The organism is Pseudomonas sp. KK4 (assembly GCF_001984065.1).
Taxonomy (GTDB): Bacteria; Pseudomonadota; Gammaproteobacteria; order Pseudomonadales; family Pseudomonadaceae; genus Aquipseudomonas.
Genome location: NZ_LYVP01000007.1, coordinates 1 through 56,575 on the forward strand (window position 1 = coordinate 1; position 56,575 = coordinate 56,575).

57 protein-coding genes and 1 pseudogene (1 of these 58 cut by a window edge) are annotated in these 56,575 nt (G+C 55.2%); 41 read left to right on the top strand and 17 right to left on the bottom strand.

The genetic code is table 11. From position 1 onward, the window contains the following. Positions 1-66: 66 nt before the first annotated feature. From B0W55_RS04380 to B0W55_RS04390, 3 genes are all read right to left on the bottom strand, one after another. Entirely contained in the window at positions 67-1,104 is a 1,038-nt protein-coding gene (locus B0W55_RS04380) for a dienelactone hydrolase (RefSeq protein WP_077044797.1), read from the bottom strand. A 178-nt stretch (positions 1,105-1,282) separates the two neighbouring features. Beyond that, a complete protein-coding gene (locus B0W55_RS04385; protein WP_077044798.1) occupies positions 1,283-1,894 on the bottom strand; it encodes an FMN-dependent NADH-azoreductase in 612 nt (203 codons plus the stop codon). A gap of 263 nt (positions 1,895-2,157) precedes the next feature. Beyond that, complete coding sequence (locus tag B0W55_RS04390) at positions 2,158-3,393, bottom strand: ammonium transporter (RefSeq protein ID WP_077044799.1); 1,236 nt, start codon at positions 3,391-3,393, stop codon at positions 2,158-2,160. Positions 3,394-4,075: 682 nt separating this feature from the next. On the opposite strand from B0W55_RS04390, the gene B0W55_RS04395 reads away from it, so the two are divergent. From B0W55_RS04395 to B0W55_RS04405, 3 genes are all read left to right on the top strand, one after another. Then, complete coding sequence (locus tag B0W55_RS04395) at positions 4,076-4,594, top strand: carboxymuconolactone decarboxylase family protein (protein WP_077044800.1); 519 nt, start codon at positions 4,076-4,078, stop codon at positions 4,592-4,594. Between the two features lie 27 nt (positions 4,595-4,621). Beyond that, on the top strand, positions 4,622-4,873 hold the full coding sequence (gene grxC / locus B0W55_RS04400; protein ID WP_077044801.1) for a glutaredoxin 3: 252 nt from the start codon (positions 4,622-4,624) through the stop codon (positions 4,871-4,873). A 248-nt stretch (positions 4,874-5,121) separates the two neighbouring features. Beyond that, complete coding sequence (locus B0W55_RS04405; protein WP_077044802.1) at positions 5,122-5,928, top strand: lytic transglycosylase domain-containing protein; 807 nt, start codon at positions 5,122-5,124, stop codon at positions 5,926-5,928. A gap of 150 nt (positions 5,929-6,078) precedes the next feature. Here B0W55_RS04405 and B0W55_RS04410 read toward each other — a convergent pair whose 3' ends face one another. After that, complete coding sequence (locus tag B0W55_RS04410) at positions 6,079-6,528, bottom strand: MarR family winged helix-turn-helix transcriptional regulator (RefSeq protein ID WP_256576188.1); 450 nt, start codon at positions 6,526-6,528, stop codon at positions 6,079-6,081. A 159-nt stretch (positions 6,529-6,687) separates the two neighbouring features. Between B0W55_RS04410 and B0W55_RS04415 the strand changes: the two genes are divergently transcribed. The 20 genes and pseudogenes from B0W55_RS04415 (at position 6,688) to cynR (ending at position 24,608) form a co-directional block, all read left to right on the top strand. Next, a complete protein-coding gene (locus B0W55_RS04415) occupies positions 6,688-7,458 on the top strand; it encodes an alpha/beta fold hydrolase (protein ID WP_077044804.1) in 771 nt (256 codons plus the stop codon). A gap of 507 nt (positions 7,459-7,965) precedes the next feature. After that, the gene (cynS, locus tag B0W55_RS04420) at positions 7,966-8,433 is read left to right on the top strand and encodes a cyanase (protein ID WP_077044805.1); all 468 of its coding nucleotides are present in this window, start codon (positions 7,966-7,968) and stop codon (positions 8,431-8,433) included. Positions 8,434-8,530: 97 nt separating this feature from the next. Next, positions 8,531-8,779, top strand: a complete 249-nt coding sequence (locus B0W55_RS04425) for a DUF2790 domain-containing protein (RefSeq protein WP_077044806.1) — start codon at positions 8,531-8,533, stop codon at positions 8,777-8,779. A 39-nt stretch (positions 8,780-8,818) separates the two neighbouring features. Then, the gene (locus B0W55_RS04430; RefSeq protein ID WP_077044807.1) at positions 8,819-9,478 is read left to right on the top strand and encodes a carbonic anhydrase; all 660 of its coding nucleotides are present in this window, start codon (positions 8,819-8,821) and stop codon (positions 9,476-9,478) included. A 242-nt stretch (positions 9,479-9,720) separates the two neighbouring features. Beyond that, a complete protein-coding gene (locus B0W55_RS04435; protein ID WP_218189755.1) occupies positions 9,721-10,758 on the top strand; it encodes an SLAC1 anion channel family protein in 1,038 nt (345 codons plus the stop codon). Positions 10,759-11,222: 464 nt separating this feature from the next. Then, positions 11,223-11,855, top strand: coding sequence for a carbonic anhydrase (locus B0W55_RS04440; protein WP_077044808.1), 633 nt, complete (start codon positions 11,223-11,225; stop codon positions 11,853-11,855). Between the two features lie 208 nt (positions 11,856-12,063). Then, positions 12,064-12,531, top strand: a complete 468-nt coding sequence (gene cynS / locus B0W55_RS04445) for a cyanase (RefSeq protein ID WP_077044809.1) — start codon at positions 12,064-12,066, stop codon at positions 12,529-12,531. A gap of 205 nt (positions 12,532-12,736) precedes the next feature. After that, entirely contained in the window at positions 12,737-14,128 is a 1,392-nt protein-coding gene (locus tag B0W55_RS04450; RefSeq protein ID WP_077044810.1) for an MFS transporter, read from the top strand. A 110-nt stretch (positions 14,129-14,238) separates the two neighbouring features. Next, entirely contained in the window at positions 14,239-15,288 is a 1,050-nt protein-coding gene (locus tag B0W55_RS04455) for an acyl-CoA dehydrogenase family protein (protein ID WP_077044811.1), read from the top strand. Between the two features lie 289 nt (positions 15,289-15,577). Continuing rightward, positions 15,578-17,419 carry an ATP-binding protein gene (locus tag B0W55_RS04460; protein ID WP_256576189.1) on the top strand — a complete coding sequence of 614 codons (1,842 nt, stop codon included), beginning with the start codon at positions 15,578-15,580 and terminating at the stop codon, positions 17,417-17,419. Between the two features lie 20 nt (positions 17,420-17,439). Continuing rightward, entirely contained in the window at positions 17,440-18,066 is a 627-nt protein-coding gene (locus tag B0W55_RS04465) for a response regulator transcription factor (protein ID WP_077044898.1), read from the top strand. A 117-nt stretch (positions 18,067-18,183) separates the two neighbouring features. Then, positions 18,184-18,555 carry a response regulator transcription factor gene (locus tag B0W55_RS04470; RefSeq protein ID WP_083743157.1) on the top strand — a complete coding sequence of 124 codons (372 nt, stop codon included), beginning with the start codon at positions 18,184-18,186 and terminating at the stop codon, positions 18,553-18,555. A gap of 341 nt (positions 18,556-18,896) precedes the next feature. Next, positions 18,897-19,844, top strand: coding sequence for a LysR family transcriptional regulator (locus B0W55_RS04475; RefSeq protein WP_077044899.1), 948 nt, complete (start codon positions 18,897-18,899; stop codon positions 19,842-19,844). Between the two features lie 210 nt (positions 19,845-20,054). Beyond that, positions 20,055-20,393 (top strand): annotated as a pseudogene (locus B0W55_RS04480) (cyanate hydratase); the annotation flags it as partial. A gap of 112 nt (positions 20,394-20,505) precedes the next feature. Then, the gene (locus B0W55_RS04485) at positions 20,506-20,754 is read left to right on the top strand and encodes a DUF2790 domain-containing protein (RefSeq protein WP_077044900.1); all 249 of its coding nucleotides are present in this window, start codon (positions 20,506-20,508) and stop codon (positions 20,752-20,754) included. A gap of 90 nt (positions 20,755-20,844) precedes the next feature. Next, positions 20,845-21,108: a glutaredoxin 3 gene (gene grxC / locus B0W55_RS04490; RefSeq protein ID WP_077044814.1), complete on the top strand. Its 264-nt coding sequence runs from the start codon at positions 20,845-20,847 to the stop codon at positions 21,106-21,108. 62 nt (positions 21,109-21,170) lie between these two features. Continuing rightward, on the top strand, positions 21,171-21,806 hold the full coding sequence (gene rclC, locus B0W55_RS04495) for a reactive chlorine resistance membrane protein RclC (RefSeq protein ID WP_077044815.1): 636 nt from the start codon (positions 21,171-21,173) through the stop codon (positions 21,804-21,806). A 224-nt stretch (positions 21,807-22,030) separates the two neighbouring features. Further along, complete coding sequence (locus tag B0W55_RS04500; protein WP_077044816.1) at positions 22,031-22,261, top strand: hypothetical protein; 231 nt, start codon at positions 22,031-22,033, stop codon at positions 22,259-22,261. 45 nt (positions 22,262-22,306) lie between these two features. After that, complete coding sequence (gorA, locus tag B0W55_RS04505) at positions 22,307-23,668, top strand: glutathione-disulfide reductase (RefSeq protein WP_077044817.1); 1,362 nt, start codon at positions 22,307-22,309, stop codon at positions 23,666-23,668. Positions 23,669-23,726: 58 nt separating this feature from the next. Next, positions 23,727-24,608 carry a transcriptional regulator CynR gene (gene cynR / locus B0W55_RS04510; RefSeq protein WP_077044818.1) on the top strand — a complete coding sequence of 294 codons (882 nt, stop codon included), beginning with the start codon at positions 23,727-23,729 and terminating at the stop codon, positions 24,606-24,608. A gap of 107 nt (positions 24,609-24,715) precedes the next feature. On the opposite strand, the gene B0W55_RS04515 is transcribed toward cynR, so the two are convergent. The 5 genes from B0W55_RS04515 to B0W55_RS04535 form a co-directional block, all read right to left on the bottom strand. After that, positions 24,716-25,258 (bottom strand): cytochrome P460 family protein, encoded by a 543-nt coding sequence (locus B0W55_RS04515; RefSeq protein ID WP_077044819.1) that lies wholly within the window; start codon positions 25,256-25,258, stop codon positions 24,716-24,718. A gap of 95 nt (positions 25,259-25,353) precedes the next feature. Further along, complete coding sequence (locus B0W55_RS04520) at positions 25,354-26,040, bottom strand: glutathione S-transferase family protein (protein WP_077044820.1); 687 nt, start codon at positions 26,038-26,040, stop codon at positions 25,354-25,356. 369 nt (positions 26,041-26,409) lie between these two features. Continuing rightward, positions 26,410-27,321, bottom strand: a complete 912-nt coding sequence (locus B0W55_RS04525) for a LysR family transcriptional regulator (RefSeq protein ID WP_077044821.1) — start codon at positions 27,319-27,321, stop codon at positions 26,410-26,412. Further along, positions 27,321-28,241 (bottom strand): LysR family transcriptional regulator, encoded by a 921-nt coding sequence (locus B0W55_RS04530; protein WP_077044822.1) that lies wholly within the window; start codon positions 28,239-28,241, stop codon positions 27,321-27,323. The genes B0W55_RS04525 and B0W55_RS04530 overlap by 1 nt, the downstream gene beginning before the upstream one ends. A 624-nt stretch (positions 28,242-28,865) precedes the next feature. After that, entirely contained in the window at positions 28,866-29,162 is a 297-nt protein-coding gene (locus B0W55_RS04535) for a putative quinol monooxygenase (protein WP_077044823.1), read from the bottom strand. A gap of 96 nt (positions 29,163-29,258) precedes the next feature. Here B0W55_RS04535 and B0W55_RS04540 point away from each other — a divergent pair, with 96 nt between their 5' ends. The 3 genes from B0W55_RS04540 to B0W55_RS04550 all read left to right on the top strand — a co-directional run bounded on the left by B0W55_RS04540 (position 29,259) and on the right by B0W55_RS04550 (position 32,438). Continuing rightward, positions 29,259-30,236, top strand: coding sequence for a GlxA family transcriptional regulator (locus B0W55_RS04540; protein WP_077044824.1), 978 nt, complete (start codon positions 29,259-29,261; stop codon positions 30,234-30,236). 420 nt (positions 30,237-30,656) lie between these two features. After that, positions 30,657-31,589: an alpha/beta fold hydrolase gene (locus B0W55_RS04545; protein WP_371807251.1), complete on the top strand. Its 933-nt coding sequence runs from the start codon at positions 30,657-30,659 to the stop codon at positions 31,587-31,589. Positions 31,590-31,703: 114 nt separating this feature from the next. Beyond that, the gene (locus B0W55_RS04550) at positions 31,704-32,438 is read left to right on the top strand and encodes a cysteine hydrolase (RefSeq protein WP_083743159.1); all 735 of its coding nucleotides are present in this window, start codon (positions 31,704-31,706) and stop codon (positions 32,436-32,438) included. A gap of 20 nt (positions 32,439-32,458) precedes the next feature. Here B0W55_RS04550 and B0W55_RS04555 read toward each other — a convergent pair whose 3' ends face one another. The 4 genes from B0W55_RS04555 to B0W55_RS04570 form a co-directional block, all read right to left on the bottom strand. After that, the gene (locus tag B0W55_RS04555; protein ID WP_077044827.1) at positions 32,459-35,371 is read right to left on the bottom strand and encodes a winged helix-turn-helix domain-containing protein; all 2,913 of its coding nucleotides are present in this window, start codon (positions 35,369-35,371) and stop codon (positions 32,459-32,461) included. A 221-nt stretch (positions 35,372-35,592) separates the two neighbouring features. Then, the gene (locus B0W55_RS04560; protein ID WP_077044828.1) at positions 35,593-35,826 is read right to left on the bottom strand and encodes a DUF2790 domain-containing protein; all 234 of its coding nucleotides are present in this window, start codon (positions 35,824-35,826) and stop codon (positions 35,593-35,595) included. A 604-nt stretch (positions 35,827-36,430) separates the two neighbouring features. Continuing rightward, a complete protein-coding gene (locus B0W55_RS04565) occupies positions 36,431-36,856 on the bottom strand; it encodes a nuclear transport factor 2 family protein (RefSeq protein ID WP_077044829.1) in 426 nt (141 codons plus the stop codon). Between the two features lie 139 nt (positions 36,857-36,995). Next, positions 36,996-37,751 carry an SDR family oxidoreductase gene (locus B0W55_RS04570; RefSeq protein ID WP_077044830.1) on the bottom strand — a complete coding sequence of 252 codons (756 nt, stop codon included), beginning with the start codon at positions 37,749-37,751 and terminating at the stop codon, positions 36,996-36,998. Positions 37,752-37,858: 107 nt separating this feature from the next. On the opposite strand from B0W55_RS04570, the gene B0W55_RS04575 reads away from it, so the two are divergent. The 3 genes from B0W55_RS04575 to B0W55_RS04585 all read left to right on the top strand — a co-directional run bounded on the left by B0W55_RS04575 (position 37,859) and on the right by B0W55_RS04585 (position 41,732). After that, positions 37,859-38,782 (top strand): LysR family transcriptional regulator, encoded by a 924-nt coding sequence (locus B0W55_RS04575; protein ID WP_077044901.1) that lies wholly within the window; start codon positions 37,859-37,861, stop codon positions 38,780-38,782. Between the two features lie 239 nt (positions 38,783-39,021). After that, positions 39,022-40,365 carry an OprD family outer membrane porin gene (locus B0W55_RS04580; protein ID WP_077044831.1) on the top strand — a complete coding sequence of 448 codons (1,344 nt, stop codon included), beginning with the start codon at positions 39,022-39,024 and terminating at the stop codon, positions 40,363-40,365. A gap of 26 nt (positions 40,366-40,391) precedes the next feature. Then, positions 40,392-41,732 carry an OprD family outer membrane porin gene (locus B0W55_RS04585; protein WP_077044832.1) on the top strand — a complete coding sequence of 447 codons (1,341 nt, stop codon included), beginning with the start codon at positions 40,392-40,394 and terminating at the stop codon, positions 41,730-41,732. Positions 41,733-41,790: 58 nt separating this feature from the next. Here the strand turns inward: B0W55_RS04585 and B0W55_RS04590 are convergent, their stop codons facing one another. Beyond that, a complete protein-coding gene (locus B0W55_RS04590; RefSeq protein ID WP_077044833.1) occupies positions 41,791-42,741 on the bottom strand; it encodes a LysR substrate-binding domain-containing protein in 951 nt (316 codons plus the stop codon). Positions 42,742-42,929: 188 nt separating this feature from the next. On the opposite strand from B0W55_RS04590, the gene B0W55_RS04595 reads away from it, so the two are divergent. Further along, positions 42,930-43,289, top strand: a complete 360-nt coding sequence (locus tag B0W55_RS04595; RefSeq protein ID WP_077044902.1) for an MmcQ/YjbR family DNA-binding protein — start codon at positions 42,930-42,932, stop codon at positions 43,287-43,289. 99 nt (positions 43,290-43,388) lie between these two features. Here B0W55_RS04595 and B0W55_RS04600 read toward each other — a convergent pair whose 3' ends face one another. After that, positions 43,389-43,823: a DUF1294 domain-containing protein gene (locus B0W55_RS04600; RefSeq protein WP_077044834.1), complete on the bottom strand. Its 435-nt coding sequence runs from the start codon at positions 43,821-43,823 to the stop codon at positions 43,389-43,391. After that, the gene (locus tag B0W55_RS04605) at positions 43,820-44,650 is read right to left on the bottom strand and encodes an undecaprenyl-diphosphate phosphatase (RefSeq protein ID WP_077044835.1); all 831 of its coding nucleotides are present in this window, start codon (positions 44,648-44,650) and stop codon (positions 43,820-43,822) included. Before B0W55_RS04605 ends, B0W55_RS04600 begins: the two co-directional genes overlap by 4 nt. Before the next feature lie 269 nt (positions 44,651-44,919). On the opposite strand from B0W55_RS04605, the gene B0W55_RS04610 reads away from it, so the two are divergent. The 9 genes from B0W55_RS04610 to B0W55_RS04650 all read left to right on the top strand — a co-directional run bounded on the left by B0W55_RS04610 (position 44,920) and on the right by B0W55_RS04650 (position 53,228). Beyond that, positions 44,920-46,554: a methyl-accepting chemotaxis protein gene (locus B0W55_RS04610; protein ID WP_077044836.1), complete on the top strand. Its 1,635-nt coding sequence runs from the start codon at positions 44,920-44,922 to the stop codon at positions 46,552-46,554. A gap of 225 nt (positions 46,555-46,779) precedes the next feature. Next, positions 46,780-47,343: a nicotinamide riboside transporter PnuC gene (pnuC, locus tag B0W55_RS04615; protein WP_077044837.1), complete on the top strand. Its 564-nt coding sequence runs from the start codon at positions 46,780-46,782 to the stop codon at positions 47,341-47,343. Then, the gene (locus B0W55_RS04620) at positions 47,340-47,870 is read left to right on the top strand and encodes an AAA family ATPase (RefSeq protein ID WP_077044903.1); all 531 of its coding nucleotides are present in this window, start codon (positions 47,340-47,342) and stop codon (positions 47,868-47,870) included. The genes pnuC and B0W55_RS04620 overlap by 4 nt, the downstream gene beginning before the upstream one ends. Before the next feature lie 350 nt (positions 47,871-48,220). Further along, positions 48,221-48,658, top strand: coding sequence for a hypothetical protein (locus B0W55_RS04625; RefSeq protein WP_077044838.1), 438 nt, complete (start codon positions 48,221-48,223; stop codon positions 48,656-48,658). Position 48,659: 1 nt separating this feature from the next. Further along, complete coding sequence (locus B0W55_RS04630) at positions 48,660-49,238, top strand: adhesin (protein ID WP_077044839.1); 579 nt, start codon at positions 48,660-48,662, stop codon at positions 49,236-49,238. Between the two features lie 63 nt (positions 49,239-49,301). After that, positions 49,302-50,333 carry a heme utilization protein gene (locus B0W55_RS04635; RefSeq protein WP_077044840.1) on the top strand — a complete coding sequence of 344 codons (1,032 nt, stop codon included), beginning with the start codon at positions 49,302-49,304 and terminating at the stop codon, positions 50,331-50,333. A 62-nt stretch (positions 50,334-50,395) separates the two neighbouring features. Continuing rightward, positions 50,396-51,076, top strand: a complete 681-nt coding sequence (locus B0W55_RS04640) for a C39 family peptidase (RefSeq protein WP_077044841.1) — start codon at positions 50,396-50,398, stop codon at positions 51,074-51,076. A gap of 27 nt (positions 51,077-51,103) precedes the next feature. After that, a complete protein-coding gene (locus tag B0W55_RS04645) occupies positions 51,104-51,874 on the top strand; it encodes a hypothetical protein (protein WP_077044842.1) in 771 nt (256 codons plus the stop codon). A gap of 46 nt (positions 51,875-51,920) precedes the next feature. Beyond that, positions 51,921-53,228, top strand: coding sequence for a transporter (locus tag B0W55_RS04650; RefSeq protein ID WP_077044843.1), 1,308 nt, complete (start codon positions 51,921-51,923; stop codon positions 53,226-53,228). A gap of 108 nt (positions 53,229-53,336) precedes the next feature. On the opposite strand, the gene B0W55_RS04655 is transcribed toward B0W55_RS04650, so the two are convergent. After that, positions 53,337-54,662 carry a sigma-54 dependent transcriptional regulator gene (locus B0W55_RS04655; protein ID WP_077044844.1) on the bottom strand — a complete coding sequence of 442 codons (1,326 nt, stop codon included), beginning with the start codon at positions 54,660-54,662 and terminating at the stop codon, positions 53,337-53,339. 343 nt (positions 54,663-55,005) lie between these two features. Between B0W55_RS04655 and B0W55_RS04660 the strand changes: the two genes are divergently transcribed. Together B0W55_RS04660 and B0W55_RS04665 are read left to right on the top strand one after the other, a co-directional pair. Then, complete coding sequence (locus tag B0W55_RS04660) at positions 55,006-55,272, top strand: hypothetical protein (protein ID WP_077044845.1); 267 nt, start codon at positions 55,006-55,008, stop codon at positions 55,270-55,272. 277 nt (positions 55,273-55,549) lie between these two features. Then, positions 55,550-56,575, top strand: partial view of a hypothetical protein gene (locus B0W55_RS04665; protein WP_077044846.1) — the 5' portion only. It continues 264 nt past the right edge of the window; 1,026 of the gene's 1,290 nt are visible here — the first part of the coding sequence; its start codon is at positions 55,550-55,552; its stop codon lies beyond the right edge, outside the window.

Genomic DNA, 56,575 nt, shown 5'->3' on the forward strand with positions numbered 1-56,575 from the left:
TCAGACAGCCATCGTCATCGTTAACGTCCATCGCGAGCAAGCTCGCTCCTGCAGGGGCGTACGCGGTTATTGATCGGCAGTTTGCATGCCCGCCCGGGTCGCTCTGCCCAGGGTACGTGAGAAGAAGCGCCCCGCTTCGGTGATCAGGTTGCGGTGAATGTCTTCACGGTCAACGCCATCGGCATCGGTGCACAGCGCCGGCATGGCGAGAATCTGTTCCTCGTTGCACGGCGCCATGAACACGAAGTGCCCTGCCCCGGCCAGCAGTTTGAAATCCGGCGCGATGGGCAGCTTGCGCGCCAGGGCGGCGGCGTTCTTGTCGAAGGCCACCAGTTTGTCGCCATCACCGCTGTACAGCAGCACCGGCACATGAACGTCGGCCAGGGTATGGCGGCCAAACTTCAGGCTCAGCGGCGCCATCAGCATGAGCGCGTGGACACGCGGGTCAGCCACCGGCTGCAAATCATCACGGTCGACGATCAACTCACCTTGGGTATTGCAGGCGTCGCGATCATCCGGGCGTTCCTGACAGTAACGACGCAAGCGGTCCAGGTCGGGCGTGGCGCCGGACAGAATCAGCGCGGTCTCGCCGCCTGCGGAGTAACCGATGACCCCCACCTGGTCGGCGTTGACGAACGGCGCAAGCATGCGGTCGCCCAGGGTCGCGGTGATGGCTTCGGAAATCTGGATAGGCCGCCCGTAGAGGTTGCTCAAGGTGCCGAGGCGGCTGTGGTCCTTGGAGTTGTCACCAGGATGAATCACCGCCACCACCACAAACCCCTTGCGCGCCAGGGAGGTGGCGAGGTCGTGCAGGGCCAGCGGGGTTCCGGTGTTGCCATGGGACAGCATCAGCATCGGGAAGCGGCCCATGGCCACTTTGGCGTCTTCCCCGGCCTCGATGTTGTAGCCTTCGAGCTTGCTGGTGTGTTCTTTTTCGCTGGAGGGATAGAACGCGATGGCGCGCATCGGCTGCAGATCGAGCGGGTCGAGAAAGCTCATCTCGTGATACCCGACGCTCCAGTGTGGATGAGGCGCAGGGGCGGCGTGCACCGAATTCAGGCTGCCGAACAGGCATATCAGTAAGGTTGCACAAAGACGCATCATCGGATGCCTCACCTGTTACCGGATCGAAGACGTTCACCCTCGACTGCATAACCCGGGCCACTATTACTGCAAAAGTGTAATAGCCAGAAACAAAAAACTCTGTATCTGACACTTGCGTGATCAGAATACAGAGTTTTCGGGAGGTTTGCCTGTGCCGTTTAAAGGCTTTACGCAAGCCTTACGCGGCGGCGAACAATTGCTCACTGATGTGCGTCTGCGCATCGCTCATGGCTTTGGTGCGCACTTCGTCACCGTAGGCCAGACCGTGTGCACGGACGAACTCGATGTCGGTGATCCCGATGAAGCCGAACAGCACCTTCAGGTACTCCTCGTGGGCAACGCCAGTGGCCTGGCCAGCGTGGATACCGCCGGAGGTGGAGACGATTACCAGCTTCTTGCCGCCGCACAGGCCTTCAGGACCGGCTTCGGTGTAGCGGAAAGTCTGGCCGGCGACAGCGATGCGGTCGATCCAGGCTTTGAGCTGAGTCGGGATGGTGAAGTTGTACATCGGCGCTGCAATCACGACCGCGTCAGCGGCCAGGAACTCGGCCAGGGTCGATGCGCTCAGTTCGGCTTCGTGCTGTTGTGCGGCGTTGCGCAGCTCAGCGGTGGTACCTGCGGCAACCAGGGTGTTCGAGGAAAAGTGGCTCATGGCATCGGCGGCCAGGTCGCGGTAAGTCACCACGGCGGTTGGCTCGGCGGCTTGCCAGGCTTTGACGACTTCGCCGCTCAGCAGGCGGGAAGCCGAGTTGTCACCAAGAATACTCGAATCGATATGCAGCAGTTTCATGTGGGATCTCCAGGTGAGGATCGCCGCAGGGCGATCTGATGGAACAATCCTACAGACGAAACCAATGACTGATTAGACAGTACCAATGCGATAGTTTGTCTCACTGATAGGACGATCGAGACGCATCCAGGCAAGACCTGAATATTCTCCTGGAATGACCGATACCCCCCGAACCTCCCTCCTCTCTCTACTACTGCCTACCACCGACCATCTGCTGTGTCGGAAACGGTCGCCATGGTGGGATGGTTGGATTTGCGGGCACGCTATTCATAGGCATTTTCGCCCAGTTGATCGGCATCCAATCCAGATAGCTCAGAAGCCTCTGACACTCGAACAGTGATAAATCGGTTGATGACCCACAGCATCATGTAGGTGAAAACAAACGCCCAAATGCTGGAGCAAACAACCACCACGACTTGTTTGAAGAAGAAGTCCCCCCCTCCATGGATCAAGCCGTCGGCGCCGTGTGGATTCCAGGCCAGCGAGCTGAATATGCCGAGCAAGAGTGAGCCCATCAGCCCCCCCATGCCGTGGACTCCGAACACATCGAGGGCGTCGTCCAGCCCAAGCCTGTGCACCAGCAATACGGTGGCGTAGCAAACCAGGCCCGCGATAATCCCGATAAAGCACGCGGTGGTCAGCGACACGTATCCAGCCGCAGGCGTGATCGTTGCCAGGCCCGCCACGGCCCCCGTCAATAGACCGATGAAGCTCGTGCGATTGGCGTGAATTCGCTCGACGATGAGCCATGTAATAGCGGCGAACGAAGCAGAGAGATCCGTCGCCAGAAAGGAAGATGCAGTAATCGTATCCACCCGCAGCTCTGAACCTGCGTTGAAACCGTACCAACCAAACCAAAGAAGTCCTGTGCCGAGCGCAATCAACGGTACGTTGTGGGGGCGGTCTCCCGTTTTTTTCCTCGCTCCCACAAACAGGACAGACGCTAACGCTGCAAATCCGCAAGTGTTATGCACCACGATTCCCCCGGCGAAATCGAGAACGCCCCATTTGGCAAAGAGCCCGTTTGGACTCCACACCATGTGCACGAACGGAAAATAAACAAAAATCAGCCAGAACGTCAGGAACAGAATGTAGGCTTTAAAAGTCACGCGATTCGCAAATGCACCGGTAATAAGCGCCGGAGTGATGATCGCGAACATCATCTGATACGCGATATGAACGATGAGCGGGATCCCGGCATCATTGTCGGCGAAAATAGTACTTGGAGTTACATTATTAAAAAACGCGTAATACGTCGGGTCGCCGATGATCCCATGCCACGTTGGACCGAAACACATCGAGTAGCCAAACATAAACCAAAGGACCGTCGTCCATCCCATGGAGGCGAAGCTTTGCATCATCATCGTCAACACGTTACGCCTTGAAACCAGCCCCCCATAAAAAAACGCCAGTCCCGGCGTCATAAGCATCACCAGGCTAGTGCAAACCAACATGAAGCCGGTGTTTCCAATATCAATTGCCGGAGAGAGAATGGCCATCGCATGCCCCGCGCATTATCAAAGGTCTGATTAATAATCTCCGGCCCTCAACAACGCTTAGGTCGGATGAAGGCGCATAGTGTGCTCCGTTGGGTTCGCATTCATCCTGTTACCCATATTGATACAGGTTTTTCGGACACTCAATGAGAGATCGGAAATAGACAACTGCTAATTTCCTTCTATGTAAGCAGCAAACAAATCTGCACGACATGAATTGACTATTCAATTACTGAAATAATTAGCTCAACAGTTCCATTAGAGTAAAGTATCGCCATGCCAGAAAACTTAGTTCACTAAATTTCCTGGAGAAGAACTGGCGAAAAATAACGCCCGATGGCGAGGATATAGATACATACACGATTCTCGCTCACCTATAACGCGGGCCATCTTCTATGCCCGTGAAGCATCTGCCTGAACTTTATAAGCCATTGTCACGTTACGGCAGAAGAATGGGGAGAGGTATCGGCCGCTGCCGAACGATCGGCCTCACTCCAGGAACGGGGCCGGCGTTGACACCCGCATGCGTCAACCCTGTCGAACACTGATCCATGGCTAATCTACGCCAACGAGTTTGGACGATCAGTCGCCTATCTTGGATTTTTAGCAGCCAATAAGCCAAAAACCCCTCTAACATCGACTCCGTACCCAGCGCACATCGCGCATCAATCATCGGAGCATCATCATGACTCGCATTGTCCCAATCAACCTTGAACACGCCACCGAAGCTACTCGTCCACTGCTCGATGGCATCCAAAAGAAAATCGGCTTCCTGCCCAACGTTTTCCGCGTACTCGCCCACGCTCCGGCGGTCCTGGCCTCCTACATGCAAGGCTCTGTTGCCCTAGGTAAAACGTCCCTCAGCGCGCTGGAAAAGGAATCGATTTTCCTCGCCACCTCCCAAGCTAACGGTTGCGACTACTGCCTGGCGGCCCACACGCTGTTCGCCAGTAAAGCCGGTTACAACAACCAGGAAATTCTCAGTGCCCGCGAAGGGAAGCTCGACGCCTTTGCACTGCTCGCCAAGCAAATCACTGAAAGTCGCGGTCATCTGACCAACGAGCAAATCGCCCAGGCACGCGCCGCCGGTATTGACGATGCCAAGATCATTGAGGTGATTGCACATGTGGCTTCGCAGACGCTGACCAACTACCTGAACAACGTTGCGTTGACCGACATCGACTTCCCATCGATCAATTCCTGAGTAAGGGCGAAAAACAGAGAACCCACCATGAAAACTGTGACGCTGTACACCACTGAGACCTGCCCGTACTGCCGAAACGCGAAATTCCTGCTGGCCAGTAGAGGGGTCGGGATGAAAGAGATCAACATCCAGACCTACCCTGGCAAGCGTGAAGAGATGGTCAGACGCAGTGGACGCCGCACCGTGCCGCAGATCTTCATTGGTGACACGTATATCGGCGGCTTCGATGAATTGGCCAAGCTGGACCGGCAAGGCGGGTTGATGTCGATGTTAGCTTGAGATCAGCCATGGGCCCTGCGGATCTGGCTTGCGCCCGGCTTTGACCTGCCGGGACGAGGCGTCGAACGAGCATTGAGGCCTGCGTTGCCCGTTTACGCCAGCAGGCCCGTACGTCAACGCGAATTCCAAATTCGGTTACAACGGGTATAACTATCAAAACAAAAATGGGGTCGCACGGAACAGCCCCCCAGATAGCTCAGGGTCAAGTGCCCTGGGCCTGATCAGCACCTGCGGCCCGGAGCGATATGATGAGTCCCAAAGCGTGGCGATGGGCGCGTACGAGTCTTTTTGGCTGCCTCGAGCTGGCCTTGCTAGCCGTTCCGCTATGCGCCAGCGCCATGTACAAATGCCAAGCGATGGATGGAGCCATCCGCTATACCAGACAAGCCATCGCGGGCGCCCGCTGCGCTCGCGTGAATGCCGACGCGGGCGACGGTGTCGGTGCCAAGGCATTGACCAGGCCCCGGGTAGCGCGAGACGACGACTCAGGCACGATGCGGATTCGGGTGTACACCTTCATGTACAAGGGTGTTCGTCAATATGTGAGCCGAAGGCCCGTCGGGATCTCCGAGCGGGTCGATGTCCTTGAGGTCAATCACATCAGGGGCTGCTATCTGTGTGCGGCGCCTAAGGATTTCAAGGTCGCTTCGCTGCGCCTGGACACCCAGTCCTATCGACGGGAAATCGAAGCCGCTTCGGGGCGCTTTGGTGTCGACACGGCACTGATTCGCGCCGTGATACACGCCGAGTCGGCGTTTCGCCCCCATGCGATTTCCGAAGCCGGCGCCCAGGGGCTGATGCAATTGATGCCCGACACCGCCGAGCGCTTCGCCGTGGACGACCCGTTCGATGCCCGACAGAACATCCGTGGCGGCGTTCGCTATCTGGCTTGGCTGCTCAAGCGCTTCAACGGCAATCAGATGCTTGCCTTGGCAGGCTACAACGCCGGCGAAGCGTCGGTGGCCGAGTACAACGGGGTGCCGCCATACCCCGAGACACAATCCTACGTCACCCTCGTGCAGTCCTTGACCGAACGCTATCGCAACCGTCGCTGATACCGTAGGGCGCATGATCGGGCATGAGCGCCCTCAACCATCCTTTGAAGCCTGCGAAATGATCTCGCGCGCTCTGTGGTTACGCAGCCTCCAATGGCTCGTTGAACATAGGCAGCGAGAGCGTGCGCGGTGACCAGCAAATGTGAGCCGTCATCTCTTTTCGATCAGACGGTCACGAATACCCGCAACCGCGGCCTGGATCTCCATGATTTTTTCAGCGCTCAGTCCCACAGCATCCTGAATGCAGTTGGGCACCTTCAATGCCTCGGCCTTGAGCGCCCAACCTGCCTTCGTCAGTTTCACGCGCACCTGGCGTTCATCCTGTGGGTCTCTATTGCGAGTCACCAACCCCGCGCTTTCGAGTCGCTTCACCAGGGGAGTGAGTGTGCTCGACTCCAGAAACAACTTGCTACCCAAGTCCTTGATGATCTGATCATCCTCGGACCATAGCGTCACCATCAGCAGATATTGCGGGTACGTCAAACCCAGCGACTCCAGCATCGGGCGATAGAACTGCGTCAGCGCATGGCTGGCCGAGTAAATCGAAAAACATAAAAAATCATTCAGCGGCGCAAAGTCGCTATTGCCGTTTTCTGACACCTGAATCCCTCCTTTAGTCTCGAATGCACATTATTACGTGCACGATTCAATCGCAAGCCATTGACATTGAATTTTACCTGGCTCACGATTACTACCAAGGCGACTATTTAGCGCGCAATATATTTATCGAAGTCCCCCTCCCCGACAGGTAGCATCCGCATGAAAAAGATATTCTCAGGCTTGGCCCTCGCAACCGCACTCCTCACCGGCGCCATTGCCAGCGCTGCCGACGCCAAACCCACAATCGTGCTGGTGCACGGTGCTTTTGCTGATTCAAGCAGCTGGAATGGCGTTATCAGGATTTTGGAAAAGGATGGCTACCCTGTCATCGCAGCCTCCAATCCACTGCGCAGCCTCAAAGGCGACGCACAATCCGTTGCGCAGTTGCTAGCCTCCATCAAATCTCCAGTGGTCCTTGTCGGCCACTCTTATGGCGGCCCCGTCATTTCTGAAGCGGCTTACGGTCAAACCAATGTCAAATCGTTGGTATACGTAGCGGGTGTGGCACCTGAAGCAGGAGAGTCGACGGCAGACCTGGCCGGTAAATTCCCGGGGGCGACCTTGGGCCCGACTCTGGCTCCGCCTGTGGATCTGGCTGATGGCAACAAAGACCTCTATATCCAGCAGGACAAATTCCACGCGCAGTTCGCCGCTGATGTGCCAGCCGCGCAAGCCAGGCTGATGGCCGCCACCCAGCGTCCAGTGACAGCGCAAGCGCTCAATGAGAAGTCGACTGAGCCCGCTTGGAAGACCGTTCCGTCCTATTTCGTTTATGGCGACCAGGACAAGAACATCCCCGCTCAGGCCCAGGTATTCATGGCTGAACGCGCGCACGCAAAGGCAGTCGTCAAGGTCAAAGGTGCTTCTCACGTCGTGATGGTCTCCAATCCGAAAATCGTTGCCGATTTGATTGAAAAAGCAGCGAAATAATATTCAGAGCCGTTATCAAGAGGCTATGTGCATTCATATTATCTGACCTTCATTGACTTAGCTCTTTTCTGATCCTGATGTATTTGGCCCGCGCTCTGACGCGGGCTTTTCTTTGCGCGCTCTAATACTGCGACATGTCAAATCACATACTTCAGTATTAGCTGGCTGTACACCCGCACTAAAAAATTCGGTCTTAGGTAGAAGTGCTTAATGGCGGCCAATACTCCATTCTAGATCCAAGGCAGCAAAACAAGTTACCAAGCAGCACCGAAGTATCGAGCCGCTAACTTTATTACGCTGCCAGCCCCATGCACTGGAAAATGATCGAGCGGTGAAGCGCCGATAACGACCTCACTTAACCTAACTTGAGAAGCTTGGAAATACATTCATAGGAAGGGCTTATACGCAGCATTGTCTATCAGTCTTGGACGCTATCAAGCAAACGGCAGAAGATTGCCACACACAACACGCAACCTTAAACCTCCTAACTTCGACAGGAAAACAACCATGACACAGTCTCACGCCTACAAAGACACCAGCCTCGAATTGACCGCCAGAATCCTCGACGCCAAAGCTCGCAAAAATCTGTCTTTTGAAGACATGGCTGAAGGTACCGGCCTGGGCCTGGCATACGTCACCGCAGCGCTCCTGGGCCAACACCCATTGCCTGAAGCAGCCGCCAAGGTGGTCGGTGAAAAACTGGACCTGGATGCCGACTCGGTCGCCCGCCTGCAAATCATTCCATTGCGCGGCAGTCTGAATGGCGTCCCAACGGATCCTACTGTTTATCGCTTCTACGAAATGATCCAGATCTACGGAACGACCCTCAAAGCCTTGGTTCATGAACAGTTCGGCGACGGCATCATCAGCGCAATCAACTTCAAGCTGAACATGAAAAAAGTTGAAGACCCTGAAGGCGGTCACCGTGCAGTCATTACACTCGACGGCAAGTTCCTGCCACTGCGTCCATTCTAAGAATGTCATTGAAATCGCAAGTTGGCCCGCAGTCTTGCGGGCCTGCTTAAAACGCTTGCCTGGCCACTACTTATTATCAAATATTGGAGCATTCACCATGAAAAATATTCTGTTCCTGGCATTATCGCTGACCGCCTCGTTCTCGGCTTTTGCACAAGAAGTCGGCACCACGACAGACGTCGTGCATTACAAATATGGTATGCACCTGGATGTCGCAAAAGTAATCCATATTACCGAAGCGGCGCCTACATGCGCCCCCACTCCCGTTCAAATGACCTACCAGGACTCCCAAGGGCAAACGCATACGCTGGAATACAGCATCATCGGCGGCGGCTGCAGCAATTAATCAGCACTGGCAGCACACTAACTTTTTGAGGATCAAACCATGAAAGCGCTCATTGACGGTTTTTTGAAATTTCAAAATGAAGTGTTCCCACAGCGCACTGACCTGTTCAAACACCTGGCCACCACCCAGCATCCGGGCACGTTGTTCATCAGTTGTTCTGACAGCCGTGTGGTACCCGAATTGCTGATGCAGCAAGAGCCCGGTGAGCTGTTCGTCATTCGCAATGCAGGGAACATAGTGCCCTCCTACAGCCCGCAATCCGGTGGGGTGTCAGCCACGATCGAATACGCCGTCGCTGTGCTGGGCGTGACCGACATCGTGATCTGCGGGCACTCGGACTGCGGTGCCATGACAGCCGTTGCCAAGTGCAAATGCATGGACCACCTGCCTGCCGTCGCTGGCTGGTTGCAACATGCCGAGTCAGCAAAAGTCATCAACGAATCCCGTCCGCACGCCAGTGAAGCCGCCAAGGTCAGTTCGATGGTCCGTGAAAACGTCATTGCCCAACTTGCCAACATCCAGACCCATCCCAGTGTGCGTCTGGCTCAGGAAAAAGGCCTGGTGAATTTGCATGGCTGGGTATACGACATCGAAACCGGATCGATCGATGCTCTGGATGTCGACAATCGCAGCTTCAAGTCTTTGGCCAAGCATCCTTCTACCTGTGCCGTCAATGCACGTGCTCTGGCAGTGGCATGATCCGGGCGTGTTGAGGTGATCATCACCCGGCAGTTCGCATCTCATCACACCATTTCACAGCTCTTAACTCGTTACGTAGTCGTACGCTGCTCATAATCTCAACGGGCACAAACACCGATGAGATCAGTGCATTTGAAGTGTCCAGGAGCCGCTGCCACCCGACGCCGGCTGACAGGTTGAGTGGCTGGCCGACCGATCAAGGCAATCCGATTCGTTGCAGTCAGAAGAAATGGGGACGAACGTTGAGCAGTGAAATCCGTATCCCAATTGCGCCGGACGAAACGATCCTGGCCTACGGCACACCCACGACAGCGACGCGGGAAGGTACGCTGAGTTACTTGCCCGTGGCGCTCTTTGGCGCGGTCATGGGGCTGACAGGCTTATCGTCAGCTTGGAAGTTCGCAGACGGCCTTTATGGCTTGCCTTCATGGATGGCCAGCTTTTTCGCAAGCCTGTCGATCATGGCTTTCGTTCTTGTCGGGATAGGCTATGCAATCAAGACAGTAACGGGCTTCAAAGCTGTAAAAGCAGAGTTTCAGCACCCTGTTGCCGGTAATTTGTTTGGCACGCTGTTCATCAGCCTCCTGTTGATTCCTATCCCCGTCTGCGCCTACAGCCTGAACGCGGCACGGTGGATTTGGGCAGTCGGCACGCTGGGCATGATCCTTTTTTCCTGGGTGATCATTTCCCGCTGGCTCGGACAGCAGCAACAGCCAGCGCATGCTACGCCCGCATGGATTATTCCGATGGTCGGGCTGATAAACATCCCCATAGCAGTGCCGACCCTGCAGATACATGGGCAGGACGAATTACTGATGTTCTCGCTTGCCATCGGGCTCTTCTTCGCTGTGCCCTTGTTCACGCTGGTCATGTCCAGATTGATCTTCGAAAAGCCGCTCATTGTGTCGCTTCAGCCTTCCTTGATGATTCTTGTCGCGCCTTTCGCTGTCGGGTTTTCGGCCTATGTGAATGTTGTTGGTGAAGTAGACCGGTTTGCAACCGCCCTTTATATGCTGACTATTTTTTTGCTGACGGTGATGATCGGTCGCTTGCGCTATCTGGCGATCACTTGCCCTTTTCGCCTGGCTTGGTGGTCAGTGAGTTTCCCTTTAGCCTCTGCTTCAGTGTGCGCACTTCGCTATGCACAGCACTCACCCAATTTATTTACGCACTCAGTGGCGATCGTGTTGCTGGCAGGCGTGACATTACTGTTGACTGCCATGTCCGTGAAGACTATTGCGAGCCTGCTCCAGGGCCATCTGAAGTTGTTGATTGGCTAATCCAATCAAAAAACATAACACTCCATGTAACGCCCCTCCCTGATGACTTACTCCCACGCACCAGCCACTACAAGATCAGATATCCCACCGCAGCTTCTCCGACACCACATTATCGACAGCAAAAAACATGCGTCGAAAACAATCCGTATTTTGCCAATATTGAATTTTATTGATAATTTCAATAATTCACGATCTGCACCCTCGACTGCGACAGCCCTAAAGAGGAATTAAAACAAATCGCAGTGTGAACACATGAATAATCTGACAAAAATCGTCAAGACCATTCCGCACTTCAACATTATAAACGAGACATTAAACTCAGTAGCACAAAGAGTAAAAGCCAGTATATTCATTTCACATAACAAGCACACCAATGCGCCCTCTTATTATTGGACGCCCTCTCTTGCCCAGATTAGCCTGTAATAAAAATACCGTTCAACACACCACCTGAGGGGTAATTGCACATGAAAGCGCTCATCGAAGGTTTCATCAAATTCCAAAAAGAAGTCTTTCCACAAAGAACGGATCTTTTTAAATACCTTGCTACAACACAAACGCCTGAAACGTTATTCATTACCTGTTCTGACAGCCGAGTCATACCAGAGATGCTGACGCAGCAAGAGCCTGGCGAGTTGTTCGTGATACGCAATGCAGGGAATATCGTCCCTTCCTACGGACCTCAACCAGGCGGCGTAACAGCTACAGTGGAATATGCCGTCGCCGTGCTGGGGGTGTCCGATATAGTCATTTGCGGCCATTCCGATTGCGGTGCGATGACGGCGGTTTCGAGTGGAAAATCCCTCAACCATTTGCCGGCCGTTGCTGCGTGGATGAGCTACGCAGAATCGGCAAAAGTGATCAACTCAACTCGTACCTTTACATCGGACAAGGATCGCATTTGCTCGATGGTACGAGAAAACGTGATTGCTCAACTCTCCAACTTACGAACTCACCCCAGTGTACGGCTTGCCTTTGAGCAGAAAAAACTGAACCTGCATGGCTGGGTTTATGACATCGAAACAGGCTCCATCGAGGCGCTGGACGGAAAAACCAATAAATTTGTCTCTTTGGTTGATTTTCCAGAAACAAAAGCCTGATGAACGCCTGGTTGAAAGTCATTTCATTTCTTTCAAACAGTTACTGGAAAAATGTTCAGTATCTGCCACCAATTATCTATAGGGAGGACTTATCCAATGGATTGTAAATGGGTCTTGGACGCTATCTGCCGTTCAGACGATGATTGCTTCACAGCAAAGCGACACCAACGGTTCAACACCAATCAAACAAATCGAGCGGAGAAATACCATGGTCCAGTCCCACGCTTACAAAGACGCCAGCCTTGCCCTGACCACTGAAATTCTCGATGCCAAGGCCCGGAAAAACCTGTCCTGGCAGGATATGGCCGACGGCACTGGCCTAGGCTTGGCGTATGTTACGGCCGCTCTGCTCGGTCAACATCCGCTGCCAGAAAGCGCTGCTAAAGTTGTTGGTGAAAAGCTGGGCCTGGGTGCAGACGCGGTAGCCGCACTGCAAATCATCCCCCTGCGCGGCAGCTTGAACGGTGTCCCGACGGATCCGACGGTTTATCGCTTCTACGAAATGATCCAGATCTACGGCACCACCCTTAAAGCCCTGGTTCACGAACAATTCGGCGACGGCATCATCAGTGCAATTAACTTCAAGCTGGATATGAAAAAAGTTGAAGACCCGGAAGGCGGTCATCGTGCCGTGATCACGCTGGACGGCAAGTTCCTGCCACTGCGCCCTTTTTAAGAGCGTCATTCTCCCCTGGCACTTGGCCCGCATCCTGTGCGGGCCTGTTTTAAAAATTTCCTGTCAATCCTGGACATCACCATGTGCGATTGGAAGATTGTTCATGAACAACATTCCAGTTCCTGTCTTGGTGTGCGTTTGGCTCAGGAAAAAGGCCTGCTGAATTTGCATGGCTAAGGCACCTAACTCAATTATCGGAGCCAGCATGTCCAGAGAAACAACATTGGGTGCACACAGTGTCCTCCCTGCCGCCGATGGGCTACCTGAAAGCGCCCGCCGACTGGCCATATTTTCCCTCGCCATCGGTGTTGGCATGGCGTCCCTTGATACGGCGATAGCGAACGTAGCGTTGCCGGCGATTGCTGAGCAATTAAACGCCACGCCCGCCTCATCGGTCTGGATCATCAACGTCTACCAACTGGCGATGGTCGCAACCCTTTTACCGTTCGCGGCACTCGGTGAAATTATCTGTTATCGCCGTGTTCTTCTTTTTGGGCTGCTTTTATTCACGATTGCTTCCCTGGGTTGCGCACTTGCCTGGTCGTTACCTTCACTTGTCACCGCTCGGCTGCTGCAAGGGGTGGGCGCGAGCGCTGTCATGGGTGTGAACACCGCCATGCTCAAAGCCATCTATCCCACTAAAATGCTGGGTCGAGGCTATGGGACCAACGCGCTGGTGGTCGCTGTCGCTTTTGCCATAGGGCCGACCATGTCGTCCCTCATTTTGTCAGTCGCCAGTTGGCCGTGGCTCTTCGCAATTAATGTTCCGCTTGGCCTGGTTGCATTTTTCCTCGGTCGCAAAGTACTGCCTGCCACCCACCGTGCAACGCACAAATTCGACGGATTGACTGCCCTGTACAACGTCATGGCATTCAGTTTGTTGATCCTGCTTTTTGGAGATGCGGCTCATCAAGCCAATGTTACAACGCTGCTGCTGGAGTTGATCGGCGCAGTCTTGTTCTTCGCGTTGTTACTGCATCGGCAGGCGGACCACAAAGCGCCAATGCTGCCAATCGACCTGCTCCGCCGCCCCATGTTCGCGCTCTCAGTCGTCACGTCGGTATGTACTTTCGCGGCTCAGGGGCTGGCATTTGTCGCCCTGCCTTTCTACTTCTTTTCCACGCTGGGTCGGTCCCCTGTCGAGACCGGATTTCTAATGACTCCCTGGGCTGTCATGGTGGCAATCATGGCTCCGATTGCTGGTCGCTTGAGCGATCACTACTCCCCCGGCGCATTGGGCGGAATCGGCCTTGCGATATTGGCGGCTGGATTGCTCGCCCTGGTGCTGATGCCCGATGCCCCGTCGACACTCGACATCAGTTGGCGGATGGCAATGTGCGGGGTTGGGTTCGGTTTTTTCCAAGCACCTAACCTCAAAGGGTTCATGGGCAGCGCACCACCTCAACGCGCTGGCAGCGCCAGTGGCATGGTTGCGACCTCTCGACTGATCGGACAATCCACGGGAGCGGCGTTAGTTGCCTACTGTTTCATGTTATCGAGCGAGCAAGGAGCAATATTCGCACTGTGGGCAGCTGCCGCATTCGCGGCAACCGCAAGCGTCGCCAGTTTTGGGCGCGTGGTCGCCGTACGCACTTGAACGGCGATCGCTGTCATGGCACGAGCCGCGCCACAAACAGGCCTGCCATGCGTGCCAGACAGTTCAGTTCCCCTACGTAGCTCGCTTCAGATGTTCAAGGAGAATCAAACATGCTTGATTTGGCATTAAGCCAATGGCTGGACACGCACGCAGAGGGGCTTGACTCGGGATCCAGTGATCCACAAGTTGTTTTGTCACAACTGGCGAAGGCCAACGTATTACGCGTTGGAATCAGTCCTTTCCTGGGCGGAAGCGGCAAGAATCTGGCCGACGCGGTTGAGATGTTAGCGGCCGTCGCCAGCCATTCGCTGACGGCAGCCTTTGTCCTTTGGGGTCAACGCACATTTATCGAATATGTACTGCAAAGCTCTAATTTCGCATTGCGTGAAAGGCTGCTCCCCTTCCTGCTTGACGGAAAACTGGCCGGCGCAACGGGCCTATCCAATGCCATCAAGTTCCTGTCGGGCATTGAAGCGCTGCAGGTGCAAGGCAGCCCGACCAAAGTGGGCTGGGCGTTGAATGGAGGTCTTCATTGGGTAACGAATTTGCGCAGGAGTGGATTCGTGGTCGCGGCCGCGGTAGAGAACACGCAAGGTGGCAAGCCTTTCATTTTGGCGATTCCGGGCTCAACAACAGGCCTTACGCGTTCAGAAGATTTGCAGTTGATGGGATTGCAATCGAGCAATACAGCTGCCTTGGATTTAGTCCAGGCCGAAGTTGGGACAGAATGGTTACTGCATGACGATGCGCACGCCTTTGTGCAGTCGGCGCGACCCGCATTTCTTGGGTTGCAGTGCGGCATGTCCATTGGCTTGGCCCGACGCTCGTTGCAGGAGGTGGAGGAGCACTTGCAGCACGACCGCTCGACCCTGCTGGAAACCTTGCTCAACCAACGCTGGCAACTGGAAGGGATGGTCACCGAACTCAAGCGTGGGTTGCTGAACGGGCGTTTTCGGGAACAACCCGCAGCCTTGTTTTGCCTGCGGATATCCCTGGCTGAGGCGGCTGCCAATGCCGTGCAACTGGAGCTGCAAGCGAGCGGTGGCAAAGCCTATCTGAACGAACACGGTACTGGGTTTGCCCGGCGGTGGCGCGAATCGGCATTCATACCCATCATTACCCCGACTCTGGTGCAGCTTCGCGCTCAACTGCAGCGATGACCAACGTGTATTGTTCCTCGATCACGTCGTGTTTTCATGACGGCCAGCCTTTCCGTTATCAAGATCCGCTCCTGTAGACGTGACCGGCTCTGATAACGTTCGAATAGCACCCGACTGAAAAAATTTCAGGACTCTTTCGGACCGCTGAATTATATAGTTCAAAACGGCCATTTTATTGCAGGCTAATCAGGTTTATTGCCGGCGAACGGTTTTGCTCGCTACAGTTTTACCGACTAAAATCAAGGGTATTGTCGGTGTCGAATTACAGACTTGGCGGGCCCATTGATTTATGAAAATCATAACCGAACCAAAGGTAATTACTGGAACGTACTCCCGCCCCCTTCTTTCTTTTTTGCAGCTTAAACGCTTAGGCGCAATAGCGCTTTCAAGCACCATATTCATCGTCGACCTTGTCAGCTCAATCCATGTCGCGATAGCAGTGCTCTACGTGGCGGTGATTCTGATTTCTGTCAATATATTCCCAAAAAAAGGCGTCATCCTCGTTTCTCTGGTTTGCATCGGATTAACGCTGATTGCATTTGTCTCAGAACATGGTCTGGATATTTATGACGATAGTTTTGCGCGACTTTTGGTCAGCCTTTCAGCGATTGGCATCACGACGCTTCTAGCTCTTAAAAACAAGGCCTTCAGTGATGAGCTGCAGGAACAGGTTCGACTGCTGGCACAAACCCATGACGCGATCATCGTACGCGACATGAACCACATCATCTCGACCTGGAGCGCCGGCGCCGAAGCGCTGTACGGCTGGACGAGAGAACAAGCCATAGGCCAAGATTTTCGTACCCTCCTGGCACCTCAGCTCATGACATCCTGGGACGAGATGATGACCTCGCTTCTGGAAACGGGTCATTGGGAGGGAGAGGTCGTCGAGCACTGTCGAGATGGAGCATGCGTGACCGTTGTAAGCCGATGTTCGTTATCACGTGGGGAGCACAATGAGCCCAAGGCAATCCTCGCGACACATAACGACATCTCAGCACGAAAGCACGCAATCGATGCACTCAAGCGCAGCGAAGCGTTCCTTGCAGGCGCACAGTGGCTCAGTCGGACAGGAAGCATTGGCCTCAAGGTCCCGAGCGGCGAAATGTACTGGTCGGATGAAGCACGGCGGATATTTGAATTCGATATCGACGAGCATCCAATGCTGACAAGCGTCTTGAATCGAACCCATCCAGATGATCTCCATCTGGTGAAAGAGTCGATCAAGCGTGCCTACCAGAAAGAATCCCGAATAAACGCAGAGTACCGACTCTTGATGGCGGACGGGCGCGTCAAATATCTGCAAATGCTGGCGCAGCTGATGGAAGATGGGCCGGACGACTTTGAGTACATCGGGGCGTTGATGGACGTCACCGACGCGAAAACGTCTGAGGAAGCATTGCATCGATCACAAGCCGAACTGGCTCACGTCACTCGCGTCGCCACCCTTGGAGAGCTCGCGGCGTCCATCGCCCATGAGGTCAATCAGCCGCTGGCCGCCGTGACGACCAACGGTACCGCTGGGTTGCGCTGGCTGAATCGGGAGGTACCCGACATTGGCGAGGTGCGTGGTGCAATCGAACGCATGGTCAGTGAGACTAACAGGGCAAGCGAAGTCATCCGCCGTATCCGAGCGATGTCCCGCAAATCACAGCCACAAAACGTTGCGCTCAACTTTATTGAAATCATCAATGAGTCCGTAGCCCTGGTCGAGAGAGAACTCAAACGAAACAAAATTGTGCTAGACCTTAGCTATCTCAACGAGGTTGCCGAGGTCGACGGCGACCGAGTCCAGTTACAGCAGGTCATTATCAATTTGCTGATGAATGGCATGCAGGCAATGATCAACGCGAAAACCAAAAATCGAACCTTGCGTTTGAGCCTGAAAAACTCAGCAATGGGCGAAGTGCTCATCGAGATACAAGACAATGGCCCGGGCATTGCGCCGGATCAGATGTCGAAATTGTTCGAAGCGTTCTACACCACCAAGGCCGAAGGGATGGGGATGGGGCTGTCGATTTGCAAATCAATCATCGAAGCCCATGGTGGGCGTATATGGGCCACGTCTGAACAGGGAGAAGGCGCGACTTTCCATCTGTCCTTACCCGTTACCCGGAAGGAGCATGTGTGAGCCAGGATACCGCGTCGCAAATGCCATTGGACGATGGGCCGATTGTCTTCGTTGTTGATGACGATGAAGCGGTACGCGTCGCACTCAGCAGCCTGTTCCGCTCAACGGACGTTCGTGTCGAAACCTTCGCCACGGCAGCGGAGTTCCTGCAACGCCCAGATCCGCAGGCTCCTTGCTGCCTGGTGCTGGACGTTCGTCTCCAAGGCTCCAGCGGCCTGGATTTCCAACGTCAGCTGCTTGATGCGAATAACAATGTCCCCATCATCTTCATTACCGGACATGGCGACATTGCAATGACTGTAAAAGCGATGAAGGCCGGGGCTGTGGATTTTCTGGTCAAACCATTCCGCGATCAGGATCTTTTGGACGCCGTGTCAGCAGCCCTCAGGGCGGATGGGAAACGAAGAGAAAGCGACAAGCAGGATTCCGAAATGAACGCGTGCTACAGGACATTGACCCCCCGTGAGCGAGAAGTGATGGCCTATGCGGTCAAGGGTTTGATGAACAAGCAGATTGCGAGCGAGATTTGTTTGAGTGAAGTAACAGTGAAAATTCATCGAGGTCACGCGATGAAAAAGATGCAGGCGAAATCGTTTGCAGACCTGGTTCGCATGGCCGAAGCACTGGGAATTGGCGTGAAACACTGATTGCAGTAATACGTGTGTGTTATTTCCTTAATTGTAATACGCCCCTAAAGTGGTCGTCAGACGTCGAGTGCACATCGTCCTCGAATTTGCTACCGACCGGATTTAGGGTGTAACACCGTGAACAAAACCCCCATGATTTCCATTGTCGATGACGACAAGCCAGGTCGTATCGCGTTGAGCAGTCTGGTTCGCTCAATGGGCTATGAATCCTCGCTTTTTTCATGTGCCGAGGATTTTCTGGCGTCCGCTGAACGGGGCATGACCGACTGCCTGATCACTGATTTTCAGATGCCTGGAATGACCGGTCTGGATCTCCAGGGCAAGCTGGTCAGCGATGGACAGAATATCCCAATCATCTTCATCACCGCTTACCCGGAAGAATCGGTGCGCAATCGTGCGACAGCGGCTGGCGCGGTCTCCTTTCTTAGCAAGCCGTTTGATGGTCAAGTGATCATCGACTGCATCGAGCAGATCTTCAGCAGAGATTGAAAACGAGCTGTAGTTATTACCTTTCTCTACCCTGATTCAACACCGTCACCCACTGCCCCATTCCCCCTCAGTGCCCTCCCCCTTCTCCCGTCATTCCTATGCTGGCGTGGAAACACTTACACCTTCGTGACATCTCCACCCCCTTCAAACACATACTTCTGTATTAGCGACTACCACTCAGGCGCTAAGAATTTCGCCCTTATGTAGAAGTGTTTATCAGGGCCCGAAACCCTACTCTACATACAAGCCATCGAACAAAGCGCCACAGGCTAAAACTGCAAACTCAGCCACTTGCACCCATTTTTCGCATGTTGAGGCTACCCGCCCAAACGGTGATGATAATGAACAGAAATGATCTTCGTAAAATCGACTTCAGCCTTCTGATCGTATTCGAAACTCTGATGCACGAACGCAACCTTACCCGTGCCGGAGAAAAACTGTTTCTTGGGCAGCCTTCCATCAGCGCTTCTCTCAATCGGTTGCGTCAATACTTCAATGATCCGCTTTTCATCAGAATGGGCAGGACCATGGAGCCAACGAGCAGAGCGTTTGAAATCCATCAAAGCCTGACGCCTGCATTGGACAACATGGTCGTCGCACTCAGCCACATCAGCGAGTTCGATCCCCTGACCAGCCATGCCGTGTTCCGGATCGGCCTGTCGGATGATGTTGAATACTCTTTGTTGCCAGGGTTGCTGCGTCAACTGCGCATGGAGGCGCCAAAAGTCAGTTTCGTAGTGCGCCGTACCGATCACACCATGATGTCCGATCAACTTTCGACTGGAGAGGTATCGCTGGGTGTTTGTCACAGCCGCGAACTCCCGGCCAATGCAAAACGAAAATTCCTTCGTGGTATCTACCCGACCGTGTTGAGTTCCCGTTCGATCTGCGCACCATTCGACTTGGACGAGTACTGCAAACGCCCACATGTCTCCATTTCTCTGAATGGCGAATTGACCGACTGCATTGACCGGACGTTGAACTCCATGGGGCGCCAACGCCAAGTCGTGTTGGCTGTTCCCCAATACAGCGCCCTCAAAACACTTCTTGAAGACACTGACATGATCGCAGTTGTACCGGAGTACGTCGCCGCAGCCATGACAAAACAAGGCGGTCTGCGAATGGATCCGGTTCCAATGAGTATCCCTGCCCTGGATCTATCGCTGGCCTGGAGTGGAACGCTGGACAACGACCCGGGCGAGCGCTGGCTTCGTTCCCGCGTCTGCCATCACCTGTCCGACAGAAACGGCTCCGTCAGCAAACTAAGCCTCCAAAAAGCAGCTGCATAACGGTGCCTGAGTCATCAAATACCTGCCAATAAATGGCCCATATGGATGTTCATTAGCAATAGTCACTGAACGCACGCACATAGGCACAACCTATACAACGGATTGCATATCGATCTTGGATGTTATCGAAAGACTGGACGATGATGGGTTAATACCTGAGCGATGCTTGATAACAACATCAGTTGCATAGACTTTCCTGGAGATAACGTCATGAGACAGTTTCGCGTCTACAACGAAATCAGCATCGCTCTGACCACTGAAATTCTTGAGGCCAAGGCCAGCAAAAAACTGTCCTGGCAAGAACTGGCGGATAACACTGGCCTGGGACTGGCTTATGTGACAGCAGCATTGCTCGGCCAACAGCCCCTGTCAGAAAAGGCCGCCAAGGTGATTGGCGAGAAATTGGAACTGGATGCGGAGATGGTGGCTCTTCTTCAAGCCCTACCGTCACGTGGCAACTTCTCGAACGTGCCCCGTGATCCAACAGTCAATTCATTCGATGAGATGGTTAAGATTTGCGACTCAACACTTAAGGTTCTGGCTCATGAGCATTCTGCGGCGGCCTGATCAATATCTTTAATCTCTCCATCTATTGCTATAGCGCATTACATGACTTGATTCGGTCCTGACTAAACACCAACGTTAATTGGAGGGTATGCTCATGAAAAACAGGTTACTTCTCGTCTTGGCCGGCGTCGTTTCATTGTCGGCCTATGCTGAACAAACGCCAGCCTCGCCCGACGTTGTCTCATATGACTACGGAATGCATTTGGATATATCCCAAGTGGTCAATATGGCGCCTATTGCTGATGTGTGCTGGCCCACCCTGGCACAGATAACCTACAAAGACTCTCACGGCGAAGTTCACATACTTGGATACAGTGTAATGGGCACTGGGTGCTCCAACTAAATCCACTACCCGACAATTCCACCATCGCTTGTGATTCGGCGGCTCAGTTATTCCACCCGCCACTCAACTTACATACTTGGAGCAACAGCCATGCTTACTGTCACCCTGTACGCCACACCCACCTGCCCGTATTGCCAGGCTGCGAGACATTTGCTTGCCAGAAAAGGCATTCCATTTAACGAGATAGAAGTGACTTCGGTAGATAAACGAGTCGAAATGATCAATCGCAGCGGCCGTCGGACAGTACCGCAGATTTTTTTCGGAAATTGGCATGTGGGTGGGTACGACGACCTGGCTCAACTTGAAGAGGAAAGCGGACTGAAGGAAGCACTCAACTCGCGCGTGGCATGTTGAGAGAACTTGGTAATTGCTTATTTTGACTCCTTTTCACGCAAGCCCACCAGAGGGTTTTAACCATGAGTTACCCATCTTCATTTAAATCGGTGCTTCAAAAAGCCAGTACGCTGGATAGTTTAGGCGTTCACCTCATTCGAATAGCTGTCGCTGTCGTTTTCATCTGGATTGGTGCGTTAAAATTTGTCCCGTATGAAGCGGATAGCATCACACCATTCGTGGCTAACAGCCCAGTCATGTCATTTTTCTACGAGCATCCAACCGAATACAAAGAACACCTGACTCATGAGGGTCAGCTCGACCCCGTAAAACGCGAATGGCAAACGCGAAATCACACCTACGCGTTTTCCGATGGACTAGGCATCGTTGAAATCCTCATCGGTTTGATGGTGCTTTCCTATGCGTTCTCACGCCGAATGGGCATGGTGGGTGCAGTACTCGCCTTCCTGACTCCCGTTGTTACGTTGTCTTTTTTGATTACGACACCAGAGGCTTGGGTGTCGAATATCGGTGATGCCCAATATGGGTTTCCCTACCTGTCCGGTGGAGGGAGGCTGGTGCTCAAAGATTTGCTGATGCTTGCAGGAGCGGTAGTCATGATCGCGGATTCGGCACGTAAGCTCTTGCGCCCCATTCCCCAGATCAGCAGATGCCCTGCGTCAAAAGAGCCCATGCAACAATGGATCGGGTTGCCATAACCAGCCAACTGACCTTCCTCTGAGTAAACCGTTGGTCGATAAATGAAATGGCGTGCCCCTGGTGAAAACAGGTGCCGCCGCAACTACCGGCCGTCACGGGATTGTTTCATTCAACTGAATGGAGTCATCAGACTTTTGCGCCTTCTCTTAAACCCATCATGAGGGGAAAATGAAGAAACCTGCTCGTTCGTTTCTTCAGAGATCTCCTTTTCAGGAGTTTCGAAATGTTCGACAACACGTTCCGTCATTGCATGGATAAGGATGCGGATAAACCCGGCATCCCCGCGCATGAATACGAAAGTAGTTTCTTGCTACCGCAATTGATGATGATTCATGCCATGCCGTCTGGAGTTTCGTGGCAAAAAACGAACTGCCATCAGCTCATGCATAACGCCAGGCCCTCGTATCTGTTCAACCGGCTTATGCACGCACTGAAGCGCCGTATTGCCCCTTGACACATTCAATAACCTAGCGCTGTACAACCCCATCAGGGAACTAAGATGACTTACGATTTCGATCTGTTTGTTATAGGTGCAGGCTCAGGCGGCGTACGGGCGGCTCGTTTTTCTGCAGACTTTGGCGCCAAAGTGGCGGTTGCTGAAAGTCGCTATTTAGGTGGCACTTGCGTAAATGTGGGGTGCGTACCGAAAAAGCTGCTCGTATACGGCGCCCACTTTTCAGAGGATTTCGAACAGGCCAAAGGGTTTGGTTGGAGAATCGCAGACGCGCAGTTCGACTGGGAAACTCTTATTGCAAACAAGAATCGTGAGATCGAAAGACTCAACGGTATCTATCGCAAGCTGTTGAGCAACAGTGGTGTCACGCTATTTGAGGGCCATGCGCGCCTGACCGACGCCCATCATGTCGAGGTCAATGGCAAGCGCTTTAGCGCCAAACAAATTTTGATTGCAACAGGTGGCTGGCCGCAGATACCTGACATCCCTGGACGTGAGCATGCAATCACGTCCAATGAGGCGTTTTTCCTCAAGCATCTACCAAAGCGGGTGCTGGTGGTGGGCGGAGGTTACATCGCCGTCGAGTTTGCCGGCATTTTCAACGGCCTGGGCTCTGAGACGCGGCTGCTATACCGCGGTGATCTGTTCCTGAGAGGATTCGATCAATCAGTGCGCAACCATTTGGCGCAAGAACTCACCAAAAACGGCGTACGCCTGGAGTTCAATTCGGACATCGTCCAGATCGACAAGCAATCTGACGGGAGCCTGCTCGCGACACTCAAGGACGGCCGTCAGTTGGAAACCGACAGTGTTTTTTACGCCACAGGTCGACGCCCCATGCTCGACAACTTGGGGTTGGAAAACACCTTTGTAGAGCTCAACGATGCCGGATACATCTCGGTAAACGAAAATTTCGAAACACGCGAACCTTCTATCCTGGCCCTGGGCGATGTAATTGGTGGCGTGCAGTTGACGCCTGTCGCAACGGCGCAGGGCTCGGCCATCGCTCGTCGCTTGTTCAAGCCTGAGCAGTTTCGCCCGGTCGACTACCGACACATCCCGACCGCGGTGTTCAGCCAGCCAAGCATTGGTACGGTGGGCCTGACCCAAGAGCAAGCAATCGCTGACGGCTATACCGTGACCATTTTCGAAAGTCGTTTTCGTCCGATGAAGTTGACGTTGACCGACTCTACGGAAAAGACACTCATGAAAATGGTGGTAGATGCTCGTACTGATAAAGTATTGGGAGTGCATATGGTCGGCCCTGACGCGGGAGAAATCATCCAAGGCTTGGCGATCGCCCTCAAAGCGGGTGCAACCAAACGCCTGTTCGATGAAACCATAGGCGTGCATCCGACCTCAGCTGAAGAGTTCGTCACGTTACGTAATCCGGTCATGGCTTCTTGAGTGCCTGGCTTGAATACGAAATGCTGGGTATCTGCCTCATCCACGAGTGACACATGCGATGCTGCTACGACATTTGCGTTATCTGTTAGCCGTCGCTGATAACGGCGGCTTCACGCGGGCGGCCGAGGCTCTCCACGTATCTCAACCTACCCTGTCACAACAGATTCGCCAGTTGGAGGAAACGCTTGGCGTTGTGCTGTTCGACCGTACTTCGCGAACAGTGACGCCCACGGATGCCGGGCAGGCGTATATCGAATGTGCACGCCGCGTGCTCGTAGAACTGGCAGCGGGAAAGCGGGCATTGCACGATGTGAAAGATTTATCCCGCGGCACCCTGAGGCTGGCCATGACCCCGACGTTCATGGCGTATCTCGTGGGCCCCATCGTTCGTGACTACGCCGCCAGATTCCCGAATATCCATCTGGAAATTTTCGAGCTGTCGATGGACGACATTGAGATGGGGCTTGCCGATGACTCACTGGATATCGCCATTGCGTTTGACCATTTCAGGAATTCCGATCTCGAAGCAATTCCCGCATTTGTCGAAACCTTGGCACTGATGGTCGGGCGCGAACATCCGCTGTACGAATGCCGGACAGCGTTGACGACAGAACAAGTGACTGAATTGGATTTTGCGTTATTGACTCCGGATTTCGCTACCCGGGTCTGTATCGATGAGTACTTCACCAAAGCGAAGATCACCCCCAAAGTGGTGATTGAGGTGAACTCGGTAAACACATTGCTGGAGGTCATCCGTCACACGGGGGTTGCCACCATTCTTCCAGAACCCATCGCCACGCAAGATCGCGCACTGCACAAGCTTGAGATGAAAGACAAGGCACCTCATCGAGGAGCGTCGCTGCTACGGCGCAAAAATAATTACCACAATGCGGCGTCAGTGGCTTTCGTGGGGTTGGTGCTGGGAACCCTGGGAAAATAGTGCCCGATAACTGCCTTGTATCGAGTTCCGCAAGGCAACACGGATCTGTACGCATCGGATGTACATTGCCAGATGGAGAAAGGCTTTTCTGAACGAGTGATCTGCAATCACTGAGAATACCTGGTGAAAATCAGATCGGTCTCAGGCGGCAATTTTGTGTGGCAGGCAAAGCAACCATTAATGATTTTTTCACTGGGGTTTGGCTTTCCATTTTCAAACTGCCCGTATCCCCACCCACCTGTGCTTGCGTAGCGTTTAGAGTCTTTGACCTCGATCTGAACGTTCGTCGGCTCTCCCGCGACGAAAGACTGGTCTCTACCAAACACGGCATTATTTTGTGCAGAGGATTCGTACTTGTAAGCCAACCTGGCGATGATCGTGCCATCTGGAAATGGCAGCGTTCCTTCCCTGTACGCCTTCATGGCAATGTCATTACCCAAGATAACGCGGATGTCCGGCTTCTCACCCTCCTCATGAGCAATGCTGACGAACTGCCAGTTGCGATAGCCTGGAGGAAGCGTCACGCCGAATACAGGTGATCCCTGCGCGTCTGCACCAGGTGTTGAATCAGCCTGGGCAAGATTCGAAAGGCTCAATAGCATACCGACGATGCTGGCGGTTACAGGTAAAGCGGCGAATTTGCGAGTCATCACAATTGCTCCAGGTAGGGCGCCATACGGCTATTTCCGGGTAACAAATAGCGCCGATATTAATTGCGAGGCGATGAAAGCATTGAATGCAACCCTCAAAGCGGAGCAAGCCCGTTCAGTTTCCGTCTCTCGTCTTCGGCTTGGGACGATGGGCGAATCTCCTCCCCTTTTGCGTAAGCCCGAATAACCGCAGGTCGCTCCCCAATCTTCTTCATCCAGGCCACAATGTGGGGGTAATCCGCGAGGGTTATCCCCTGTTTTGCATGGATAACAACCCATGGGTAGATCGCCATATCGGCAATTGAATAGTCTCCAGCCACAAACGGCAGTTCAGACAGCTGCTTCTCAAGCACCCTGTACAAGCGCTCGGTTTCTTTGCTGAAACGGGCCTGTGCAAGCGATGAATGCTCTGAAGCATAGTTAAGGAAAAAGACCGTCTGTCCCAATATCGGGCCCAGGCTTGCGGCCTGCCAAAATAACCACTGGAGGACTTCAGCTGCACCCTTGACGTCTTGAGGCAGAAATTGTCGCCGGCGCTGGGCGAGGTACAACAAAATTGCACCTGACTCAAACACCGATACACCGGCTTCGGCGTCAACCAATGCGGGTATGCGTTGGTCGGGAGAAATGCGCGTGTACTCGGCGGTAAATTGCTCTCCCTTGGTAATATTGACGGGGTGGATGGTATACGGGCGACCTGACTCCTCCAGAAAAATGGCAACCTTCTGACCATTGGCCGTTGGCCAGTAATAATATTGCGTGGCGCTGGATTGTTTGGTCATTGCTTTGCCCTCTTCCAAAACGACACATGCTGAATTGGACGCCCAAACTCAGGTGAAAACTTGCCCAACCGGGCATTTCGGCAAACGCCGCCATGCCAGAGACTCGACCCCCATGGCAAACAGCGTGAGTACGCTTTTCATACGGTGCCGCCTCCACGCAAAGATAGGAATGTCCATGAGCGCCGCAAACCATACTCCGCTTTAAAAACAGCTGAGTGAACGACCAAAAAATGGAATCCAATATTCCATCAAGCGAAATGGCGATACGCTTTTCCGATCCCTGGATCACTCGCAACACTTGAGGTGCGCGCTCACCGTCTGAGCCCTTGAAGTTAAATGTAAACTCGGGCGCAAGACGCACCCGCGCCTTCAAACCGCGTCTGGTTGCATGGCCGGGTGCTCCCGCAGGCCATCTACCATGTGATCGACAAAACTGCGCAACCTCATTGAGGCTTTACGCCTTTCTCTGTAAACGACATGGACAGGCAAGGAAGGAAGCTCAAAGGGTTGCAGAATTCGCTGCAAACATCCGCTGTTGAGGTAATCGTACAACGGGTAACTCAAACAGCGAGTGATGCCCGCTCCGTGAGCCGTCGCACTAATCGCCGCCTGTACCGTCGCGCAGCTCAGACGGGTCCGTGCTCTGATGCTGCTCTGCAGGCCCTGACTTTGAAAGTCCCACTGGACGCTATTGCGAAAGGCCTGTGTGCCAACCAACCGGTGTTGCCTGAGATCGTCCGGACTGCACGGCTCACCGTGAACCTGGAGGTACTCAGGGCTCCCACAGACGATCGAACGCACGTACCCAACCGGTCGAGCGATCAATGATGAGTTAGGTAAATTCCCGATCAGCACCGCTATATCCAACGCCTCATCATTCATGTTCGGAAAACGATCATGGTAGTGGGTGAATAACTTGATGTCCGGGTACAGATCCATATAGCCCGCCAGAAGCGGCGTCATGACATAGCGGCTGAACAACAGCGGTAGCAAAACCGTCAGGTTACCCTGGGCTTCAACATGCAACCCCTTTGCCGACGCTTCTGCTATCTCGATCTCTTGCAGAATGTGGGAGCAGTCCGCCATGAACGCTTCCCCCGCCTTTGTCAAAACAACCCCTTGCGTACTTCGCTGCAGCAATGACACGCCTAGACGTGCTTCCAGCCGCGCAACAGCGCGTACAACAGTAGGGCCAGACACTTTAAGGCGACGGGCTGCCGCCGCGAGACTGGGCCTGTCGGACAGCGCCTCGAACATGACCATCTCATGGTAGCGGTCCATTACGTCGTACCTTCGATGCCTGCTTTAAGGGCGGTATCGCTGCCCAGTCGCTCGGTGAGAAACTCCACAAACGTTCTGACCTTCGCGGGTACCCGGTTACTCTTCTGGTAAACGACTTGAATGGGCAGTGCGGGAGGTTCGTAATCCTGAAGGACGATCTCCAATGCGCCTGCGGCGACTTGACTTGCCACCTGGTAGGACAGTACTCGTGTGACACCCCACCCCTGAGACGCAATATTGATGGCAGCCTGATTGGCGGTTACCACCAGACGCGGTTCAAAACGAAAACTCAGGTCATTGCCCTCATTGACAAATTGCCAATCGCTAAGCAGATGACTCGCAGACGACATGACGATATTGGCGGTACTGAGCTCGCCTGGATGACCCGGTCTTCCGTAACGATCAAAATAGCTGGGTGCACCACATATTACCTGGCGCACCTCACCCACTTTGATGGTGTGCAGTGTTGCCTCTTGTACATGTCCAATCCTGATTGCAACGTCGATCCCCTCATCAGCAATGCTCGTAACACGGTCGACGAGCAACGCACTGAGATGGACCGAGGGATAACGATCCAGGTATTGCGCCAAGAGCGGTGCGATATAGAGCTCTCCGAACAATACAGATGCCGTCACGGTCAAATGCCCGCAAGGCAAGGAATAACTACCGGCGGCAGCTTCCTCAGCCTCACCCACCTCGCCCAAGATCCTGCGACAATCCTCCAGGTATCGCTGTCCCGCCTCGGTAAGATGCAAGCTTCGTGTAGTTCTCGCCAACAGCTGGGTACCGATTCGCTCTTCCATTGCCGCGATCACGCGCGTCACACTCGGTGGAGAAATATTGAGTCGACGGGCTGCGGCTGCAAACCCTTCTTCTTCGGCAACCGCCGTGAATACTTGCATTTCCTGAAAGCGATCCATATATGCCCCAACCTGAAAAAGGACAGCAAATTTCCACCGTGATGTGCACAACGCACCACGCCCACGAGTCGTCATCCGCCGCAGCCGCACGTATTTAATCAATAGAATGGAAGGCTGACAGTCCCTGGAATATTTTTACTAACATGAAAGTTTGCCATATGACGTGCGGCCAACTTCTGCTATTCCAATCGTGCTTTTCATCAACTTTTTCCTGGCGCTGTACATTCACAAACTGCGCAAGTGAATAAACAGTGGTTAGCCACTCGAGGACGAGAGGATAACCAAAAAGGGCATTTTTACGACACAGTGATATCGATCGGATTTGGGAGGGCGGTAAAGTTTGATCGCTGTCTGGGACATCACGTACTCCAAAATTATTTGAGTGCGACTCGGCGCTCAAGCTTTCGCTCACAGCATTGTCCTCGTTTCTCAGAAACATCGGAATCACCAATAAATACAATCCAGTATTTCATCTGACGAAATGATTGGTCATTCCCTAAGAACTTTTTGTAATTACCTCCCCGATCCAGCGACTTTAAGCCGACGCCATGGGGTATCAATGCGTGAGACAGGGGGAAATCAGACTTCCCCATCCCGGGCGCAATCTCGTCCTGATCCTAGGATTCAAGCTTTGGCTGCCAACACATCTACTTTCTGGATCGACGGTGGCTCGGACAGCAAATAGCCGGCTTTGGACATCAACGCTTGGGCAATGGGACCGTTCAGATGAGCATCGCGATCCTTATCGTTGGCAAAGGCATCAAAAATACCAAAAACCGAAGTGCTCATTTTCAGCGCGAACCAGGCGGTGGTACCTGTCTCCGCGTTTGCCAGTGGCAAAGCGCTTCTCAGAAAATCGTCAACCTCCGATTCCTTGCCTGGCTTGGCTTTCATTTCTACAAACAGGGCTACGCTGACCATCTTCGATTCCTATACCGGTGGTTGGTGATTCCAGTGTAGGAACGCTGGAATCCGCCGTATAGTGGCGGGGCCGACAACAAAGGTATCGTTTCCGCCATGAGAATTTATATCTTAGCCCTTGAGGGTGTTTTTGATCTCGGCCTGGCCGCCTTTATGGACGTGCTCGGAACAGCCACTGAACTGGCCGCAGAAGAGCCGACCAAAAAAATGTTGGATGTGACAATCGTGGGGGTCAGACCCGAGGTGCGCACAGGCCAAAATCTTAGCGTGCCGGTGCGCCTTGCCGCAGAGTTACCCCAACCCGATCTGGTGTTGGTACCCGCCTTGTCCTCCAAGATGCCGGAAGGACTCACCAGAGCCCTCGAACAACCCGACGTCGTGCAAGCCGGGCAGTGGTTGAAGTGTTGGTCACAAGCCGGCGCGACAATTGCTGCGGCTTGTACGGGTACATTCGTAGTGGCAGAAGCCGGGCTGCTGAACGGTCATAGCGCTACTACGTCCTGGTGGCTGTCAGCATTCTTCCGTCACCGTTATCCTCTTGTGATTCTCGATGAAGAGCGGATGCTCGTCTGCTCAGATCCTTTTGTAACCGCGGGCGCCGCGATGGCCCACTTCGACCTGGGTCTGCACGTAATCAGTCGTCAAAGTCCCACGCTTGCTGCGCTATGTGCTCGCTACCTGCTTATCGAGACGAGACCATCACAAGCTGCATTCATCATTCCCGATCACATTGCTCACACGGACCCCATCGTCCAGCGCTTTGAGCAATGGGCACGCGACCATCTTGAGTCCGGTTTTTCAGCGGCCGCGGCGGCCGCCACCATCGGCGTGAGTGAACGCACTCTTGTTCGACGTATTCAACAAGTTCTGGGCAAGTCTCCCCTGGCGTGGTTTCAGGACTTACGCGTTGATTACGCGGTGCATCTGTTGCAGACAACTGACTGCAGCGTCGAACAGATTGCCAGCCGCGTCGGTTATGCCGACGGTACAACGCTGCGATCTTTACTGCGCCGCAAACTTGGACAAGGAATACGCGAGCTGCGCCAACGCGCTACGCACGTTGCAGTGCTATGAATGATGCCAGATGCCCATGATTAACAGTCATTGGGCATCTGCTTCCAACAGCACTTTCAACCATCAAATCACGTCAGCATTTCTGCTCTGTCAAACAAATCCCATCTTGCTTTTCAATGTATAAATCCCGCTTCCCGAAGGGCGCTCTGCAGCAACCCGCTCACCATCTAAAATAAATAAAGCCAAACTAGTCACAGCTACTTTTAAAATATCATTATCTTCGCCATTAGCACTTCATAACACCGTTTCACATCTCTTAACTCGAATCCCGATGCCCCCGCGCCCATAGTCCTATCCGACCGCCAATCATTACCAAGATCAACATCAAGAACAATTGATCGCATAGCCAGGCACTCGGAGCAGAAAATGACAGACAAATCCGTGCTTTCTCAGGATGCAGCCATACGCCGCGGCCTTGTAATGACAGGGATAGGCGTGGCCCTGGTATCAATGTTACCCAAAGCGGCACAGGCACAAACTGCCTCGCCATCAAAATCTGAATCGGGATCCCATGCCATGACATCCAATACCATTACGACCAGTGAAGGTGTGGTGCTCTATTACAAAGATTGGGGTCCCAGAAACGGCCCGGTCGTGACACTCAGCCATGGCTGGCCTCTCGATTCCGACAGCTGGGATGGGCAAGCCTTCTTCCTCGCATCCCAGGGCTTTCGAGTCGTCGCACACGACCGACGCGGTCATGGCCGCTCAAGCCAGCCTTGGGACGGCAATGATATGGATCACTACGCCGATGACCTTGCCACTGTCATCAATACACTGAATCTCAAGAACGTCACCATCATGGGTTTTTCCACCGGCGGTGGTGAAGTAGCGCGATATGTAGGGCGCCACGGTACTGCTCGCGTTTCGAAGATTTGCCTGATTTCGTCAGTGCCTCCCCTGATGCTTAAAACGCCCGCAAACCCTGGAGGATTACCGATTGATGTCTTTGACGGTATCCGTGCGGGGATGATCGCGGACCGCTCGCAACTGTTCAAAGATATCCCGGCAGGCCCCTTCTATGGATTCAACCGGCCTGGAGCGAAAACGTCCCAAGGCATGATTGATTCCTGGTGGAGACAGGGGATGGTCGGCGGTTTCAAAAACACGTTCGATTCAATCAAGGCGTTTTCGGAAACAGACTTCACCGAAGACCTCAAAAAATTCGATAAACCGACGCTCATCGTCCATGGGGACGACGATCAGATTGTGCCTATCGATGCTGCTGGCAGAGCCTCCAAAAAGTTGGTCCCTGGCGCAACCCTCAAGGTATATGCAGGCGCGCCCCATGGTCTGACTGAGACCCACAGGGAACAACTCAACAAGGATTTACTGGCATTCCTTCATAGCTGAACGTCGTAAATTATGTGGAGAGACATCATGTCTGAAAAATTCCTTCCAATCGGCAGACGCTCATTTGTCATGGGAGCTGCCGCTGCCGTGGCGGCCAGTGCGATTCCGTCTGCCATGGCAGCGGACAAGCCTGCGCAATCGAATCTCGAAAAGTATGCTGCTCCCAAGAATCCGGCATTACCGAAGTCGACGATGAAGCTCGACCTTTCGCGTACGGCCCTGGTGGTCATCGACCCGCAAATCGATTTCATGAGCCCTAAAGGCAAGGCCTGGCCCATGACCGGCGAAAGCGTTACGGAGCAGAATCTGGTCCCCAATCTCCTGCGCCTGTTCAAAGCGGCCAAGGCAGCCAACATGACCGTCGCGATCTCGCCGCATTGGTACTGGGGCACTGACCATCACTGGAAAATTCAGGCCCCGGTCGAGGCCATGCAACACGATATGAAGCTTTTTGATGATCGCAAAAACGAGCTGGACGTGGCGGCATTTGAAAATTCAGGAAGCGATTTCATGCCGGAGTTCAAACCCTACATCATGGACGGCAAGACGTTTCTCTGCTCACCCCACAAGCTGTACGGGCCACAGGTGAACGACCTTAACCTGCAGCTGCGTAAACAACTTGTCGATCAAGTCATCCTGACCGGCATGCTGGCGAACCTCTGCGTGGAATCTCACATGCGTGAACTGCTTGAACAGGGGTTCGAGGTCGCAGTGGTACGAGACGCCGTGGCAGGGCCGAAGTTACCTGAGGGTGACGGATACATGGCGGCGATCATCAACTACCGCTTCATGGCAAATGCCGTGTGGACTACTGATGAAGTGGTCGCAATGATGGAAGGCAAGGCTTAGGCAAAAAACCTGCCACGGGGTTACGTTGAACCCTGTGGCAGGATCTCTTCATCACTCGCCCCACTGCGCAGGCACAATGACTCCAATAGCACTCGAGCTACACGCATATCCCGGGTGTCATAGCCCTCAGAGAATTTTCCGAAAACCGTAAGCAGCAATTGTCCAGCCTCGTCATTGCGACCTTGCTTCAGTTGCAGCCTTGTCAACGAAGTCGCCGTGCGTAACTCCCAAGCCAACGCCGATTGCCGCTGGGCACAGGCCAGCGACCGATTCAGATATTGTTCGGCCAGCTCAAAGTCTGGGTCCGGACGAGCGGCATAGAGGTCCGCGGCGATTCGCAGGATTTCCGGGGTATCGAAGGTCTCGCCAATGTTTTCAATCATCTCCATTGCACCACAAACGATTTGCAGCGCGTTATCAAACCTGCCTGTAGCAGCGAAACCTTCGGCCAGACATCTGATGAACATCGTAGCCAGGACTTGGTGGTTCTCAACGCTCAGCAGGCTCAGGCAACCATTCAATTGCTCAATACCGGCCTCAACACTGCCTTGGGAATGCAAAAGAATGCCTTCGAGGCCAAGCCCTACTGCCAACTCTGGCTCGAAGCAGTTGAGCTTGGCAACCGAGTTGAGCTGGTCAATTGTCTGCCGGGCGGCACTCCAGTCACCCGTCCAGAGAAATACCGTGGACACATAGATAAGCGCCAGGCAAGTGGTTGCAGGATGGCGCAGATGATTTGCACGATGGAGCGCTTGTCGACCGAGCTGAACCGCCTGATCCGGGTATCCGCGCAACCACGAAATCCTGGCCAGAGATGACAACGCTCGGACACGGTAGTCGTAGCTGAACGAGAAATCGTCACCTGCCGAGGGCGACGAATACAGATTCCAACTGGCACGAGAATCCTGCACCGGCGATTGATGTTGGATGGCGTATTGATGAGCGTCGCCCAGCTTCCATTGCATCATGGCAATACCTTTAGGATCGGTGATTTGATCACTGAGCGTCATTGCCTGAAGAGTCGAGGATTGGAATTCCTGTTCCGCACTCCACGTGAGGGGGTTGCTTGACCCACCCAACAATCTGAGCTGGCGAAGGGTGTCGCCCAGGTTCTGGTCAAATACCTGACTCATGCCGCTCGACGCGTTCGCGCTATGGGGCGTTCCTAGAGCGAACATGGTGGAGATGGCGTGCGCCTCCTGCCAAACAGTTTCCTGAGGGAGACCATTGGGCCGACATACCCCGGCGGCGAGCGCTCGTCCACTCCATCGACGACACTCGTCGAGCATGGACAAACCCAGGAACAATGGCGCCGAAGAGGCAGCAAGGCGAATACCAAGAGAAAGATTCCCTGACGCCGAGAAAGTCCAATCGAGCGTCGCGCAGATGTTTCCCAGATATTCGATGTAACGCTGGATACGCTCGTAATCCGGAAGCGCTTCGCCCTGTACATTGAGACGATCCAGCAGTGAGACGAGGTAGACAGCGTGGCGTTCGGTTGTCGAGTCAAACTCACCCGCATCATGTAATTTCTCAAGCGCGTAAGCCCGGGTCGTGTAGGGAAGTCGGTAGCACATCAAGCAATTACTACTTTCGGCCAAGACCAACGACTTCGTCACCAATCGACCTATCGCATCGATAACCATCATCTCATGGCCTTGAGGCGCTACCACTTGCGTTGCAACCTCCAGGGAGAATTTGCCAGTCAGGACGGATAACCGGCGTAACACCATGGCCTCGTTTGCGGATAAGAGATCGTAGCTCCAATCGATCATTGCGTTCAGCGTCTGGTGCCGGGACATGGCGTTGCGACGCCCTTCCCAAAACAGGCTGAAGCGATTTTCGAGCAGTTCAGCGATGCCCTGAATTCCGTAGGCTGGAACCTGGCCCGCGCCCAGTTCAATGGCGAGCGCGATGCCGTCGAGTTTTCGGCAGATGTGAGCCACCACCGGCACATCCTTATCGCTGAGGGTATACGCACTTTGATTATGAGCGACGCGCTCAACGAACAATTGCACTGCCGAGAAGGTCATGGCTTCAGTGGCTGTCAGCTGCGCTTCATCGGGTGGACAGGCCAGAGAACCCAATCGGTAGATATGCTCACCTTCCGCTCGTAACGGTTCTCGGCTGGTCACTAAAATGTGGGTATGTTCTGCCTGCCCAAACAGCGTTTCTGCCAGACAAGCCACTGCATCGATAACATGGTCACAACTATCGAACACGACCAACAAACGCATATCTCGTATGAGACCCACCAACGTTTGCAACGGCTCGGCTTCCTGGTACTGCACGCCCACCGCGGCCGCGAGAGTTCCAGGCAGCATCCTGGAATCTGTAATGGCGCTCAGATCCAGAAAAATGACCATGCCTTCAAATTGCGACCTGAACTGGTGAGCAACCGTTATCGCCACCGTGGTCTTACCCATCCCTCCAAGACCGCTGATAGTGACAAAACGGTGCTGCCTGATCAGGTCCGAGATTGCCTGCACGGTGTCGTCCCGACCTACCATGCGCGCAAGACGGGGCGGTAACTCGCCAGCCGGTATCGACTCGATCGTGGTCGCATTGTCGACATCGAGCGGAGCAAGAATGACGGGGGCCACAAAGCTATAGCCGCGGCCCGGAATATTGACGACATAGCTCGTATCGGTTTCCGGGCACGACAACGCTTTGCGCAAGGCAGAAATATGGACACGTATGCAACTCTCATCCACTACCACACCCTTCCACACCATCTGGACGAGGTCGCGGGTGGTAATCACTTCACCAGCATGGGCGACGAGAGCAATGAGCACGTCTAAAGCTCGGCTACCCAGCTCGACGTGTTCTCCGTTTCTGAGCAGTAACCTCTGGGACGGGAACAGCTGGAACTGGCAGAACGTGATTGCGTGAGGGCGCTGCGCCCCCGTAGAGCTTTTTACGGGATTGGTCATGATTCACACACTGGTGAAGAATGAACGTACGTGGGCAACTCATTCTGTCGCTTCCGTGACTCCAGCTCAAAGCGCGCGTTTTATCAGGTCCATCGGTGCAGACAACCCACATGCAGTGTAGGCCTGGCAGAGTATTGAAGCGGCGTTTTCTGCGCCGGTCTCTCGTTGTCGGACGATGGCCAGGCCCAACCGCAGAGGACTGACAGTGCTTGAGCCGCCCCCTAATTGGTCTGGCACCCTCCCCCTTCCTCCAGATACGTTGCCACACGCCGCCTGCCTTGGGAGTCTTGATAGACCATCTCGACAGGTACGACCCCACAGGCAAACCTGATGTCGGTCACGCTGATTACTTTTGCCACATCCGTCGGAACGCCAGTGCGAGGTGCCTGCCTGTCACTTTCAGCAAACGCGCCACTGGCAGCAATGGTCAAGAAAAGAGCAATCAAAATCTTCATGGAATGTCCTCGAGTCAGATTCGACAGTGCTAGCCAATAGCTCGAAGCGACCGGTGTAGCTGCTCCTCGATCAACCAGAGCAATCGCCAGCAAAACAGCTTCGAGCACTGAATGGCCGCTGCCTCTTTCCGATCAAACCCTGCACAGAGGAGTAGCCATAGGTGTCATGAAAGTCTGCCAAGCTGCTTCACTCACTTTCAATTCACCTTCAGTAACAGGTTAGCTCGTATTTAATAAGTGCCAGCGAATGAGTAATGCGAATAAACAATTGGCGACAGAAGGTATCGTTTTATCGCCTTCCACACCGTCATCAACTTGATTAATCCATACCGCAAAATAATCGACAACACCCATATCGCAATTGCTGCTTACAGTGAGGGGAGTCAAATTGCAGTGCACCACGCAGAACAACTGACCGCCATTGTTCTAGAAATCGGAACATCACCATAGTTGTTGACGGACCGATGGCCGCATGAAAACTATTTTCATTGAAAATAACATTTGCTGGTTCAGCATAAAAAGCCCGTGCACTGAATGACTCGGGGCTGCCTTGTCAGCGGGCACGCTATTTTTTCAATGTGCCGTACACTGCGGGTGCTGGCCGTCAACCCCAGTAAAACCTGGCATCATCTTGGCCTGAAAAATCAGGATCGACGTAGATGTGGAGACGTGAAATCAAAGTGCCCGTAAACTCGAACACGTTGCAAAATCTGCCTTCGGAACGCCCGGCAACCGGCCAATGTTCACCGTTCTTCGCGACACCACTCTCGGTACCTTCTACAACGACTATCCGCCCGCTCGCAATGTAGTTATAGGTGTCAACATCGTGTTTCAGGCTATCTAATTTACTCATCAGCCCTTGAACAAAAGCGACAACTTGTTCCTTTCCTGTGCGAGTACCAAACTTTGGAAAAAACAGCTGAACATCATCACTGAACAGTTCCAGAATAGATGGATCACCAGCATCAGCCTTACCAAAGTAGAGCTTGGTAATATCAATCAGCTCGTTACTATCATTTGCACTTATCATCTCGGCACCCGGTCAGGTTATTGCAGCATAGGATCATCGTAGTCATACACCCTGGATAATCAAATTTCTCCACCATGACCCTATCGATGTAGATTACATAAAAACCGGGAAAACTTGCGCTTTCCCAGTCTTCACACAATCAGATCTGTGCAATACCGCCATCGACGAACAATTCACTGCCATTCACAAAGCTTGAATCATCGCAGGCAAGGAATACCGCCGCTTTGGCAATTTCATCAGGATCGCCAACACGGCCCATTGGAATAAGCGAAGCGAAGTGGTCCAGCATGCCTTGCTGATGCGCTTCGTCCGGGCCGGCAAGACCAACCAGACCAGGGGTCTTGATCGGGCCAGGGGTAAGGCAATTCACACGAATGTCTTGGCCTTTCAAGTCCAGGATCCAGTTGCGTGCAAAGGATCGCACGGCGGCCTTCGAAGCTGCATAGACGCTGAAATCTGGCGTACCGCCACTGGCTGCGGTCGATCCGGTAAGAATCACCGAAGCGCCCTTGGACAGCAGTGGCAATGATTTTTGTACTGTGAAGAGCACACCTTTGACGTTTCGGTCGAACGTATCATCGAAATGATCTTCGGTGACGTCCTTCAAATTGCGCAGCTCACCGCCGCCGGCGTTTACAAACAGCACATCGACCCGACCATGTTGGACTTTCACCGCACTGAACAGCTCGTCCAGTTCTTCCAGCTTTGCGGAATCGACGCGTACGGCGGTCGCATTGTTACCGATGGCCAACGCAGCAGCGTCCAGCTGAGCCTGACGCCGACCCGTGATATAGACGTGAGCGCCTTCCTGGGCGAAACGGATGGCCGTGGCCAAACCGATTCCGGTGGACCCACCGGTGACAATTGCAACTTTGCCTTCAAGCTTGCGTGACATTCGATATTCCTCATAAAAAACGCCAGAAAAGCGCATGTCCAAAGAATATCGACGAACCCTACCTTTCCAAATAGAATTGATTGCAAACCATCGTTGCAGAAATGTTGATGTCCAAGATGCCGGATTTTGAAGGGTTGGCAATGTTCGCCAAGGTCGCGGAAGAGCGTTCCTTTGCAGCCGCCGCCAGGGTTTTGGGCGTATCAGTGGCCACCGTTTCCCGAGGTGTCAGCCGTCTTGAAGACAGGCTGGGTGCCCGTCTATTGAATCGAACCTCTCGGCAGCTCGCCCTTACAGAATTCGGTCGCAGCATTGCCGAAAATGCCAGCCGGCTTTATCGAGATGCGGAGTTGACTGAAGGCTTTGCCAGAGAGCTTTCGTCTCGCCCGCGTGGGCTTGTGCGCCTGGCGATCCCCATGACATTTGGCGTACGTTGGGTAGCCCCAATCATTCCGGAGTTTCTCCTCAACTACCCCGATATCTCGATCGACCTTCACCTGTTCGATGGTGCAGTTGATCTGATCGGCGAAGGCTTCGACGCTGCAATTCGAATAGCGGTATTACCCGACTCTTCTCTGGTCGCCCGAAGGCTGTGTCCAGTTTCACGATATCTGGTGGCCTCCCCCGCCTACGTCGAGCAGTATGGCCTTCCCGATCACCCGCATGACTTGATAGGAAGAAATTGCCTGGGCTATGCCTATAGAGCGCAAAGTGACGTGTGGCGATTGAGCAATGCTGCAGGCAACGAAATCAGCGTTGCGCCTTCAGGCTCTCTGCGCGTCACCAATATAGAGGCGTTGCTGCCCGTCGTTCTGTCCGGCCTCGCCATTGCTGAGCTGCCAGAATTCGTCGCCAGTGAATACCTGCGCGACGGACGACTTCAGGTCATCCTGCCTCAATGGCATTTTCAGGAGGGAGGCCTTTACTTTGTCACCCCTTCCGGGCACTCGCGACCGGCAAAAGTCGACGTGCTGGCTGACTTCCTGGTTGACAAGCTCTCAGCGCCGTCCTGGCGCCTGCAAAGTTCGATCTAGACACGAAATACCACCCCGCCTTTGCCCCTCCTGACAGCCTCTGATCTTGGAGGCGTCATTCTTGCTGAAAATATCATTCACTATTTTGGCATTCGGTAGGACGCTGCTCCGTTGCCAGGCAGGCGCTGCTGCTACCCTTTTTACAGCTTGCCCCCGAAAACATCTGCGACAGCTTCCAGGGTGATTTTCAAACGGCCAGGACGGCTTTTTTCAATAGCGCCGACCACCTTGGAGCCTTTATGAAAAGCAAGGCCTTACCAGCTGTAATGGTTGTGGCTGCCGTCTCCATCAACGCCAGTGCTGCTGATTCCAAGACGCACGGATTCCTCGAAGACAGCCAGGCCTTCGTCAGCTCTCGCACCATGTATTACTCAAATGACACCCACGATGGCGGATTTGACCAGCGAGAGGCCGGCACAGCACTTAACCTCAATTTCCTGTCCGGCTTTACTCAAGGCACCCTGGGTTTCGGACTGGATGCGTCAACATCCCTAGTTGTTCACCTCGATGGCGGCAAAGGCCACCACCCTGACAATGCGAACACTTTTTTCCCCAGCGACTCCGACGGATCTGCCGTTCACTCATGGGATAGAGCGGGCGCCAATGTCAAAGCCCGATGGTCGAAAACTGATTTGGCCGTGGGCAATATCTTCACACCCAACCTGCCGATTCTGACTTCTACAGATGCGCGGCTCGTTTCCCAGAACTTCGCAGGCGGCGTTATCACGTCCAGAGAGTTCGATGGACTGACGCTCACTGCCGGTAAGTTTGACCAGGTTGCAGGGCGAGCTACCAGTAACCCTACGGGATTGGCTGTTGCCGGCGGCACCAGAGACTCCAACGACTTTCGATTTGCAGGGGGTGACTGGAAGGCTACGAAGGAACTGATGTTCCAATACTACTTCGCCAGACTGGAAAACTATTACAAGCAGAATTTCTTTGGCCTGGTTCACGTCCTGCCACTGGGCGAAGACCAGGCATTCAAAACTGATCTGCGCTATTTCGACAGTAGCTCTGACGGAAAAAACGGGGAGCCTGGTTACCGTTTCAATAATAACAACGGCTATGCAAAACACCCCGGCGAGGTCGATAACAAGACCTGGAGTGCCATGTTCACCTACAGCCTTGGAGGCCATGCGTTGATGCTGGGCCATGTAGGCGTAAGCGGTGAGGGTGGGTTTGTATGGCTCGATCAAGGCAACGTCACAGATGGTCGAAATCGTCCCGAGGGCAATGGAGGCTCCACCTTTTATCTATTCACCAAAGCAGTCGTGGGTACCTTTTCCCGTGCAGGCGAACAGACCAGCTTTGGTCAGTATTCCTACGACTTTGCAAAAGCGGGAGTACCGGGACTGAAGGCTTCGGTTGCGTATCTGAGAGGCGAAGACATCAAGAATCCTAGAGGTGGCCGCGATCTTTCGGAATGGGAGCGTGATCTGAGGATTGACTACAATATTCTGCACGGCCCGCTAAAGGGTTTTAGTACAACGCTGCGCCATGGCACCTATCGCAGTGACAACACGGGCATACCCAACACCGATCAAACGCGTCTGATCTTCAACTACAGCTACGCGTTCTTCTAACCCGCGCCGACGTGTCAGGAGCTCAAATGCAAAGAACGACGTTGCCAGCCGCGATCGTACTCTCCGGGTTCTGCATTGGCGCAAATGCCGAAAATGCAAAGCCGCATGGATTCATCGAGGACAGTCAGGCTACTGTCAGCAATCGCACGTACTACTATTCGAACGACAATCGAGACGGCGGACTCGACCAGCGTGAAACAGCAACGGCACTCAAGTTCGCGTTCACATCGGGCTTTACCCAAGGCACAGTAGGCTTTGGGGTGGACGTGGCATCGCTGGTGGCTGTGCACCTGGACGGCGGCAGGGGCCATCACCCTGACGCAAATACCTTCTTCCCCAGCGACACTGACGGCTCCGCTGATCATTCATGGAGCAGAGTGGGCGGCACTTTGAAAGCACGTCTCTCAAAAACGGAACTGGGTATTGGCAATATCTTCACACCCAATCTGCCGATACTCGTCGCTACCGATTCACGTCTCGTTTACCAGAACTTTGGAGGCGGTATCCTGACCTCCAAAGAGATTGATAACCTCACGCTGACCGCCGGTAAAATTGATCAATCTTCAGGCCGTGCTACCAGCAACCCCACTGGCCTGGCGTTGGCAGGGGGAACCAAAGACTCGAACGATTTTCGCTTTGCCGGTGGTGATTGGAAGGCCACGAAGGATCTTACGTTTCAGTATTACTTCGCTCGGCTCGAAAACTACTACAAGCAACATTATCTCGGCCTGGTTCACGTACTGCCACTGGGAGATGAGCAGTCGTTCAAAACTGATCTGCGCTATTTCGACAGCAGTTCTGACGGTAAGAACGGCGATGTCGGTTACCGTTTCAACAACAACGGGGGATATGCGAAAACACCTGGAGAGGTGGATAACAAAACGTGGAGCGCGATGTTTACTTACAGCTTGGGCGGCCACGCCATCCTTTTAGGGCACGAAAGCGTCAGCGACGATGGTGGATTTGTGTGGCTCAACCAAGGCAACGTTGTCGATGGCCGCAATCGCCCAGAGGGTAATGGTGGCACTGCTTTCTACCTGTTCACAGACGCCATTGTGGGCAATTTCTCCAGGGCCGGTGAACAAACCAACTTTGGTCAGTACTCCTACGACTTCGCAAAGATCGGTGTACCGGGATTGAAAACCTCAATTTCCTACCTCAGGGGCGATGACATCAAGGATGTCGCAGGTGGTAGCGATCACAAAGAGTGGGAACGTGACATGAGGATTGATTACATCATCCAGGGTGGCCCGCTGAAAGGCTTCGGGACCACATTGCGCCACGGCACTTACCGAAGTGATGGTTCAGCGTTACCCGATACGGACCAGACGCGACTTATCTTCAATTACAGCTATTCGTTCCTGTAGTACGGATTGTGGCGCGTAACTGTCAACAACTGACAGTCTGGGCATTTTCAACCTACCACTACCGTGTAGCCGGGTGCGCCTTGCCTGCTTTTTCACAAGCGATCCTGTCCGCCTCAGCGTTTGCCCCAAAATCCACAGCCAACTTATCAATCAGTCCACGGACCGAAGGCAGCAGTCCTCTACGAGATGGGAACACCGCATGGATGAGGCCGCTGCGCAGCACGAACTCAGGGAGCACCTCTACCAATAGTCCGTCATGTATTGCGTGGCGCACCATGATTTCCGGCAGTTGCACAACGCCCACCCCCTGTATTGCGGCACGATGCAGCGCATCAAGATCGGAGGTAACAAATCGTGGCGTGTGGGCCACCTCGATTCGATCGTCTTTCTTTCCTAAAAAGGTCCACCGGTGTTCACGGTTGGGCGGGCCTAAATCCATGCTGGGCAGGTGCACCAAGTCACTGGGGGTTTTGAGTGACAGTCCATCGATCAACGATGGCCGGGCCACCAACTTCTGATGGCTGTCACCGAGGACTCTCATCACCAGGTTGTCGTCCTCCAGTGGCGGGAAACGTACCCTCAGCGCGATGTCGTAACCCTCCCCCAGCACATCGACCCTGCGATTTGTACTGTCTATGTGCACCTGGACTTTTGGGTGCAACACCATGAACTCGGCGATGATGTCGCTTACGCCCATGGCCCCCAACGCAGGCGGGCAGCTGATACGTACAATCCCTTGGGGCTCGGAGCGTGAATGCTCAACAACTTGCTCCGCGGCGTCGGCCTCCACGAGCATCGCCACGCAATGTCGGTAGTAGTCCTGGCCGATCTCCGTGACCGTGAATTTCCTGGTCGATCGCTGGATCAGACGCACACCAAGCCGCTCCTCCAAGGATGCGATACGTCGGCTCAGCTTGGATTTCGGGATGTCGAGCTTTTTACTCGCGCTGGTGAATCCGTTGTGGTCGACGACCTGGACAAAGAAATACAAATCATTGAAGTCGTACACGGAAGCCTTTACTCACTGTTTGATCGCAGCCCGAAGTATCGCAGGTGACAGGGTGTGTTTCCCATAGCACTCTTGGGGAAACAGTTCGCAGATTGGTATTCGTCGCTCGGGTTGTCCAATTTCCTGAATCGGCCCCGGTGGGGCTGGCTGGGCGGCAACCAATCAGCTACGCCGACATAGGGGTCGTTATGAAAGCAGGACGCATGAATGAAGCGGACGTGGCAGCCTTTTGCCTGTCGTTGCCCGGTGCGCGGGAGGACTACAAGTGGGGTGGCGTGCGGGTGTTTTCGATTGCCGGGAACAAGATGTTCGCCATGCAGGGGCTGAGGGGTGATTCCCTGGCGTTCAAGGTGGACAAGGATCTCTTTCTCGGCCATTGCGACCGCCCGGGCATTCACCCGGCGCCTTATCTGGCGCGGGCGCAGTGGATCATCATGGAGACGCCCTACCCGCTCGGGGCTCAAGAGTTACGGGGATTGCTGCAGCGTTCTCATCAACTGGTGGTGAGTAAGCTGCCCAAGCGCACGCAGATCGGCTTGCTGCTTTGATTTTCCGTAGGAGTGAGCTCGCTCGCGATGCACCCGAGCACGCCGCGGGTGTCAGGTTGCAAGCGTTATCGTTGACGTCCATCGCGAGCGAGCTCGCTTCTACAGGGGCATCAGGGCCAGCAGATTTGCGCCGAGAAACAGCATGTCGATCCAGAAGATCTGGTGCAGCAGCACGATCAGCCAGAACACCATCTGAAACGACACCTTGCGCGTTTTGTGCCGAAACACCTGCTGCGCCAGCAAGGCGCCGGGCCAGCCGCCGGCGAACTCCAGGGCGTGCAATACGTTTTCGGGCGTTCTCCATTGCTCGGCGCGGGCCTTGCGCTTGTCGCTCCAGTACAGCAGGAACGCCAGCAGGCTGACGATGCCGTAGGCCGCCAGGGGAATGGGTGAAACCCCTCGCAGCCACATCGAGATCGAACCGAACAACGGCAGCGCGCACAGCACCGCAAAAATCAGCCACTTGAGGCGAAGATTTCGAATGCCTCCCCCGGACGGGCGCCCGGAGCGATTGCGCGCGCTGGCATCACTCATCGCTTGGCCGCGGTCCAGTCGACCCAGCCGAATACCCAGGTCGCCAGGATCAGCAAGCCAAACGCGATGCGGTACCAGGCAAACACCGCGTAGCTGTGGCTGGCAATGAACTTGAGCAGGCCCCTGACAGCAATCATCGCGAAGATGAACGCGGTGACGAACCCGAGTGCGAACACCGGGAAGTCTGCCGGCACGAACAGGTCACGGTACTTGTAGCCCGAGTACACCGCTGCCCCCACCATGGTGGGCATGGCCAGGAAGAACGAGAATTCGGTAGCGGTCTTGCGCGACAGGCCGAACAACAGGCCGCCAATGATGGTCGCGCCCGAACGTGAGGTACCGGGAATCATCGCCAGGCACTGGGCGAAGCCGACCTTGAGCGCGTCTTTCCAGGTGATCTGATCCACGGTTTCGGCGTGCACCGCGTGCTGACGCTTTTCCGCCCACAACATGATCACACCGCCCACCACCAGCGCGGCGGCCACGGTGATCGGGTTGAACAGGTAATGGTGGATCAGGTCGGCAAAGATCACCCCCAGGACCACCGCCGGCAGGAAGGCAATCAGCAGATTGGCGGTGAAGCGTCTGGCGCCGGGCTGCGTCGGCAAGCCAATGACCACGTCGAAAATCTTGCGGCGAAACTCCCACACCACCGCCAGGATCGCACCCAGCTGGATGATGATGTTGAACGCCATGGCGCGCTCGCCACCGAAATCGAGCAGGTCGGCCACAATAATCTGGTGCCCGGTGCTGGAAATCGGCAAAAACTCCGTCAGCCCTTCAACAACCCCAAGTATCAACGCCTGAAAGGCAGTCCAAAGATCCATCAATCCCCCAAAAGCCAAGCTTGAGCGCATGGCCCGTCAGTATTTTTTTCATAACGTTGAGCGTAGTCGCAAACTCGCGCGCACAAGATACCCGCTGGCTGCAGAAAACTCCGTGAAAAATCAGTTTGAATTCAGGTTTTGCCGCGCGGGGCCGAAATCCTATCAGACAAGCCCGATTCGCGCTGACGCGTACTCGGGTACGGCAGCAGGCTGGTGCTCTGCCTTTACAAAAACAAGAAATCCAAGAACAAGAAACTGGAGCCTGCGTTATGAAAAGCCTGCGCAAAGTGTCGATCAGCCGGCGGTTGTGGCTGATCCTGATCGTGGCCGTGACAATGCTCCTGGCGTTGGGCGTGATCATGCTCAAGCAGATCAACGACGATCTGTACAAGGCCAAGGCCCTGAAAACCGAGCATGTGGTGCAGACCGCCAGCGGCATTCTCAGCTATTACCATGAGCTGGAAACCGCAGGCACCCTCACCCGTGAAGCCGCACAGAAACAGGCCTTGAGCGCCGTTCGCGGATTGCGCTACGACCAGAATGATTACTTCTGGATCAATGACCTGACGCCGGTGATGATCATGCACCCGGCCAACCCCAAGCTCGATGGCCAGAACCTGTCGGCGATCCGCGACCCGGACGGCTTTGCGGTATTCAACGAGATGGTCGCCGTCGCCAAGACCAGAGGCGCGGGCCTGGTCAATTACCGCTGGCCGAAACCAGGCGCCAGCGATCCGGTGGAAAAGACCTCCTACGTCAAACTGTTCGAGCCCTGGGGCTGGGTGATCGGCTCGGGCGTGTACACCGACAGCGTGCAAGCCGAATTCCGTGGCCAGGTGTGGAAAGCGTCCTCCATCGGCCTGGCGATTGCCCTGGTGATGATGCTGGTGGTGTTCATGATCGCCCGCAGCATTGCCCAGCCCCTGCGCGAGACGGTCGATGCCATGGCCAACATTGCCAGCGGCGAAAGCGACCTGACTCGCAGTCTCGACACCAGTGGCCAGGATGAGGTCACGCAACTGGCCCGTCATTTCAATGCCTTCACGGCCAAGCTGCGGCAGGTGATCGGTGACTTGCAAGCGTCCGCAACGGTACTGGGCCAATCGTCCAGCGAGCTGGGCAACGACGCCACCCAGGCCCAGCAACGCAGCCAGCAACAGTCGCAACAGATGGAGCTGGTGGCCACCGCCATGAACGAAGTGACCTATGGCGTGCAGGATGTGGCAAAAAACGCCGAGCAGGCCGCCAGCGAAATGCGCGATGCCGAGGCGCAGGCACAGCAGGGCCAGATCAACATCGACAGCAGCCTGAAGCAGATCGACTCCCTGTCCGGCACCATCGACCAGGCCGTGGAGGTGATCCGCACCCTGGCCGCCGAAAGCACGCAGATCGGCAGCGTCCTGGAAGTGATCCGCTCCATCGCCGAACAGACCAATCTGCTGGCGCTCAACGCCGCCATCGAAGCGGCCCGTGCGGGCGAGCAGGGCCGCGGTTTTGCGGTGGTGGCCGACGAGGTCCGCCTGCTGGCCCAGCGCACGCAGAAGTCCACGGCGCAAATCCAGGCAATGATCGAACGCCTGCAAAATCACTCCGAGGCGGCGGTCAAGGTGATTGGCGACAGCAGCCGCGCCTCGCAGCTCACCATCGAACAGGCCGGGCTGGCCGGCAGCAGCCTCAACGCCATCAGCCAGGCCTTGCGCAACCTCACCGGGCTGAACGCCTCGATCGCCAGCGCCACGCTGCAACAGTCCCACGTGGTCGAGGACATCAACCAGAACGTCACCCAGGCCGCCGGCCTGTCCCACGGCACCGCGCTGGCGGCCGAGCAGTCCAGCGCCGCCAGCGTGCGGCTCAAGGCGTTGAGCGAGCAACTGAATGGGCTGCTGCGTCAATTCCGCGTTTGAGGCACTTTTGTGGCGAGGGAGCTTGCTCCCGTTCGCCTGCGAAGCAGGCGTCATCGAGTCAAGCAGAACAGCGTTGAATGTTGATCGGCTTGCTTCGCAACCAGGCGCAAGCAAGCTACCTCGCCACAAGAGCCGCTTGCCCAGACACCCGTTTCTGCCACGCAAGCCTCTTCGCCCCAATCTGGGTACAATCCGGCCCCTCCTCCATTTCCCCAAGGAAGCTCCATGTCCGGGCTTGAACTGTTCGCCGCCACCCTCGGCGTGATTGCCGTCTGGTTGACCGTCAAGCAGAACCCGTGGTGCTGGCCGATCGGTCTGGTCATGGTGCTTATCTATAGCTGGATTTTTTTCGATGTGAAGCTGTATTCGGACATGCTGCTGCAAGTGATCTACGCGGCGCTGCAGGTCTATGGCTGGTGGCAATGGACCCGGGCGGGAGACGCACGGCATGGCCGTGAAGTCAGCGTTCTCCAGGGACGCTCGGTGATTTATGGCCTGGTGATCGGCGCCATTGGCAGCCTGTTGCTCGGTGCCGCCATGGCCCACTGGACCGACGCCGCCCAGCCCTGGCTGGATGCGGCGCTTACCGGGTTCAGTCTGGTGGCGCAGGTGTGGATGGCACAAAAACGCCTCCAGTGCTGGCCGTTGTGGATCATTGTCGATGTGATTTTCGTCGGTCTGTTCATCTATAAGGGGCTGTACCTGACCGCCGCCCTCTATGGACTGTTTCTGCTGCTGGCCGTGCAAGGCTGGCGTGAATGGCGTGCGGCGCCGGCGCTGCGCACATGAAGGTGCTGGTACTGACGGGGCCGGAATCCAGCGGCAAGAGCTGGCTGGCGTCCGAGTTGCAAGCGCGTTTCGGCGCGATGGTGGTTGGCGAGTACGTGCGCTGGTTCATCGATCACCACCAGCGGGACACCTGCCTGGCCGACATCCCGGACATCGCCCGTGGCCAACTGCAATGGGAAGACGACGCCCGCGCCCGCCAGCCCGATCTGTTGATCCTCGACACCCACCTGCTGAGCAACATGCTCTGGAGCCAGGCACTGTTCGGCGCCTGCCCGGCCTGGATCGAGCAGGCGCTGCTGGCTCGCCACTACGACCTGCACCTGGTGCTGTCACCGGAAAACGTCGGCTGGACAGATGATGGCCAACGTTGCCAACCTGAACTGAGTGAGCGTCGGCGCTTTTTCGATGACACCCTGGCCTGGCTGGAAAATCACCGCCAGCCGTTACGCATCCTCGGTGGCAATTGGGCTGATCGCCAGGCGCAAGCCGTTGCGGCAGTGACCGGCTTGCTCGCACCCACCCCCTGATTTCGGGGGTATTTACCCAGCCTTTCACCCTGTTTTGGGGGCAATCTGTCCATTCCTGAAACACCCTCCCTGGCGCAAAAGGCCTGCTTGAGCACCCTGCCCCTCTAACGACCCTCCCTGTTAAGCCTTTGATACACCTCTTCGCAAACCCTCGTTCCAGAGCATCCCAAGCCATTTAGACGGGCTTGAGCGTGATGCGCTGTCTCAACGCTGAAACAGAACGCATTGCGGGTTCCCGGACAAAATCCACAAGTCTCTGAAAATCAAAGAATTTCCAAAACCGGCACAGCTTTCGCTCTCTCCTACCCAACGCTGCCTGGGCCAGCCCACAAAAAGAAGGAATTGCTGCCGTGGGGACTTTCAATAAAGGCTTGACCTGCCTGCTACTGATAGGGAGTGCCGCTGCCTCGGTACTCAGTCTCAACGCCCAGGCCGAAGGCAATGGCGTGATCGTGCTGCAACGTGACGTGCAACCGGTTCACTTCGGCCGAGCCCAGGAAAAAGACCCCTACCCGACCACCGTCAATGCCAACCCCTCTGCCCGCGTCACCGGCGAGCTGAGCGATGCCGACATTGCCGGCGTCACCAGCGGAACGGCGCTGCGCACCGGCAACGGCGGCAGCGGCCTGGGTGGCATGCAGGGCCTGAACGTCGTCACCAACCCCAATGGCATGCCGGGCATGGGATCGACTCACCAGGGAGGCAGCGGCGGCGCAATTTCGGGAACCATCAACCGCGCCATGAGCTCCGGCCTCGCGCCACTGACCAGAATGGCCGGAGGTCAATGACATGAATCGCTCCATTCTCTTTCTCGCCCTGCTCGGCTGCACCAGCGTCATGGCCGATTCGGCGGTCAACACGAACAACAACGCCAACATCCAGGATGCCGGCGTTCGATACAAAGGCAACTTCAACGTCAACCAGGCCGCCGGCGATCAGCAACAGCAAATCAACGTTCGTGCCATTGCCATCGGTACCGAAGCCTCGGCGACCACCATCGTCAACCAACGTCTCAATACACCCGCCAATCCGTCGATGAACGCGACGGCCACCATCGGCGGTGCCGCTTTCAGTAATGGTAACGGTGTCCTGGGTGTCAACCAGAGCGCCGGGGCCAACAACCAGATGGCCAACGTCATGCGGATCAGCATCAGTGCTGCACCGCAGGCCGTTGACGATAGCGCCCTTTCTCAACAGAACGTGGCGTTGCTACCAAGCTCAGGAGCAACTGGTACCCCAATCGGCAGTCGCCAGGTCGTGACAAGCGACCAGGCCTTCACCGGCAGTCGAGGGGTAATCCAGGTGAACCAGAGTGCCGGGGTGGGGAACCGTATGGCTAACACCCTGAGCATCCGGGTCGCTGACTGACCCAAACGCAGTGCGATTAGAAAGTACCAACACTTAACCAACTAATAAGCACGGAGAAACACCATGAAACCTACAATGGCCCTCAAACCACTGGTTTTCGCTCTCGCAGCAGTGATGGCAATCGCAGCACAAGCAGGCGGCCGTGATGATCACGGTAATGGTCACGGCAACGGACACGGCAATCACGAGCCAAAAGGCCCGACTCTGGAACAGATTCTGCAAATCACTGCTGGCGCTGGGGCCGCCGTCATTGATTCGCAGGGCAGCGGTAATAACAACGTACTGAACCTGGGCACCAAGAATGACGCCCACATCGACAACTCCGCCAATGGTTCGAACGGTAACCTGGGCATGAACAACGCCGGTGGCGACGGCAACCAACAAGACAACGCCGCCGCTCTGGCCACTGCTGACGAAAGCTTCATCTTCGGCACGGCGGTCGCCGCTTCCAGCGCCACTCAAACCAACACCGCCAACACCGTCAACAACTACTCCACCACTGCCAGCGCCAGCCTCAACAACGTGGGTAACGGTGGCTCGGGCAACATCGGCGTGAACAACGCTGCCGGCGACTTCAACCAACAGAAAAACAACCTGGCGATCGCTGTATCCGGCGGCCGTGTAGCACAATCTGCTGCGGCGGCTAACCAAACCTCCAGCGGCCTGGTCGTGAACAACTACGGCACTCAGGTGATGAAGAAAGACACCCTGGTCGGCACTGTTAACGCTGCCGGTGTGTTCGTAGCTGCAGGCCAAGCGAAAACCCAGGCTGACGATGATCACCACGGTGGCGGCAACAACCACGGCGGCTATGATAATCGTGGTGGCAACAACGGCGGCAGCCATGGTGGCAACAACGGCAGCAGCACTTCCGACTTCGTAGCCGTGGGTGTATTCGGTCTGGCTGGCGTGACCACTCAACAAGTGCTGACCCCAGACGGCTGGAAAAACCCTGTTACCAACAATGCTAACGTCAGCAACGTAGGCAACAGCTTCTCCGGTAACGCAGGCTTCAACAACGCTGCCGGTGTAGGCAACCAACAAAGCAACTCGCTGTCCATCGCTGCTGGCTGCAAAGCCTGCACCGGTTTGTAATCGCGACAACAAAGAAAGCCCCGGCAACGGGGCTTTTTTCCACAGTCCGAAGGCGTATCGACATGCGTAAGACTGCTCTGATCACCCTACTCTGCCTGTCTGGCCTGACTCAGGCCGCACAGATGCCAGTAGCCGCCCTGCCTGGCGGCACGCTGGTCTACAAGCAGGTACAGAGTCTGCGTGAGCGCAAGTTCAGCGACATCGTCGAACAGAAAACCGATTTCAGCTGCGGCGCCGCCGCACTGGCAACGATTTTACGCCAGGCCTATTGGCTCGACGTCGATGAAGAGCACGTCATCAAAGGCATGCTGGTCAATGCAGACCAGGACCTTGTTCGTACACAGGGTTTCTCCATGCTGGACATGAAGCGCTACGTGGAAAGCATCGGCATGCGCGCCAGGGGCTACAAGATCCCACCCGAAAAGCTTGATGCGGTAACGATTCCGGTGGTGGTACTGATGGATATTCGCGGTTACAAGCACTTCGTGGTGTTGCAGCGGGCGGACAAGAACTGGGTCTATATCGGCGACCCGGTGCTCGGTCACAAACGCTACTCCCATGACGACTTTGTCAAAGGTTGGAACGGCATCGTCTTCGCTATCGTAGGTCCCGGTTACGAAAAGGCCAATGCATTGCGCAGCCCACCGGAACCCCTGACAGCCAAGAACAAGCTGGATAACTTCAACCCGGTCAAAGATGCGGAACTGATGGATTTTGGCTTCATACAGAGCGACTTCTTTTAATCGCCTACAAGATGATTAGGGGGCAGGATGCTCCGGGAGCAGCAAATGAAAACCTCTTATTGGATGGCCGCTGCCTGCTTGGTAGCGAGCACCTCAGGTTTTGCCAACGGATTCAAACCCATCGAAATCAAGGACCAGGAGCTGTCCGAACTGCGTGGCCGGTACGTCATGCCAGGTCGGATCATCAGCTTCGGTGTGGTCATGAGCAGTACCTGGCGCAACGCCAGTGGCGATCTGATCGGGGCGCAAACCTCTATGCAGATCCAGGCAGCAACGGTAAAACCCGAATTCTATGTGTCAACCTATAGCCATTCCGGTAACGCCGGCAACGGCAGCCCCCCTGATCAGGGCACCGGCAACGTCGTGGGTGGCGCCGGCCTGAATACGTCCCAGGGCATCACCCAGAGCGTGCGTGCCGCAGGGGATGGCAATAGCGCCTACAACAACATTGCAATCGATGTGAAAGAAGCCAGCCAGGCCCCGGCGCTGGCACCTTCCCAAGGCCAGGCACTGATGGCCGGCCAGACCATCACCGGCAGCAGCGCCGCCGGCAGCATCGCAGTCTCCGCCACCAACGGCGGGGTGCAGATGGCCATTCAGGCCAACAACAACCAGGGCTCGGCCATCCAGCAAGTCGCCCAGGGGGGCCTGCTGCAGAACACCCGATTGCTGGGTAACAGCAACATGGTGAACAACCTCACCCAACTCAACGTTGTACTCAATAATAACGGCCCGAGTGCTGGCGCATTGGACTGCAACCTGAATCAACTCGCCGCACTACGCACCATGGGATATTGAACTACGCTGATTCTCGACCATTGGGCACAAAGGGACGGCTTATTTCATGCATCGATCCGTATCACTGCGCGCTGCTGTATGTCTGGGCGCATTACTCCCGGCGGCAATGCTTCAGGCAGCACCTGACGCTGATGTCGAAGCGCTAAAACAAGAACTCATGGAGCTCAAGCAACGATACGAAGTACAGCAAAAAGCCCTGGCGGTACTCGAGCAACGGGTCCGCCAGGTAGAAGAGCAACCGGCCGCCCCCCCACCCAAACGCCTGGCCAAGTCGCCGGCCGACATGAAAGGCAATTCCACAGTCGCCACAGGCACCGGCGCCGCAGCCGCATCGGGCGGCGCCGCCGGGGGCAGTGGCAGTTCCTATGGACAATCACTGGCGGACGATTCCCAACCGGCACAAAGCGTGTCGAACCTGTACGACGAAGCCAGCGGTTTCTTCGGCGGTGGCAAGTTCAGCTTCGAAACCGGCATCACTTACTCGCGCTACGACACCCGTCAGCTGATCCTCAACGGCTTCCTGGCGCTGGACTCGATCTTCCTGGGCAACATCAACCTCGACCGGATCAAGGCTGACACCTGGACCCTCGATCTGACCGGCCGATACAACTTCAACAACCGCTGGCAGTTCGACCTGAACGTGCCGGTGGTCTATCGCGAGTCCACTTACCAGTCCGGTGGCGGCAACGGCGGGTCTGCGGGGGTCACCACCGAGGACACCGTGACCCGGGATCCGGAGATCGGCGATGTCAACTTCGGTATCGCCTACAAGTTCCTTGACGAATCGGTCAACACGCCCGATGCCGTCGTGACATTGCGCGTCAAGGCGCCCACCGGCAAGGACCCGTTCGGCATCAAGCTGCGCCAGTCCGACGCCAACTCCAACCTGTTCGTACCGGACAGCTTGCCCACCGGCAACGGTGTATGGTCGGTCACACCGGGTATCTCGCTGGTCAAGACGTTTGACCCGGCCGTATTGTTCGGCAGCCTGTCCTACACCCACAACTTCGTGGAGTCGTTCGACGACATCAGTTCCACGGTCAACGTGAAAAACCCGGGCAAGGTGGATATCGGCGACAGCTTCCAGCTCGGGGCCGGTATCGCGTTTGCCCTGAACGAAAAGATGAGTATGTCGTTTTCGGTGTCTGACGTGGTGCAGCGTAAAAGCAGAATCAAACAGGATGGCGGGGATTGGCAGTCTGTCACTTCCAGCGACGCCAACGCCGGTTACTTCAACATCGGCATGACCATTGCGGCCACCGATAACCTGACCATCGTTCCCAACCTGTCCATCGGCATGACCGACGATGCCCCGGACTTCCAGTTCAGCCTGAAATTCCCTTACTACTTCTGACCTGTAAAAAGCCCCGCTGCGAGGTTGATCGCAGCGGGGCTTTTTCATGTCCGGTCCATAAGAGGCCTTCTTCTGTGGTTGCGAGCATGCTCGCTCCCGCAGGGGGGCTCAGCGGATCTGGTGTTTGTGAAGGAGCCTGTAGAACGTCGGCCGCGATACGCCCAGGACCTTGGCGGCGACGCTCAGGTTGTCGCTGTGGCGATTCAACACGTCGCACAACGCCTGGCGTTCAGCCCGGGTCTTGTAGTCTTCGAGGGTACCCATGGGGGCGGCGATGGACTGCTGGCTGATCAGCCCCAGGTCCCTCGCCTCGATCTGACGCCCTTCGGCGAGCACCAGCCCACGGCGGACCCGGTTGGCCAGTTCGCGCACATTGCCCGGCCAGTCGTGTTTGCCCATGGCAATCAAGGCGTCTTCGCTGAAACTGCGCGGGCGACGGCCGGTTTCGTGGCTGTAGAAGTGGGAAAAATGGTTGGCCAGCATCGACAGGTCGCCATGACGCTCACGCAGCGGAGCGGTCACCACCTGCAGTACGTTGAGCCGGTAGTACAAGTCTTCGCGAAAGCGTTTTTTCTCGATCGCCGCCTCGAGGTCGACGTGGGTCGCGGCCAGCACTCGCACGTCCACCGGAATCGGCTGACTGCCGCCGACCCGCTCGATGTGTTTTTCCTGGAGGAAACGCAGCAGATTGGCCTGCAGTTCCAGTGGCAGATCGCCAATTTCGTCAAGGAACAAGGTGCCGCCATTGGCCGCCTCGATGCGCCCGACCTTGCGTTGATGGGCACCGGTGAACGCCCCCTTCTCATGGCCGAACAATTCGGACTGGATCAAATGCTCGGGAATCGCCCCGCAATTGATCGCGACAAAGGGTTTGCTATGGCGCTGGGACTGTCGGTGCAGCGTTCGCGCCACCAGCTCCTTGCCGGTACCGCTTTCACCGCGAATCAACACCGGTGACTCGGTGGGCGCCAGTTTGCTCAGCAGCTTGCGCAGTTCACGGATTGGCTTGCTGTCGCCCAGCAGTTCATGCTCGGGCTGATCGATATGCACCGTGCCCTGACCGCGCAGGCGCGCCATGCCGAACGCCCGGCCCAGGGTGACCTGCACCCGGGACACGTCGAACGGCAAGGTATGGAAGTCGAAAAACCATTCACAGACGAAATCGCCCACATTCTGCAAGCGCAGCACTTCCTGGTTGAGGACGGCGATCCACTCGGTGCCGCTGCGGCTGATCAGCTCCTTGACCGCCTCCGGGCGTTCCAGATGAAAGGGCTGCAGGCGCAGCAGGCCGACGTCACAGGTGCGGTCGGCCGCGTGCTCCAGCGAGCAGCTGTCGACATCCCACCCTACGGAGCGTAATCCCGGCAACAGACGATGGCAGTCGTCGCACGGATCAACCACTAATAGACGTCTCAAGGCAGGCGCTTCGATCATGACTGTTCCTTGGCGCCAAATTCTAGGAAAGATTAGTAAAAACAGTCATTTGGCAGACCTGGCTGTAACATTAGCAAGAATTTGACGTGCCCTTGTATCGTTTGACTATAGGTGGGTTGCGCAATTAGTTATAAGAACGGGTTCTATTAGTGACCTAACGATTCGCCAGATTTCATCACGCTTTCAAAACAGCTGTCTTTGTTATGCCGTGAAAGAAAGTTGAAATTTCTTTTCGATAGGTGTGACCCGAAGTGCGGTTGCGGACATCAGTACAAGTAACCAGCCGAACGGTAAGCCCAACTGTCGGCGCGTCACTTGATTGGGCCTATTGAGAGAACATCCTATGAACGCCCCGCTCCGTATCAACGAAGCTCTTTTGATTGCCGACCGTGCCTTCAAACCTTTCCAGTGCGTGGCCTGGGCGCCACAGGACGGCAACGGCGAACTCTGCCTGACCGTCATTGACCGCACCAACAACAGTATAGGTCGCAAGCAGATCCCCAGCAGCACCTACACCGATCCGCAACAGCTTGAGCGCCTGCTTGAACAAGCCCGTCAAGAGCTGAGCCAGGAAGGTTATCAATTGCAATCCTGGTCGATGCCGCACTGATCTTTTTGCGGATTACCCCGGGGTAATCCGCACCCACCCTTAGTTGCCTGTTTTTCGATGAATAATTGCACTTTTTGCACGCCCTTAAACTAGCTTTGCGCTGATATGAATCATGTGCAGGCTTGCCACTGGTTCGAAAAGACACTGTTGTGGCACACAGCGACTCTCCGTCTGTTAGTTCTGTCAGTTGTGCAACACCCCATTCCGGGATTGAATATTCCTCCTATAAAGCCGCCACCCAACTCGCGGATGTGACGGCTCGCAAGGAGATGCGTGAATGTCAGGCCCGTCTGCTCTAGCTCTCTCGCCCACCTTCAACGATGCCGGCCAGCTCGATGCCAGTTTCGCCAACCATGGCAAAACCCAGGTGTACTTCGCCGGCAGTCTTTCCAGCATGGCCAATGGCGTTGCCGTCGATGCCCAGGGTCGGATTCTGGTGGCGGCCAAGGTCGGGATGGCGGCCGGCAGCAGGTTTGGCCTGGCTCGCCTGCTGGAGGATGGTTCGGCGGACCTGACATTCGGTAATCAGGGCAGCGTCATCGGTCAATTCGAACCAGGCTTCGAAGCCATGGCTGCCAAGGTCTACGCCCTGCCCGACGGCAACATCCTGATTGTCGGCCTGCACTACGAAAACGCACACCGCACCCTCCCCGCCCTGGCGTTGTTCGACCCGTCCGGGCGTTCGGCGCCGCACTTTGGCGACAATGGGCGCTGTGTGGTGCGCCTGCCGGGCAACCTGTCCCACGGTGTTCGCGATGCCTGGCTGCCACCCGGCGTACCCGGGGCCGAAGCCTGCGATGCCGGGGTGCAGGGGGATGGTCGAATCCTGCTGGTTGCCAATCACCATTTCGAACTGGCCGACCATGCCGGCATCCTTATACGGCTCGACACCGATGGCACGCTGGACAGCACCTTCAATGGCCGTGGCTTCGTGATCGTCAGGCACCTGCTGATGAATACCTGGCTCAACAGTGTCCGGGTGCAGCATGACGGGCGAATCCTCGTCGGCGGCTCGATCAACTTTCCCGAGGAAGGCCTGCTGGCCCGCTATCACCCCGACGGCAGCCTTGACGATCACTTTGCCGTGGATGGCTTCATGACATTCAAGGCCAACGGCCAGGGCGCTCAGGTCAGCCAGATCATCCAGCAGGACAATGGCGATGTGCAGTGCTTTGGCAGTAGCCGCGACCCCATGCGCTGCCTGACCCTGAAAATCCACATCAACGGCCGACCGGACATGCATTGCCACGATGGCCTGCCGCAACTGCTCGAAATCGGTCGCAACGGCGCTCAGTGGACCGCC

Excerpts from the sequence above, each read along its gene's own strand:
- B0W55_RS04380 (WP_077044797.1), bottom strand. The coding sequence starts at position 1,104 with ATGATGCGTCTTTGTGCAACCTTACTGATATGCCTGTTCGGCAGCCTG.
- B0W55_RS04385 (WP_077044798.1), bottom strand. The coding sequence starts at position 1,894 with ATGAAACTGCTGCATATCGATTCGAGTATTCTTGGTGACAACTCGGCT.
- B0W55_RS04390 (WP_077044799.1), bottom strand. The coding sequence starts at position 3,393 with ATGGCCATTCTCTCTCCGGCAATTGATATTGGAAACACCGGCTTCATG.
- B0W55_RS04395 (WP_077044800.1), top strand. The coding sequence starts at position 4,076 with ATGACTCGCATTGTCCCAATCAACCTTGAACACGCCACCGAAGCTACT.
- grxC (WP_077044801.1), top strand. The coding sequence starts at position 4,622 with ATGAAAACTGTGACGCTGTACACCACTGAGACCTGCCCGTACTGCCGA.
- B0W55_RS04405 (WP_077044802.1), top strand. The coding sequence starts at position 5,122 with ATGAGTCCCAAAGCGTGGCGATGGGCGCGTACGAGTCTTTTTGGCTGC.
- B0W55_RS04415 (WP_077044804.1), top strand. The coding sequence starts at position 6,688 with ATGAAAAAGATATTCTCAGGCTTGGCCCTCGCAACCGCACTCCTCACC.
- cynS (WP_077044805.1), top strand. The coding sequence starts at position 7,966 with ATGACACAGTCTCACGCCTACAAAGACACCAGCCTCGAATTGACCGCC.
- B0W55_RS04425 (WP_077044806.1), top strand. The coding sequence starts at position 8,531 with ATGAAAAATATTCTGTTCCTGGCATTATCGCTGACCGCCTCGTTCTCG.
- B0W55_RS04430 (WP_077044807.1), top strand. The coding sequence starts at position 8,819 with ATGAAAGCGCTCATTGACGGTTTTTTGAAATTTCAAAATGAAGTGTTC.
- B0W55_RS04440 (WP_077044808.1), top strand. The coding sequence starts at position 11,223 with ATGAAAGCGCTCATCGAAGGTTTCATCAAATTCCAAAAAGAAGTCTTT.
- cynS (WP_077044809.1), top strand. The coding sequence starts at position 12,064 with ATGGTCCAGTCCCACGCTTACAAAGACGCCAGCCTTGCCCTGACCACT.
- B0W55_RS04450 (WP_077044810.1), top strand. The coding sequence starts at position 12,737 with ATGTCCAGAGAAACAACATTGGGTGCACACAGTGTCCTCCCTGCCGCC.
- B0W55_RS04455 (WP_077044811.1), top strand. The coding sequence starts at position 14,239 with ATGCTTGATTTGGCATTAAGCCAATGGCTGGACACGCACGCAGAGGGG.
- B0W55_RS04460 (WP_256576189.1), top strand. The coding sequence starts at position 15,578 with ATGAAAATCATAACCGAACCAAAGGTAATTACTGGAACGTACTCCCGC.
- B0W55_RS04465 (WP_077044898.1), top strand. The coding sequence starts at position 17,440 with ATGCCATTGGACGATGGGCCGATTGTCTTCGTTGTTGATGACGATGAA.
- B0W55_RS04475 (WP_077044899.1), top strand. The coding sequence starts at position 18,897 with ATGAACAGAAATGATCTTCGTAAAATCGACTTCAGCCTTCTGATCGTA.
- B0W55_RS04485 (WP_077044900.1), top strand. The coding sequence starts at position 20,506 with ATGAAAAACAGGTTACTTCTCGTCTTGGCCGGCGTCGTTTCATTGTCG.
- grxC (WP_077044814.1), top strand. The coding sequence starts at position 20,845 with ATGCTTACTGTCACCCTGTACGCCACACCCACCTGCCCGTATTGCCAG.
- rclC (WP_077044815.1), top strand. The coding sequence starts at position 21,171 with ATGAGTTACCCATCTTCATTTAAATCGGTGCTTCAAAAAGCCAGTACG.
- B0W55_RS04500 (WP_077044816.1), top strand. The coding sequence starts at position 22,031 with ATGTTCGACAACACGTTCCGTCATTGCATGGATAAGGATGCGGATAAA.
- gorA (WP_077044817.1), top strand. The coding sequence starts at position 22,307 with ATGACTTACGATTTCGATCTGTTTGTTATAGGTGCAGGCTCAGGCGGC.
- cynR (WP_077044818.1), top strand. The coding sequence starts at position 23,727 with ATGCTGCTACGACATTTGCGTTATCTGTTAGCCGTCGCTGATAACGGC.
- B0W55_RS04515 (WP_077044819.1), bottom strand. The coding sequence starts at position 25,258 with ATGACTCGCAAATTCGCCGCTTTACCTGTAACCGCCAGCATCGTCGGT.
- B0W55_RS04520 (WP_077044820.1), bottom strand. The coding sequence starts at position 26,040 with ATGACCAAACAATCCAGCGCCACGCAATATTATTACTGGCCAACGGCC.
- B0W55_RS04525 (WP_077044821.1), bottom strand. The coding sequence starts at position 27,321 with ATGGACCGCTACCATGAGATGGTCATGTTCGAGGCGCTGTCCGACAGG.
- B0W55_RS04530 (WP_077044822.1), bottom strand. The coding sequence starts at position 28,241 with ATGGATCGCTTTCAGGAAATGCAAGTATTCACGGCGGTTGCCGAAGAA.
- B0W55_RS04535 (WP_077044823.1), bottom strand. The coding sequence starts at position 29,162 with ATGGTCAGCGTAGCCCTGTTTGTAGAAATGAAAGCCAAGCCAGGCAAG.
- B0W55_RS04540 (WP_077044824.1), top strand. The coding sequence starts at position 29,259 with ATGAGAATTTATATCTTAGCCCTTGAGGGTGTTTTTGATCTCGGCCTG.
- B0W55_RS04545 (WP_371807251.1), top strand. The coding sequence starts at position 30,657 with ATGACAGGGATAGGCGTGGCCCTGGTATCAATGTTACCCAAAGCGGCA.
- B0W55_RS04550 (WP_083743159.1), top strand. The coding sequence starts at position 31,704 with ATGGCAGCGGACAAGCCTGCGCAATCGAATCTCGAAAAGTATGCTGCT.
- B0W55_RS04555 (WP_077044827.1), bottom strand. The coding sequence starts at position 35,371 with ATGACCAATCCCGTAAAAAGCTCTACGGGGGCGCAGCGCCCTCACGCA.
- B0W55_RS04560 (WP_077044828.1), bottom strand. The coding sequence starts at position 35,826 with ATGAAGATTTTGATTGCTCTTTTCTTGACCATTGCTGCCAGTGGCGCG.
- B0W55_RS04565 (WP_077044829.1), bottom strand. The coding sequence starts at position 36,856 with ATGATAAGTGCAAATGATAGTAACGAGCTGATTGATATTACCAAGCTC.
- B0W55_RS04570 (WP_077044830.1), bottom strand. The coding sequence starts at position 37,751 with ATGTCACGCAAGCTTGAAGGCAAAGTTGCAATTGTCACCGGTGGGTCC.
- B0W55_RS04575 (WP_077044901.1), top strand. The coding sequence starts at position 37,859 with ATGTCCAAGATGCCGGATTTTGAAGGGTTGGCAATGTTCGCCAAGGTC.
- B0W55_RS04580 (WP_077044831.1), top strand. The coding sequence starts at position 39,022 with ATGAAAAGCAAGGCCTTACCAGCTGTAATGGTTGTGGCTGCCGTCTCC.
- B0W55_RS04585 (WP_077044832.1), top strand. The coding sequence starts at position 40,392 with ATGCAAAGAACGACGTTGCCAGCCGCGATCGTACTCTCCGGGTTCTGC.
- B0W55_RS04595 (WP_077044902.1), top strand. The coding sequence starts at position 42,930 with ATGAAAGCAGGACGCATGAATGAAGCGGACGTGGCAGCCTTTTGCCTG.
- B0W55_RS04600 (WP_077044834.1), bottom strand. The coding sequence starts at position 43,823 with ATGAGTGATGCCAGCGCGCGCAATCGCTCCGGGCGCCCGTCCGGGGGA.
- B0W55_RS04605 (WP_077044835.1), bottom strand. The coding sequence starts at position 44,650 with ATGGATCTTTGGACTGCCTTTCAGGCGTTGATACTTGGGGTTGTTGAA.
- B0W55_RS04610 (WP_077044836.1), top strand. The coding sequence starts at position 44,920 with ATGAAAAGCCTGCGCAAAGTGTCGATCAGCCGGCGGTTGTGGCTGATC.
- pnuC (WP_077044837.1), top strand. The coding sequence starts at position 46,780 with ATGTCCGGGCTTGAACTGTTCGCCGCCACCCTCGGCGTGATTGCCGTC.
- B0W55_RS04620 (WP_077044903.1), top strand. The coding sequence starts at position 47,340 with ATGAAGGTGCTGGTACTGACGGGGCCGGAATCCAGCGGCAAGAGCTGG.
- B0W55_RS04630 (WP_077044839.1), top strand. The coding sequence starts at position 48,660 with ATGAATCGCTCCATTCTCTTTCTCGCCCTGCTCGGCTGCACCAGCGTC.
- B0W55_RS04635 (WP_077044840.1), top strand. The coding sequence starts at position 49,302 with ATGAAACCTACAATGGCCCTCAAACCACTGGTTTTCGCTCTCGCAGCA.
- B0W55_RS04640 (WP_077044841.1), top strand. The coding sequence starts at position 50,396 with ATGCGTAAGACTGCTCTGATCACCCTACTCTGCCTGTCTGGCCTGACT.
- B0W55_RS04645 (WP_077044842.1), top strand. The coding sequence starts at position 51,104 with ATGCTCCGGGAGCAGCAAATGAAAACCTCTTATTGGATGGCCGCTGCC.
- B0W55_RS04650 (WP_077044843.1), top strand. The coding sequence starts at position 51,921 with ATGCATCGATCCGTATCACTGCGCGCTGCTGTATGTCTGGGCGCATTA.
- B0W55_RS04655 (WP_077044844.1), bottom strand. The coding sequence starts at position 54,662 with ATGATCGAAGCGCCTGCCTTGAGACGTCTATTAGTGGTTGATCCGTGC.
- B0W55_RS04660 (WP_077044845.1), top strand. The coding sequence starts at position 55,006 with ATGAACGCCCCGCTCCGTATCAACGAAGCTCTTTTGATTGCCGACCGT.